The following is a 46,373-nucleotide window of genomic DNA, read 5'->3' on the forward strand; positions in this document are numbered from 1 at the left end:
CACCGGCCCGAACGCGGATTCCAAATAGGCCAGCACCTGGGCGTGCGTCTGGCTGCCCCGATAGCGGATCGTGACGCGGCCGAACTTGCCGTCAATGACGAACAGCCTCAGGGATTCCACCTTCGCCTGCCCGAGCGGCGGGGGGCCCTGCTTCAGGTCGTACCCCTGTACGCGGTCCATGGACTGGGCCAGGACCAGATCCGGCCGGCCGGCCAGGGGCGCGCCCCAGGGGATGCCGTTGAACCCTTGGGGGTCGTTGACGATCGTCGCGCTGGCGAGTGCCCGGGCGGGCGCCGTTGCGGCAAGGAGGAGGAGAAGGGCAGCGATCCAGGCGTCCCGCTTCATGGTGTGATCCCGACTGCCGGGGCTCAATGCGTGGGGTCACACCCTAGCATGAGTGCGCCCGGCTGCACAACCGGTCCCGGTCGCGCCCGCGCCTTGTGCGGCTCCCGCCGCTTGGCTATAATGCGGCCCGCTTCACGGTCCGGCGGTGCGCGGGAGGAACGGGTGATCGAGAGCGACGACTTCGTCCGGACCCTGCAGGACATCGGGTTCGACTTCTTTACCGGCGTGCCCGACACCTTTCTGGCCGGCATCATCGCCACGCTGCTCGAGCGACGCCTCTTCGTCCCCGCGGTGCGCGAGGATGCGGCGGTGGCCATGGCCGCCGGGGCGTACATGGCCGGCAAGGTGCCGGCGGTCCTGATGCCCAACGCCGGGTTGGGGCGGTGCCTGGACACGCTGGTCTCACTGAACCTCGTCTGCCGACAGCCCTGCCTGCTCCTTGTCTCCTGGCGCGGGTTCCAGGGGAAGGACGCCCCCGAGCATCTCGTCATGGGGCAGACCGTGACGCAGCTCCTCGACACGGTCCGGATCCCGCACCGGACGCTGTCGGAGCCGACCGCCCAGGACGACCTCAACTGGGTGGCGCAGACCTTCATGAAGGCCCGCGTTCCCGTGGCGCTGCTGCTCAAGAGCGGAGTCGTCCGCGGGCTGCAACCATGAAAAGCGTGACGCGTCGCTCGTGATGCGTGAAGCGTCTGAAACGAGAGACGAACGACGAACGACGAGGGACGAAGAATGAGGCCGGAAGAGGGGACGATGCAGAGCCGGGCGCGGGCGATTCAGACGCTCCTGGACCTGCTCACCGATCAGCCGGTCGTCGTGTGCAGCGGGTTCCCGTCCCGCGAGACGTTCAAGCTGCGGGACCGGCCGACGCACTTCTACATGGCGGGGGCCGTGGGCACGGCCGCGGCGGTCGGGCTGGGGGTGGCGCTGGGCAAGCCCGGGAAGAAGGTCGTGGTGCTGGACGGGGACGGGAACGTCCTGATGGGGCTGGGCACGCTCGCGACGGTCGGGGCGCTGGCGCCGAAGAACTTGATCCACGTGGTGCTGGACAACGAGGTCTACGGCGGCAGCGGCAACCAGCCGTCGCTCTCGCGGGTGGTGCGGCTGGATCAGGTGGCCAAGGCGGCCGGCTACGCGAACGTGGAGCGGGTGCGCGAGCGGGAAGACCTCGCCTACGAGTTCAAGACCATGCTGACCGCGGACGGCCCCAGCTTCCTGCTCGTGAAAGTGAACGAGCTGGCGGAGGACGTCGGCCCGGTCCCGCTCGAGCCGCCCCAGATCACCGAGCGATTCCGAAAGGCGATTGAATAGCGTCGCTCGTGAAGCGCGGACTGACGCAGGAACACCGGAGTTTTCCGCTGACGAGAGACGCTTCACGCTTCATGATCAACGAGGTGAACTTGTGATTTTACTCACTCCCGGTCCCGTCAACGTCTCGGAGCGGGTACGCGCAGCCCTGCAGGGAACGGCCATCGGACCCCACGAGGCCGAATTTGCGGAGCTGGTCCACGGCATCAGACAGAAGCTGCTCCGGGCCTTCGTGCCGGGAGCCGAATCCGACTATACGGCGATCGTCCTGACCGGCTCGGGGAGCGCGGCCGTGGAAGCGGCCCTGCTCTCCTCCCTGCCCCACGGGAAACGCGCCCTCGTCATCAACAATGGCCCTTATGGGGAGCAAATGGCCTCCATCGTGGGGGTCCACCGGCTGGGGGTGGCGGAATACAAGCTGGAGCTGGGGGCCAAGTTCGACCCGGAGCGGCTCCGGCTCGCGCTGCGGCAGCATCCGGAGGTCCACGTCGTGGCCATGGTCCACCACGAGACGAGCACGGGCCAGCTCAATCCGGTCAGGGAGATGGCGGAGGTGGCGGACAGCCAGAACCGCGTGTTCCTCGTGGACTCGGTGGGCGGCCTGGGCGGAGAGCCGCTGGACATCGCCGGCTCGCACCTCTACATGGTCGCCGGGGCGGCCCACGTGGGCATCCAGGGATGGCCCGGCGTCTCCTTCGTGCTCGTACGCAAGGGGTTCATGGAACGGATGAAGAGCTATCCCAAGCGTTCCTGGTACCTGCACCTGCCCCACTACTACGAGGACGAGGAGCGGGGCACCATCCCGTTCACGCCGGCGACGCCGGTCTATGCGGCCTTCCACGAGGCGCTCGCGGAGCTGCTGGAGGAGGGTGTGGCTGCGAGGACCCAACGGTACAGGAAACCGACCGCGATGCTCCGCAAGAAGCTGGGCGAGCTGGGGCTCAAGCCGCTTCTGCCGCCAGAGCACCAATCCGGGACGCTCACCGCCTGGCATCTGCCGCCGGGCCTGACCGACGAGCTGCTCCGCACTCGCTTGAAGGAACGGGGCTACGTGATCCCGCCCGGTCAGGGCTCGCTCGCCGGCAAGATCTTCCGCGTGGCCACGATGGGCGCGCTGACCGATCAGCAGATCGAGGGGTTTCTCACGGCCTTCCAGCAGGCGCTGGAATCGGCCGCCGTGCGTCCTTAGACGATCGGGGCCTTCCCGCCGGCATCGATCGCAACCTGTGCTGAGGCTGATCCTCTTCTTGCCCGGCCTAGCCGCCCTGATGGGGCTTGCGGCGCTCGGGGAGAAAGGCCTTGCGGGATGGTGCGGGCGGGTGAAGGGGGCCATGGTTTGAGCGTCCCGCGTGCGTCCGGCTAGGAGGGCCCGTAGAAACGGTCTCGGATTTGAAGGAGATCGAGGGCCAAGGAGGCGCCGAAGGTCGGGCCCCTGTCCTTGCCGTTGATGAGGTCGTTCCAAGTCTCGATCGTCACGTACGGGACGCGGATGAGCAGGGAGCCGAACCGCTCTTCCTGGCTGTTGCCTTTGAAATCCACGAACAGGCCGGAATCCACGGTGATGGCGAACTCGACTTCCCGAATCGGCTTGTTCTCCTTGTCGTAGTTCCCGACGCTCACCGAGGCTTGCCCAAGGTAGGTCTGGGGCGCGACGGCGGTGAAGCCCTGGAAGGCGGCGCCTCCATAGGGGCGGCTGTATCGCCCCATCGCGGAAAAGCGCAGGTGCTCAAAGACCTGCAGCCAGCCGTTCGGGGGCAAGCCGGAGAGACTCGCGGTGCTCTCCGCGAGGGAGAATCGCCGCACCCCCACCCGCGTCCATAGCTCCTGGTACAGTGACCCGGTGGTCCCTCCGATGCCGAGAAAGCCGGTCCTCTGAGTTCCCAGCACGTCGGTCCATCTGGTCACCGACGAGTCCAGCATGAAATCGGTTTGCTCCCTGGTGGCTCCGACGGGGACCGGCGCAAAGCCTCGAATCTTGTGGATCGCGTCGTTTTGCAGGAACCTCGTGGGCTGGTCGGAAGTCGGGCCGGTCCCGGCGGTGAGGTTGGTGCTCCACCCCTCAAACCGTTTCCAAATGTTCGGTCCAACTGAGCGCGATCATGTTGAACCCCATCGTCTCCTTGATCGTGGAATTGTAGCGGTGGCGCTCGCCGTCGAATTCCGTGAAGCGGTTCAGCACCAATCCGGCGGTCAGGGTGTCGTCCCGATCGGGGTAGGCGATCGCTCCCCAGTGGACGCTCGGGGACAGGGTTTCCGGCCAGGCCGGTGCCACAGTGCCGAGCAGGACCGAGAGGCACACGAAGGCCGTGCTCGTCCAGTGGCGGGGTGAAGTGGTGCCGGCCGGCCGGTTTACGCTTGTACCGAACGGGGTGTGCCGCGCGTCGCGGGAAGGCCTCAGCCTAGAGTCTCAATCACGGGCGATGCAACTGGATGCGGCGCGTCCCGTTTACACGGGTCCGTCGGCTTGTTAGGATACGCCGCGATGGGTCTGGGGATGAAACTCGTCTGGGCGGCGGTCGCGGTCCTCTGCGCGCTCGCCTTCGGCTTCGTCACGGGCGCGCTGAACCCGGGCGAGCGGGTCAACGGCCTGTGGCTGGTCGTCGCGGCCGGCTGCTTCTACGCCCTCGCCTTCCGTTTCTACGGGCGGTTCCTGGCCCGCCGCGTGACGGAGCTCAACGATGCGCGCGTGACGCCGGCCGTCCGCCTCAACGACGGGACCAACTTCCATCCCACGAACAAGTACGTCCTGTTCGGCCATCATTTCGCCGCCATCGCCGGCGCGGGGCCGTTGCTCGGCCCGGTGCTGGCGGCGCAGTTCGGCTACCTGCCGGGCTTCCTCTGGCTGGTGATCGGCGCGGTGCTGGCCGGGGCGGTGCAGGACTTCATCATTCTCGTCGCTTCGCTGCGCCGGAACGCCCGGTCGCTGCCGGAGATCGCGCGGGACGAGCTCGGGCCGGTCACGGGGACGGCGACCGCCGCGGCGGTCCTGTTCATCGTGGTCGTGGCGCTGGCGGGCTTGGGGCTGGCCGTGGTCAACGCCCTCTACCGCAACGCCTGGGGGACCTTCACGATCGCGATGACGATCCCCATCGGCGTCCTGATGGGCTTCTATCTGCAGAGGTTCCGTCCCGGCCGCGTCGGGGAAATCTCGGCCCTGGGCGTCGTGCTGCTGGTCGTCTCGGTGCTGGCCGGCCGGGCGGTGGCGCAATCGCCGCTTGGAAGCTGGTTCGAATTCGAGCAGCACACGCTGGTCTGGTTGCTGGCCGGCTACGGGTTCGTCGCCTCGGTCCTGCCCGGCTGGATGCTCCTCGTGCCGCGGGGCTATCTCTCCACCTTCATGAAAATCGGCGTCGTCGCGCTGCTCGGCCTCGGGGTGATCGCGATGGCGCCGGAGGTCGAGATGCCGCGCATCACGGCGTTCGCGGGCGGCGGCGGGCCGATCATTCCCGGCACGCTCTTCCCGTTCCTCTTCATCACGATCGCCTGCGGGGCCATCTCGGGCGTCCATTCCCTGATCTCCTCCGGCACCACCCCGAAGATGATCGAGCGCGAATCGCACGCGCTGGCGGGCTACGGCGCGATGCTGCTCGAAAGCTTCGTGGGGGTGATGGCGCTGATCGCCGCGTCCGTCCTGATCCCCGGCGATTACCTGGCGATCAATACCCTGCTGTCGTCCGATGCGCTCGCGGCGATGGGCTTTCCGGTGGCGCGCATTCAGGAGCTCTCCCGCCTCGTCGAGGTGGACGTGACCGGCCGGCCGGGCGGGGCGGTCTCGCTGGCGGTCGGGATGGCCTCGATCTTCAGCGCGCTCCCCGGCATGGCCGGCCTCATGGCCTATTGGTATCAGTTCGCGCTCCTGTTCGAGGCCCTGTTCATCCTCACGACGATCGACACCGGCACCAGAATCGTGCGGTATCTGCTCCAGGAAATGGGCGGGCGCGTCTATGCGCCGCTGGGGCGCCTGAACTGGTGGCCCGGCGTGCTCGCCAGCAGCGCACTCGTGGTCGGAGCCTGGGGCTACCTGATCGGAGCGGGGAGCATCTCCACGATCTGGCCCATGTTCGGCGCGGCCAACCAGTTGCTGGGGACGCTGGCGCTCTGCATCGGCACGACGGTGTTGATCAAGATGGGCAAGGCCTGGTACCTCTGGGTGACGGCGGCGCCGATGCTGTTCGTGGGGGCGATCACGCTGACCGGCTCCTACGAGCTCTTCTTCATTTTCACGGCGAAGGCCCGCGCCGCCGGGACCGACGAGGCGTTTGCCCTGTACCTGGACGCCGTCCTCGTGAGCGTCGTCGCGCTGCTGGCGGTGGTGGTGCTGACGGACGGCCTGCGGCAATGGTACGGGTACCTAGTGCAGGGACGGCCGTACCGGAGCAGCGAGGTCATCGTCGGGCCCGGCGGCATCCCGCTGGGCGGCGCGTCTCCGGCCGGGCGGGAGGGCCTCAAGATTTCCATTGATCGGTGCTGTTGATGCAGGGGGGAACCATGGTCAGTGGTCGGCGGTCAGTGCTGAATATGCGCTTTGCGCAGTCTATATCCGCCGCTATCCACTAACCACTGACCACGATTTTTTGACTTAGGCAGGAGGTTAGGTGATGGCCGACCTGAATTCGTTCGACGTCGTCTCGCAGGTGGACATGCAGGAGGTCAAGAACGCCGTGGATCAGACCGTGAAGGAGATCCGCCAGCGGTTCGACTTCAAGAACTCGAAGACCGAGCTGACGCTCAAAGAAAAGGAAAAAGAGCTGGTCGTGCTGTCGGACGACGAGTACAAGCTCAAGGCCGTGATCGAGATCCTGAAGGCCAAGTGCGTCAAGCGCCACGTGTCGCTCAAGGCGCTCACGTTCGGCGCCACGGAGGAAGCGCTGGGCGGGACGGTCCGCCAGACGATCACGATCCAGAGCGGCCTCGCCGCCGACAAGGCCAAGCAGATCAGCCAGGCGATCCGGGACGGCAAGTTCAAAGTGCAGGCGCAAATCCAGGGAGAGCAGATCCGCGTCCAGAGCAAGAGCAAGGACGAGCTCCAGACCGTGATCGCGTTTCTCCGGCAAAAGGATTTCGGCGTGGACCTCCAGTTCACCAACTATCGGTGATGCGTGACGGGTGACTCGTGACGCGTGCAGTGGCCCCGCTCCTGGCGCTGGGTGCGCTCTTCCTCGCCATGCTCGCCTCCGGGTGCGGGCGGAGCGACGCGATCGTCGTCATTGCGCTGCATCCCGCCAACCCGAGCATCATCTACGTCGCCACCAACGATTACATCTACAAGACCCGGGACGGGGGCCAGACGTGGCAGAACCTCTCGCGGGGCATGACCCACTCGCGCGTGATCTCGATGGCGGTGGATCCGACCTACCCGGCCACCGTGTACGCCGGCACCAAGGGGGACGCGGTCTTCAAGAGCTACGACGGGGGGCAGCGGTGGGTCTCGCTGCGGGCCGGGCTTGACGACGTGACGATTACCTCCGTGGTCAACCAGTTCGTGTTCGACCCGGCCGACAGCAACCACCTCTTCGTCGCGACCACGATGGGCGTCTTCGAGTCGCAGAACGGCGGCGAACAGTGGCAGAAGCGCATGGACGGCATGAAGGAAGTGCTCATGGTGGTGACGCTCGCGCTGGACCCGGCGAGGCCGACGATCCTCTACGCCGGCACCAGCGGGGGCGTCTACAAGACCGTGAACCGCGCGGCCCTGTGGGAGAAGGTGAACAACGGGCTCGTGCCGCCGGAGGTCCTGAAGTCCTCGCGCGCGCTCGGGGTGACGGTCATGGCGGTGGACCCCCACGCGCCCGACACGGTCTACGCGGCGACGCTGAGCGGAATCTATAAGACGACCGACGGAGCCAAGTCCTGGGTCCGCATCGCCCAGTCGCTCCCGGACCAGATGATCAGCGCGATGGCGCTCGACCGGTCCGCGTCCGACACCCTCTACGTGGCGAGCCGGGAAGGGGTGCATCGGAGCCGGGACGGGGGGGCGACGTGGCAGACGCTCAACGTCGGCTTGGCAACCCTGAACATCCGTTCGCTGGCCCAGAGCCAGACCGATCCCAAAGTCTGGTACGTGGGGACGAACGGGAGCGGGCTCTACCGCAGTCAGGACGGGGGAGAGACATGGACGTCGCTGCCGCCGGTCCGGGAGACTGAAAGGCGTGATGGGTGATGAGTGACGGGTGATGAGAGGGGACCCTTCACCGATCACCCATCACCGATCACAGTCTCCATTCAGCGGCGGTTGAAGCTGGAATCTCCGGCTGCCGGGCCCACTCTCGTCGGGAGGGACGTAGAGCCGGCCGGCCCCTGCTGGGTGCCGATTTCGAAGCCGGTCGAGTTCGGCAGCGTCGTGTCCTGGGTGGCTGTCCCCTGGCGCGTGGGAAGAGTCGTGTTCTGCGTGTCCAGGCCTCTTCTGGGATTGAGGTCCCGCGGATCGCTGGCGGGAGAGCCGACCTCGCCGATGTCCACGCCGAACGCGCTGGGCAGCGTCGTGCTCTCGATCGCGGTGCCGACCCGGTTGGGCAGGGTGGTGGCCGGAGGTCCCTGGGTCCTGTCCGTGGCGCTCAGATCAGTTCCCGTCGGCGCCGATTGCGGCGGGACCACCGGCCGAAACTCCTTCTGAAGCGCGCTCTCCTCTTCTTGAATCCGGCGCCGCTCCCGGCTCGCCGCCTCATAGTCCTGCTGGTTCAGCCTCTCATAGGCTTCATCGAGACCTTGCCAGCGCTTCCGCAGCTTGCGGAGATCGTCCCGCGCCTGGGCGACCGTACGGATGATTTGACTCAGCGTCCACCCGCGGCAATTGGGGCAATCCGGTTGGCTCATGTTGACAAGCCCGGTCTCTTGAATGGCTTTGAGAAGGAAATAGGCCTGGTCCTGGATCTCCTCAAGCTCGTCGAGCGAGCCGGGATCGCTGGCGCAGCAGTCTAAGAATTCTCGGTACCGATGGGCGAATCTCGATGCTTCACTCTGAATGTCTTGGATTTTGATCGGGGCTCTCGCTTTGAGCTTTTTCTCCTTTTCTCTTTCGGCGGCCCGCCGCTTGTCCGCTTCCTCGACCAGCGGGGAGCAGCCGGGCTGCAGCGTGGCGGCGTACTGCTGGTCGGGAGTTTTGTGCGGACACCAATAGACCGGACCGGGGGGGTTCAGGGGATTCTTGGGATCGAGCTCCGCCGCGTTGGCCGGGGAGAAGCAGGCCAAGACCGCAAGGGCTGCGAGCCCGCAGATTCTCATGGTGCCGACAGTCCCGACGTTCATGCAGCCATTCTGCTCGTCGCATTTCGGGAATGTCAATCAATTGCCGCCAACCGCGCGGCGACGAGGTCTCCCGGCGCCCTTGCAAACCCTGTCGGGAATTCGATAGGCTGCTTAGAAAATAGCCAACAGCGAGTAGCAAATAGCTCATAGCTGCTAGCTGTCCGCTGCCATCTTTTTCATGCTGCAGGGTGAGCTGCGGGCTCATTCATGATGACGGCCATCTACATCGAAGAGGCCGCCCGCCACGTCGGGCGGGAAGTGACGATCCGCGGCTGGCTGCGGCACCGCCGCTCCAGCGGCAAGATCCACTTCCTGATCGTCCGGGACGGGACCGGCGACATCCAGGCCGTCGTGAGCAAGGGGACGGTCGGGGAAGAGGCGTTCGGCCAGGCGGCCAGGCTGACTCAGGAATCCTCCCTGATCGTGACCGGCACGTTGCGGCAGGAGCCCCGCGCCCCGGGCGGGTACGAGTTGGACGCGACCCGCGTCGAGACCCTCCAGCTCGCCGAGCCCTTCCCGATCCAGCCGAAGGAGCACGGAGTCGGGTTCCTGATGGAGCACCGGCACCTATGGCTGCGGTCCAGCCGTCAGCACGCGGTCCTGCGGATCAGGCACGAGATCATCCGCGCCTGCCGCAACTTCTTCGACGAGCGGGGGTTCACCCTCTTGGACGCGCCGATCTTCACGCCCAACGCCTGCGAGGGCACGACGACGCTTTTCCAGACCGACTACTTCGACGAGAAGGCCTATCTGACCCAGAGCGGGCAGCTCTACAGCGAGGCGACCGCGGCGGCCTTCGGAAAGGTCTATTGCTTCGGCCCGACGTTCCGGGCAGAGAAATCCAAGACGCGCCGCCACCTGATGGAATTCTGGATGGTCGAGCCGGAGGTGGCCTTCGCGGATCTGGCCGACACGATGGAGCTGGCCGAAGCCTTCGTCAGCGCCATCGTCGAGCGGGTGCTGGCCACGCGACGGCCCGAGCTCGCGGTGCTGGAGCGGGACGTGGGCAAGCTGGAGCGGGTGAAGCCGCCGTTCCCGAGAATCACGTATGAGGAGGCCGTGAGGCTGCTGCAGCAGAAGGGCAATCCGATCCAGCTCGGCGACGATTTCGGCGGGGACGAGGAGACGCTGCTCTCGAGCGAGTTCGACCGTCCGGTGATCGTCCATCGCTATCCTGCCGCGGTCAAGGCCTTCTACATGCAGAGCGATCCGGCGCGGCCCGATCTGGCCTTGTGCATGGACATGCTGGCCCCGGAGGGCTATGGGGAGATCATCGGCGGCGGGCAGCGCATACACGAACACGACAAGCTGCTGAGCCGGATTCGGGAGCACAAGCTGCCGGAGGAGGCGTTCCGCTGGTACCTGGATCTGCGGCGCTACGGCTCGGTGCCCCACGCGGGGTTCGGCATGGGGATTGAGCGGGCCGTCGCCTGGATCTGCGGCCTGGAGCACGTGCGCGAGACCATTCCGTTCCCGAGGATGCTCTATAAACTGTATCCATAAGCTGATAGCGAACAGCCAACAGCGAATAACTCGGAACCCCGAATGGCGGTCGCTGCTATCTATTCGCTATTAGCTGTTCGCTTTGTTTGACGCGATGTCCCTGAGTGGGCGGGATCGCGACGATGTTTGGCAGGTCATCGAGTACCAGTTCACGAAGCTTCACGACCTTCCTTCTTCAACCTTCTACCGCCATTAACGCGCGGGGGCGACGGTCCGCTGCCGGGAAAGAGGGGGGCCAGCCCGGTCCAGCAGAAAACCGGTTGCTCGGCCTTTTCAGGCCGGGAAAACCGGGTCTTCAGCACCGCCCTGGGGGTAACTCACCTAATTTCCTGTCCTACAAAAGGTTTTTGAAAAGATTTTTATTGACAAGCCAAGCAGGCCATGTATACTGCTGCCGAAAAGTGGGTGAAAGTGGGAGCTAATGGAAGTTATGGAGAAATGGCCACTTCCCACGTCCCGGTTCTGGCTGAAGAGGTCGTTCACTGGCTGGCCTGCCGTCCCGGAGGCCGCTACCTCGATTGCACGGTCGGATACGGCGGCCATGCGGCCAGGATTCTGGAACTCAGTGCGCCTGACGGCATCCTGGTCGGAGTGGACCGGGATCAGGAAGCGCTCCGGTCGGCCCGCGAGCGGCTTGCGCCGTTCGGCGAGCGGGCGCGCTTGGTCCACGGCAATTTCCGCGAGCTCGCGGCGCATCTCCGTTCCGCGGGAGTTCCGGAGGTGGATGGCGTGATCTTCGATCTCGGCGTCTCATCGGTGCAGCTCGACCGGCCGGAGCGGGGATTCAGCTTCCAGGCCGACGGTCCGCTGGACATGCGGATGGATCAGGCCGGCGGCCCGACGGCCGCGCAGTTGATCCGGGACCTGTCCGAACCGGAGCTGGCCGACCTGATTTACCAGTACGGTGAGGAACGCTACGCGCGCCGCATCGCCCGCGCGATCGTGCGGGCCCGCGCCGTCCGCCCGATCGAGACGACGCTGCAGTTGGCCTCGGTGATCCGCGGCGCGGTCCCGCCCGTCTATCGCCACGGGCGCCTGCACTGCGCCACCAGGACCTTCCAGGCGCTGCGGATCGCAGTCAACCGGGAGCTCGACGTGCTGGAAGAGGCCATCCGCGGGGCCGCCGCGGCCCTGGCTCCCGGCGGGCGCCTCTGCGTCATCTCGTTCCATTCCCTGGAAGACCGGATCGCCAAGCAGACGTTCAGAGCCCTGTCGCACGGGCCGGAGGCCCGTCTGTCCGTCCTGACCAAGAAGCCGGTGACTCCCTCCGATTCGGAGTGCCGAGACAACCCGAGGGCTCGCAGCGCCAAGCTGCGGGTCGTCGAGCGTCCACCCATGGGGAGGTCGGAATGAAGGTCGTCGCCACGCTGGCCGGGGTGGCTCTGTTGCTGCTCGTCGTCTGGGAACGGGTCGACGTCGTGCGGGTGGGCTACCAGATCGAACAGTTGAAGGTGAGGAAGGCGATGCTGCACCGGGAGCGCGACGAGCTCCGCGTGAAGGTCTCTGCGTTGACCGCGCCCGACCGGATCGCGAAGGCGGCCTCGGAGAAGCTGGGGATGGGGCCGCCGCAGCAGGGGCAGGTGGTCCTCGTGCGGGTGGCGCGCGAGCAGCCGGTTCTCGCGGCGAGCCCCGCGCCGCCCGAGATCAAGCTGGCCAAGAACGAGCCTCTTCCGGGGAGGATTCCGTGACCCAGCCGGATCCGTACCGCTGGCGCCGGCGCATCGCCGTTCTGGTCCTCATGGCGGGCTTTGCGGGTGTGCTGTTCCGCCTCTTCACCCTGCAGGTGCTCCAGGCGGCCGAGCTCACGGTCAAGGCGGATCGTCAGCACCGGAAGGCGGTCACCGTCGAAGGCGGCCGCGGGGGCATCTTCGACCGGCAGGGCCGCGTCCTGGCTATGAACCTGGACGTGCCCTCCGTCTTCGGAGTCCCGGCCTCGCTCGAGAACCCCAGCGGGGTCGCCCACGACCTGGCGCGGGTCCTCCACGTGCGGGCCGACGAGATCGAGCGGAAGCTGCGGCAGGAGCGGAGCTTCGTCTGGATCGCGCGCAAGCTCGATCCGGAGCAGGGCCGCCATCTGGAGCGGCTCTCGCTCGAGGGGATCGGGACGGTCCTGGAGGGGCGCCGCTTCTATCCCAAGGGGCCGCTGCTGGCGCACGTCCTCGGGTTCGCGGGGATGGACGGGCAGGGGCTGGAAGGGGTCGAACGCCGCTACGACCGGTACCTCCAGGGCGAGAAGCAGCAGGTGGTGCTGCAGCGCGACGCGTTGGGGCGCACGGTCTTCCCCAAGGGACTCAACGAGCAGGCCCCCGCGCCCGGCCACAACGTGACGCTGACGATCGACGAGGTGATCCAGTACATTGCGGAGAAGGAGCTGGACGAGGCCGTGACGGCCAGCCGGGCCAAGAGCGGGACCGCGATCGTGATGGACCCACGCACCGGCGCGATCCTCGCGATGGCGGTCAACCCGAAATTCGATCCCAACGTCATGCGGGCCGCCACCCCCGACCATTGGCGGAACCGCGCGCTCACCGACACCTACGAGCCGGGTTCGACCATGAAGGTCGTGATCGCGGCGGCCGCGCTGGAAGAGCGGATCATGGAGCCCGGCACGATGGTTTTCGCGGAGAACGGCCGGATGGAGGTGGCGAGCCGCGTCATCCACGACCACGAGAAGTACGGCTGGCTGACCTTCGCCCAGGTGATCCAGCACTCCAGCAACATCGGGACCGTCAAGACGGCCATGAAACTCGGCGAAGAGCGGCTCTACCGCTATTTCAGGGCCTTCGGGTTCGGGGAACGGGCCGAGATCGATTTGCCGGGAGAGGTGCCCGGCCAGGTCAAGGAGCCGAAGGACTGGGAGCGCCAGTCCCTCGCGTCCAAGGCGATCGGCCAGGAAATCCTGATCACGCCGCTGCAGCTCGTGACGGCCGTGTCGGCGGTGGCGAACGGCGGGTGGCTGATGCGCCCCTACATCGCGTCGGAGATCCGCGACGCGCAGGGGACGGTGCTGCTGCAGGCCGGCCCGCAAGTCCGCCGCCGGCCGATCTCTGCGGAGACCGCGCGGGCGCTCACCGGCATCCTCGAAGGCGTGGTGACCAGCGGCACCGGCAGCAGGGCGGCCGTGCCGGGGTTCCGGGTCGCGGGGAAGACCGGCACCGCCCAGAAGCTCGATCCGCAGACCGGCGCCTACTCCAAGACCCTCACGGTGGCCTCCTTCGCGGGGTTCGCGCCGGTCGAGGACCCGCGCCTGGCGATCGTGGTGGTCGTGGACGAGCCGCAGACCGAGCAGTGGGGCGGGGCGATCGCGGCGCCGGTGTTCCGGAAGATCGTCGAGCAGGCGCTCCCGTACCTCGGCGTCCCGTCGAAGGCGCCGGTCAAGCTGGCCGCAACCGGGCGCCGGATCGGGCGGGCGGCATGACCTTCGCCGAGCTCATCGCGCCGCTGGAGACCGTGGAACGGCGGGGGGCGCTCGCGGTGGAGGTGCGCGGCCTGACCGACGATTCCAGGGCCGTGAAGCCGGGCAGCGTCTTCGTGGCGGTCAAGGGGGAGAAGGCGGACGGCCACGCCTTTCTCCGGCAGGCGGTGGCGACCGGAGCGGCCGGCCTCGTCGTGGAGTCGCCGGCGGCCGACCTGCCGGTTCCCACGGTGGTCGTGCCCGATTCGCGTCGCGCGCTGGGTCTGCTGGCCAGCCGGTTTCACGGCGATCCATCGGCCCGCCTCGCGATGATCGGGGTGACCGGCACCAACGGCAAGACGACGATCACGTACCTCTGCAAGGGGATGCTGGAAGCGGCGGGGTGCAAGGTGGGGCTCATCGGCACCGTGGCCTACCAGATCGGGACCGAGCGGCTGCCCGCCGCCCACACGACGCCGGGCGCCGTGGATCTCCAGGCTCTCCTGGCCCGCATGGTGGCGGCGGGCATGGATGCGGCCGTGATGGAGGTCTCCTCGCACGCGCTGGCCCTGGACCGCACGGTCGGGTGCGAGTTCGACGTGGCGATCTTCACGAACCTGACCCAGGACCACCTGGACTTCCACCGGGACATGGACGACTACTTTCGGGCCAAGCTCAAACTGTTCACCGGCCTGGCCGGGACCGGCCTCAAGGTCGGTCCCAAGCGCGCGATCGTCAACGTAGACGACGAGCGGGGCCTGCGCATCCGCGAAGCCTGCCCCGCGCCGGTGTGGACCTACTCGATCAGACGGCCGTCCGACCTCCGGGCGGAGGACGTGCAGCTTGCCCTGGCCGGGACCGGCTTCACGGCCGCGACGCCCGCCGGCCGGTTCCGGGTGGAGAGCCGCCTCGTGGGCGAGCACAACGTGTACAACCTGCTGGCCGCCGTCGGCGTGGGGCTCCACGAGGGGCTGTCGCCGGACCAGATCCGGGCCGGCCTGCGGGGGGTCGCCAGCGTGCCGGGGCGGTTCGAGCGGGTGGAGGCGGGCCAGCCCTTCACGGTCGTCGTGGACTATGCCCACACGGAGGACGCGCTGGTCCGGCTGCTGGCGGCGGCGAACCGGCTCAAGACCGGCCGCATCATCACGGTCTTCGGCTGCGGGGGCGACCGGGACCGGAGCAAGCGGCCCAAGATGGGCCGGGCCGCGGTGGAGGGGAGCGACGTGGTGATCGCGACCTCGGACAATCCGCGGACCGAGGATCCGCTGGCGATCCTGCGCGAAGTGGAGGCCGGCGTCAGCGCGGCGCTGGCCTCGGCCGGACCCAGGAAGGTCCGGTACGAACTCATTCCCGACCGGCGGCAGGCCATTGAGGCGGCGGTCCGCGAGGCGCAAGCCGGCGACATGGTGCTGATCGCGGGGAAGGGCCACGAGGATTATCAGATCGTCGGAACGCAGCGCTTCCATTTCGACGATCGCGAAGTGGCGCGGGAAGCCATCGGGAAGCTCCGCGCCTGACGGGCGGCACGGGGGCCCGGGTCCCGGAGGAGGCTGTCATGACGGATCTGGAACGAGTCCAGGGCATCAAGGTGCACGGGATCCAGCACATGGACGAGGGCACGGCGTTCATCCTCTGCATGGATCCGGAAACCGGCACGACCTTCGCGGTCCATCCGGGCGAGACGATCGGCACCGCGCTCGGCCGGGTCAAGTCCCGGTATCGGCAGGTCATGGGGGAGGCTCGTGGCGGGACTCAAGGGCTGCATCGCTGAACCGGCGTCGGCCAGAGCCGAGGACCGCCGCTCCGTTTGGGATATGCTGCTGTTCACGGTGGAAGAGGTGCTGGAAGTGACCGGCGGCCGGCTCCTGTCCGGTGAGCCCCGCGGAATCAAGCGGGTCTGCACCGACTCGCGGGACGTCCGTCGCGGAGACCTCTTCGTCGCCCTCGCGGGCGAGCGGTTCGACGGACACGACTTCGTCGCGACCGCGATCGGGCGGGGAGCGGTGGGCGCGATCGTGCAGAAGCCGGTTCCGCTTCCCGGCGCCGAGCGGCCGGCGGGGCCCGGCCGGCGGGCGGAGGCGGCCGCCCCCTTTCTCGTGAAGGTGCCGGACACGCTGGCGGCCTTCCAGCAACTGGCCGCCCACCACCGGAGCCGGTTCCGGATCCCGCTCGTGGCGGTGACGGGCAGCAACGGGAAGACGACGACGAAGGACATGGTCGCCGAGGTGCTCGCGGAGTGGGGGACGGTGCTCAAGACCGAGGGGAACCTGAACAACCGCGTCGGGGTTCCCCAGACCCTCTTCCGGCTGACGTCGAAACACGAGACGGCCGTCATCGAGATGGGGGTGGACCGCAAGGGGCAGACCGCCCGCCTCTGCGAGATCGCGCACCCGACGATCGGGATCATCACGAACATCGGGCCGGATCACCTGGAGTTCTTCGGAAGCCTGGCGGCCTCGGCCCAGGCCAAGGGCGAGCTGCTGGACCTGCTCCCGCCGGACGGCGCGGTCGTGCTGAACGCGGACGACGCCTACTTCGACTACCTGGCGTCCCGGGCCCGCTGCCGGGTCCTCTCGTTCGGCCTTTCGCCCCAGGCGGAGGTGCGGGCAACTGACATCGTCCAGGACCCCCGTCGCGGCCTGAGTTGCAAGCTCGTGCTGCCCGGGCGGACGCGCGGGACGCCGGTGACGCTCGCGGTCCACGGGCTGCACAACCTCTCGAACGCGCTCGCGGCGGCGGCGGTCGGGTTCCTGCTCGACATGAGCGGCGTGGCGATCGCCCGCGGACTGGCCCGGTTCCGGCCCGCCTCGATGAGGTCCCAGATCAGGAATTGGCGGGGCATCCGCATCGTCAACGACTGTTACAATGCGAACCCCGCTTCGATGAAGGCGGCCGTCGCGCTGTTGACCGAGCTGGGGGCCGGCGGGCGGACGATCGCCGTGCTCGGCGACATGCTGGAGCTGGGGCCGGACTCACCCGCGCTGCACCGGGAAGTCGGCGCGTCGGTGGCGGAGCGGGGCGTCTCGCACCTGGTCGCCTGCGGGACCCTCGGGCGGGGCATCGCCGAGGGGGCCCGCGCGGCCGGCATGGACGAGGGGCGGATCCGGGAAGCGGCGGACGCGGAAGCGGCCGGCGGGATCGTGAAGGAGCTGGCCCGGCCGGGCGACGTGGTGCTGGTCAAGGCGTCGCGCGGCATGAAGATGGAACGGGCCATCGAAACGCTGACGGAAAAGGAGAGCTAATTGGCGCATGGCCCATGGCGTATGGCCGGAGAGGTGAAGGCGCGACATCGCTTTCATCACTCGCTTGAGCCATCAGCCATAAGCCATCAGCCATAGGCTCCGGTCTGAAGAATGCTGTACCTGCTGCTCTATCCCCTGCACACAGAGTTCTCCTTCCTGAACGTCTTTCGCTACCTCAGCTTCCGGATCATCTATGCGGCGGTCACCGCCTTCCTCATCGCGTTTGTGCTGGCGCCGCCGCTGATCCGCAAGTTGCAGGAGATCCGGCTCGGGCAGCAGGTGCGGGACGACGGGCCCAAGACGCACTTGGCCAAGAGCGGGACGCCGACGATGGGCGGGCTCCTGATCCTGTTCGCGGTGCTGCTCTCGACCCTGCTCTGGGCCGACGTGACCAATCCCTACGTGTGGCTGGTGGTCTTCGCCACCGCGGGATTCGGGCTGATCGGGTTCGTGGACGACTACCTGAAGTTCGTGCGGCGGCAGTCCAAGGGGCTGACGGCCACGCAGAAATTCCTCGCGCAGGGGCTCGTGGCGCTGGGACTCGGCGTCTTCTTCTACTTCCTGCCCGGCTATTCCACCAAGCTGAGCGTGCCGTTCTTCAAGACCTTCACGCCGGACCTGGGACTCCTCTACATCCCGTTCGCGATCCTGGTCATCGTCGGGAGCTCCAACGCGGTCAACCTGACCGACGGCCTGGACGGTCTGGCGGTCGGGCCCGTGATGATCGCCTCGCTCGCCTACACGATCGTGAGCTACGTGGTCGGGAACCACGTCATCTCCGATTACCTGCTGATTCCCTACATCGAGGGGGCGGGGGAGCTGGCCGTCTTCACCGCGACGATCTTCGGGGCCAGCCTGGGCTTTCTCTGGTTCAATACCTATCCGGCCTCCGTCTTCATGGGGGACGTGGGCTCTCTTCCCTTGGGGGCGGCGCTGGGGACGGTGGCGGTGGCCAGCAAACACGAACTGCTGCTGATCCTGGTGGGCGGCGTGTTCGTGATCGAGGCCATCTCGGTCATCTTCCAGGTGATCTCCTACAAGTCGCGCAGGAAACGGATCTTCCTCATGGCGCCGATCCACCACCATTTCGAGATGAAGGGGTGGGAGGAGCCGAAGGTGGTGGTGCGGCTCTGGATCATCGCGATCCTGTTGGCGCTGCTGAGTCTGAGCACGCTGAAGCTACGGTGACAGGCACGAGGCGAGGGGTAAGTGGCGAGAGGTGGAAGCGGGAACCTGACCCCTTATCTCGCGCCTCGGGCCACGAGCCTGTGCCGGTTGCCCACTGATGGTCAACATCCATGGGTTCATGGGCGACGATGGATCTCGGAGGAGCGCGGGTCACTGTGGTCGGGCTGGCCCGCAGCGGCGTGGCGGCGGCCCGCCTGCTTTTGGCCCTGGGAGCCAGAGTCACCGTGGCCGACGGCAAGGCCGAGTCGGAGCTGGGCGAAGCGCTGACCAGGCTGGACCGGCGCGCCCTGTCGCTCCGCCTGGGCCAGGGCTACGAATCCGCATTCGATGGGGCCGACCTGATCGTGATCAGTCCCGGCGTGCCGTTCCGGCTTCCGTCGCTGGAGGCGGCCAGGCGACGGGGCGTGGCGGTGATCGGAGAACTGGAGCTGGCCTCCCGGTTTCTGAGCGGACCGATCGTGGCCGTGACCGGGACCAACGGGAAGAGCACCACCGCGACGCTGGCCGGGCTCTTTCTGAAGGAGAGCGGCAAGCGGGCCTTCGTGGGCGGCAACCTGGGCACGCCCCTCTGCGAAGCGGCGCTCGCCTGCCTCCGGGCGGGGACGGCAACGCCCTATGAATACGTCGTGGCGGAGGTGTCCAGCTTTCAACTGGAGACGGTCGAGCGGTTCCGTCCCTGGCTGGCGGCGCTGCTCAACATCACGACGGATCACCTGGACCGGTACGACTCCCTCGAGGACTATGTCGCGGCCAAGGCCAGGATCTTCGAGAACCAGACCGGGCAGGACGTGGCGCTGCTGAACCTGGACGACGAGCGGGTGGCGGGCCTGGCGCGGCTGGTCCGCGCGAGGAAGATGGGATTCACCGTCCGCCGAGCCGGGCTGGCCGGCGGAGAGGGTGCGTGGCTCCAGGGTGATCGGCTCATGGTGACGATCGGCGGGAAGGCCGAGGAGGTCTGCCGGCGCAACGAGCTCAGGCTCCTGGGCTCGCACAACGTGGCCAACGTCCTGGCTGCCTCCGTGATCGGCGCGCTCTGCGGCTGTCCGGCCGGCGCCATGCGCCGGGTGCTCGGGACCTTCCCCGGGCTCGAGCATGCGCTGGAGCTCGTGCGGGAACGGCAGGGGGTCAAGTTCGTCAACGATTCGAAGGGCACGAACGTGGACGCCACGGTCAAGGCCCTGGAAAGCCTGGACGCGCCGGTCCTGCTCATCGCGGGCGGCAAGGACAAGGGAGGGGACTTCGCGCGGCTCCGCGAGCCGGTGCTGCGCCGCGCGAAGCGGGTCATCCTCATCGGCGAAGCGGCGCCGCGCATCCGGGAGGCGCTGCGCGGGTGGGAGCGCGTCGCGCAGGCCGGCTCCCTGCGCGAGGCGGTGGAGCAGGCGGCGCGCGAGGCGGGCGCGGGGGACGTGGTGCTGCTGTCCCCGGCCTGCGCCAGCTTCGACATGTTCCGGGACTATCAGGACCGTGGCCGGCAGTTCAAGGAGCTGGTCAACAGCCTCCCGTGACGGGTGATCGGTGACGCGTGACGAGTTTGGAAATAGGCTTCACCGCTCTTTATCACCGATCACCGATCACCTGTCACTTGTCACCTAAGGGGTTGATGGATGACGCGCAGAGGAGCCCAGGCCGGAACGCTGGCGCTGCCCTGGCCGTCCTCGGGAGGACGGTCGCGGGAGCGGGCCGGCGCCGACGGGGGCGTGCTGGCGGTGACGGTGGCCCTGACCCTGGTCGGGCTCGTGATGGTGTTCAGCGCCAGCGGGGTGGTCGCGGGCAATCGCTTCCACGACTCCATCTATTACCTCAAGCGGCAACTGGCCTGGCTGGCTTTCGGATTCCTGCTGCTCCAGGTGGCCTCGCGCACGGACTACACGGTCTGGCGCAAGCTGGCCCTGCCGATCCTGGCCGTGGTGACGTTCTCGTTGATTCTGGTGCTGATCCCCGGCGTGGGCGTGGTGGCCAAGGGTGCGCGGCGCTGGATCCGCCTCGGGCCCGTCTCGGTGCAGCCGGCCGAGATGGTCAAGCTGGCGGTGGTGCTTTACCTGGCCTCCTACCTGACCAGGAAGGAGGCGCGGCTGACGGAATTCGCCGCCGGCTTCCTGCCCCCGCTGGTGGTCGTCGGGGTGCTGGCCGGGCTGGTGGTGCTGCAGCCGGACCTGGGCACGGTGGTGGTGATCGGCCTGGTGACGCTGGGGCTCCTGTTCCTGGCCGGCGCCGGGCTCAGCCACCTCTCGCTGGTGCTGTTGAGCGCCCTGCCCCTGGTGGGATTCCTGATCTGGAAGTCGCCGTACCGGCTGCAGCGGCTGATGACGTTTTTGGACCCGGAGAAGGACCCGACCGGCGCCGGCTTCCAGGTGAACCAGTCGTTCCTGGCCTTCGGCAGCGGAGGCCTGTTCGGCGTCGGGCTGGGCGAGGGGAAGCAGAAGCTCTTTTTCCTGCCCGAGGCCCACACGGACTTCGTGCTGGCGCTGGTGGGGGAGGAATTGGGGCTGGTCGGCGCGGGCGCGATCATCATCCTGTACGCGGTGCTCGTCCTGCGGGGATTTCAGATCGCCACCAGGGCGCGGGAGCCCTTCGGCCGTCACCTGGCTCTGGGGATCACGCTGCTGCTCGGCGTCCAGGCCCTGATCAACGCGGGCGTGGTGACCGGGATGTTGCCGACCAAGGGGCTGACCCTGCCGCTCGTCAGCTACGGCGGCTCCTCGCTGCTCGTGAACCTGCTGGCGATCGGCATCCTGTTGAGCGTCTCGCGGGATCGCCAGGGGGGCTGGCAGGCCCAAGGGTACGGCGCCGGGTTCGCGCGGCGATGACGATCGTGATCGCGGCCGGAGGCACCGGCGGGCACCTGTACCCCGCGGTCGCGCTGGCGCGGGAGTTTCTGCGGCAGGACCCGGCGAGCCGCATCGTCTTCGTCGGGACGCCGCGCGGGCTCGAGACGAAGGTGCTGGCGCATGAGGGATTCGAACTCGTGATGGTCGCGGCCCAGCCGGTCATGGGACGGGGAGCGTGGAGAGCGTCGGCCGCGCTGCTCACGGTGCCGCTGGGGATCTGGCAGGCGGCCCGGCTGCTCCGGGCCAGGAACGCCGACTTGGCGATCGGCATCGGGGGCTACACCAGCCCGCCCCTGCTGCTGGCGGCCTTCCTGCTGGGGGTGCCGCGGGTGATTCTGGAGCCGAACGCCTATCCGGGCCTGGCCAACAAGCTGCTGGGGCCGATCGCGAACCTGGTGTTCCTGGCCTTCGAGGCGGCGGGCCCCCATTTCGCCCGGGCCAAGGTCCGGGCGTCGGGCACGCCGATCCGACGCGAGTTCTACGAAGACGGGGCCACGGGGCATGAGACGCGAGGCGCGAGCGGTTCCGAACCCCCTCGCCCCGCGCCGCGTGCCTCGGGCCCGCAGGGTCGAAAGACCCTGCTGGTCTTCGGCGGGAGCCAGGGAGCCAGCGCGATCAACCGGGCGATGGTCGAGGCCCTGCCGCACCTGCGCGCGGTCGGCGCGGAGCCGGCGATCGTCCATCAGACCGGGGAGGCGGACCGGGCGTCCGTCGCCGCCGCCTATGAGGCGGCCGGAGTCCGGGCCGAGGTGGTCCCGTTCCTGTTCGAGATGCCCGACGCGTTGCGCGCGGCGGACCTCGTGGTGGCGCGGGCCGGCGCCGTGACGCTGGCGGAACTGGCGGCCTGCGGCAAGCCGGCGGTGTTGATCCCGCTGCCGACCGCGATCTATGGGCACCAGGAGAAAAACGCGCGGGTCCTGGAACAGGCGGGGGCGGCAGTGGTGCTGTTGCAAAACGAACTGACCGGCGAACGGCTGGCCCGGACCGTCGCGACGTTGTTGTCCGACGAGGCCCGCCTCCGGACGATGGGCGAGCGGAGCCGGGCGCTGGGAAGGACCGATGCGGCGGAGCTGATCGTGCGCGAATGTCGAACACTCGTGGGAGGACGGCATGACACCAACAGGCCTGTTGGAGCGGCGGGAGCGCGATCGTGAGGCGGGGCTCAACGGATCGAAGGGCGGGAACGGGGCTCAGGGGCTGACCGGGCGGCACCGGATATCCATGTTCAGGAAGATCCAGCATATCCATCTGGTCGGGATCGGCGGGGCCGGCATGAGCGGCATCGCGGAGGTGCTGCTGACGCTGGGCTACAAGGTCACCGGCTCGGACCTCCAGGCTTCGGAGACCACGAGGCGTCTGGAGGAGCTGGGCGGCCGGATCTTCATCGGGCATCAGGAGGCCAACGTCGGCGAGGCGCAAGTGGTGGTCGTCTCCTCGGCCGTGTCGGTCCAGAACCCCGAAGTGGCGGCGGCCAAGGCCAAGCACATCCCGGTCATCCCCCGGGCGGAGATGCTGGCGGAACTGATGCGGCTGAAGTACGGGATCGCCATCGCCGGCGCGCACGGCAAGACGACGACGACCTCCATGGTGGCGTCGGTCCTGGCCCAGGGCGGCCTCGACCCCACGATCGTGATCGGCGGCAAGGTCAACGCGCTCGGGAGCCACGCGAGGCTGGGGCGCGGCGATCTCCTGGTCGCGGAGGCGGACGAGAGCGACGGCTCCTTCCTCAAGCTCTCCCCCTCCATCGTGGCCGTGACCAACATCGACCGGGAGCACCTGGACTACTACAAGACCATGGACCGGCTGCAGGAGGGCTTCCTGGAGTTCATCAACCGGGTGCCCTTCTACGGGCTGGCGGTCCTCTGCTTGGACGACGGGCACCTCCGGGCCCTGCTCCCGCGGGTCGTGAAGCGGTACCAGACCTACGGACTCCAGCCTCAGCCCGGCTCGCCGCCGCCCGATTTCCGCGCGGACAACGTCAGACTCAACAAGTGGGAGTCGGAGTTCCGGGCCTACTTTCGCGAGAAGAGCCTGGGGCCCTTTCGTCTCTCGGTCCCCGGCATCCACAACGTGGCCAACGCGCTGGCCGCGATCGCGATCGGGCTGGAGCTGGACGTGCCGATCGATCTGATCCGGAAGGGCCTCGCCTCTTTCGCCGGCGTGGAGCGGCGCTTCCAATTGCGCGGGGAGCGGAACGACGTCATGGTCGTAGACGACTACGGCCACCACCCGACCGAGATCCGCGCCACCCTGTCGGCGGCCAAGCGGGGCTGGGACCGGCGTCTGGTGGTGCTCTTCCAGCCCCACCGGTACACGCGCACGCGGGACCTGCTGGAGGAGTTCGCCCGATCGTTCGACCTGGCCGACCTCCTGTTCGTGACCGAGATCTACGCGGCGAGCGAGTCCCCGATTCCCGGCGTGACCGGGGAAAAGCTGGCGGAGGCGGTCCGGGCCACGGGGCACCGCTCGGTGGAATGGGTGGAGGGGAAGGACCAGTTGGTGGAGCGGGTTCTACCCCACCTCAGGCCGGGCGACCTGGTCCTCACGCTCGGGGCCGGCGACGTCTGGAAGGCGGGACCGCAGATCCTGGAGCGGTTGTGAGAGCCGTGATCAGGTGATCGGTGATGAGCGATGAGTGTTCGCTGATAGGACAGGAGATTTTACCCGTCACCGGGGACCCGTTGCATTTCCCGGAGCCACGGGTCCCCGCGTCGCCCGTCACGTTGGTCAAGATGAGCCGGATCCATCGAGCCTTGAGCAAACAGGACCTGCGCGCGGTTGTCGCCGGTCTGCGTGGAAAGGTGAAGTTCGACGCGCCGCTCGCCGACTATACCTCGTTCAGGATCGGGGGACCGGCGGACGTGCTGGTGCTCCCCGCCGACGTGGAGGATCTCAGGCGGCTGGTCGTCCAAGCCCGCGCGGCGAAGGCGCCGATCTTCGTGCTCGGGGGGACGAACCTGCTCGTGCGCGACAAGGGCATCCGGGGCGTCGTGGTGAACCTCTCGCGGCTGAACGCGATCAAGGACGAGCCGGGCCACGTGGTCTATGCGGAGGGCGGGGTCGGGATGCCGACGCTGATGAAGCATGCGATCAGCCGGTCGCTCTCCGGGCTCGAATGGGCGGCGGGCATCCCGGGCACGGTGGCCGGGTGCGTGGTCATGAACGCCGGCACGAGGCTGGGCGAGATGAAGGATTGCCTGAAGGCCGTGCGGATCGTGGACCGGAAGGGTTCGGTCGTGGACGTGCCGGCCTCGGCCGTCCGCTTCAGCTACCGCCGGGCGATCCTGCCGCGCGGCATCGTGGTCGGGGCCTGGCTCCAACTCAAGCCCGGCTCCCGCGAGAAGATCGAATCGGTCGTGAAGGAATACCTGCGGCACAGGAAGGAGACCCAGCCGCTGGCCCTGCCGAGCGCCGGCTGCGTCTTCAAGAACCCGCCGCACGACTCGGCCGGCCGCCTGATCGAGTCGGTCGGGTTGAAGGGGGCCACGGTCGGCGACGCCCAGGTCTCCGGGAAGCACGCGAACTTCGTGGTCAACGTGGGCCGGGCCTCGGCCGAAGACGTGATCGCGCTGATCAAGCAGGTCGGCCGGACGGTCGAGGAGCGGGCCGGCGTCACGCTGGAGCTGGAATTGAAGATCGTCGGCCAACCGTAACGACCGTGACGCGTGACAGGTGATGAGTGATGGGCGACGAGGGGGATCAGAGATGAGGAAGAAGACGCATCACCGATCACCCATCACCCATCACGAGTTGCTGACGAGGGCCAGGATCGGGGTCGTGATGGGGGGGCGGTCGGCCGAACGGGAGATCTCGCTCCGGACGGGACGGGCCGTGCACCAGGCGCTGCTCCGGCGCGGGTACGACGCGGTGGCGATCGACGCGCGCGCCCCGCTCCTGCCGCAACTGCGGGCCAAGAAGGTGGGGCTGGTGTTCCTGGCCCTGCACGGGCCCGGCGGGGAGGACGGGACGATCCAGGGGCTCCTGGATTCGATCGGCATGCCCTACACCGGGTCCGGCGTCCGGGCCAGCGCCGTCGCCATGCACAAGGTGACGACGAAGGCGCTGCTGGCCTACCACGGGATTCCGGTCGCGTCCGGGACCGTGGTGCGGGCCGGCCAGGACGCCGGTCGCGCCCCGCTCCCGGCCGGCCTGCGCTGGCCGGTCGTCGTGAAACCGGCCTCCCAGGGCTCCACGATCGGGGTCTCGATCGTCCGCCGTCCGGCCGAATGGCTGCCCGCTCTGCGGCGCGCCCACGTCTACGACGAGGAAGCGGTCGTCGAGGCCTACATCCCGGGACGGGAAGTGACCGTCTCGGTCCTGGCGGGACGGCGGGAGCCGGTGGCCCTGCCGCCGGTGGAGGTCGTGGCGCCGGGCGGGTTCTACGACTACTCGGCGAAGTATCAGAAGGGACGGACTGGCTACCTCTGCCCCGCGCCCTTGTCCGCGTCGGTCACCGGACTGGTGCTCAAGCTGGCCGTGAAGACGTTCCTCGTCGTAGGCTGCGAGGGGGCGGCCCGGGTGGATTTCCGCGTGACGAAGCGGGGGCGGCCCTACGTCCTGGAGGTGAACACGATTCCGGGGATGACCGAGACCAGCCTGCTCCCGATGGCTGCGGCTCAGGCGGGCCTCGACTACGACTCGTTGACCGAGCGGATCCTGGAGTCGGCCCTCCAGCGGGCCAAGGCTTCCGGCGGGGCGGAGAAGATCTGGGGCGGGAGAGGCCTGTAATGGGCTGGACGAAGCGAAGGAGCGGTCCGCGTCCCAACGTGCGGCGAAAGGGCGCTTCCCGGCCCGGCCCGATCGGCCGACGCTGGCAGGCCGTCCGTGTGAAGACGGAGCCGGGCTGGCTGCTCCTGTGGGCCGCCGGCCTTGCGATTCTGGGCTGGGGCTGGTCCGCGGCCTACGAGCGGGCCGAGCCGGTGCTGCACGAATGGCTGGAGATCCGCGAGGTGACGGTGACCGGCATCCGGCAGGTCACGAGGGCGGAAGTGCTGGAGCGGCTGGCCCTCGCGCCGGGCGAGACCCAGTGGTCGGTACGCCCTCAAGTCCTCGCGACGAGGCTGGAGGTGCATCCCTGGATCAAGCGGGCGGTCGTGTCCCGTTCGCTGCCGCACGGGCTCGACGTGGCGATCGTCGAGCGTCAGCCGGCCGCCGTGCTCCGGGCTCCTGGGCTGCGGCTTCTCCTCGACGGGGAGGGTTCCGTGCTGACGGTCCTGTCGCCCGGCGAGGACCCGGGCCTGCCCCTGTTGGTCGGCGTGGAGCCGGAGGGCCTCATGCAGGGGGAGGAGCGGGCCCGCCGCGCCGCGCAGACCGGCATCAAGCTGGCCGGGCTGCTGGAGAACGAGTTCCCGGACCGGCCGGAGGTGGACCTGGGCAACCCGGACAACGCCGTCGCCTACGTCGGGGGGCTCCGGTTCCACTTCGGCCCCTCGCCGTTCGAGGAGAAGTGGGACCGGTACCGGAAAATCACCACCCATTGCACATCCGACCCTTTGCTACGACCCGTTGCCCAACGAGTTGCAACGGGTCTTCCGGAGCAAGGGGCTCCAGGCAATGGGTGCCCGGCCCGGCGTGTGGACCAGGGCGACGACTCGAACCGGAGCAACGAAGTGGACCTGCGCTATCCAGGCAAGGTGATCCTGCGCGAAAGGGGGTAACCAGCGGTGGCCAAACGAGATCATTTCCTGGTGGGGCTGGACATCGGCACGACGAAGATCTGCGCGCTCGTGGCCGAGGTCACGGAGGACAACACACTCGACGTCATCGGGGTCGGGTCGAGCCCGTCCCGGGGGCTGAAGAAGGGCGTGGTGGTGGACATCGAGAGCACCGTCGAGTCCATCAAGAAGGCGGTGGAGGACGCGGAGCTGATGGCCGGGATCGACATCAACTCGGTCTACACCAGCATCGCCGGCAGCCACATCTCCGGCGGCCATTCGCGCGGGGTCGTCACGTTGAACAAGAAGGAGGTCACCCGCGCGGACGTGCAGCGCGCGATCGAGACGGCGCGGGCCGTGGCGGTCGTGGAGCCGGACCGGCGGATCCTGCACGTCATCCCCCGGGAATTCATCGTGGACGACCAGGACGGCATCCGGGAGCCCCTGGGCATGTCCGGAGCCCGGCTGGAAGTGGACGTGCACATCATCACCGGCGCCGTCACGTCGGCCCAGAACCTCGTCAAGAGCGTGAACCGGGCCGGGCTCGACGTCATGGACATCGTGCTCCAGCCGCTGGCTTCCAGCCACGCCGTCCTGAGCGCGGAAGAGCAGGACCTGGGCGTGGCCATGATCGATCTGGGCGGCGGCACGACCGACCTCGCGATCTTCGTGGAGGGGAGCATCCGCCACACGGCGGTGCTCCCGATCGGCGGCCAGCACCTGACCCGGGACATCGCGATGGGGCTGCTCACCTCCCAGACCGAAGCCGAGCGGATCAAGATCAAGCACGGGGCGGCCCTGCTGGACCTAGTGCGCGCGGACGAGACGGTGGAGGTGCCGGCGGTGGGCGACCGCCCCGCGCGGATGGTGCCGCGGCGCGACCTGGCGCAGATCATCCAACTGCGCGTAGAGGAGATGTTCGAGGTCGTGCGCGACGAGATCCGGCGGGCGGGCTACGAGGAGATGCTGGGGGCCGGGGTGGTGATCACGGGCGGCACCTCCATGCTGGCCGGCATGCAGGAGGCGGCGGAGCGGGTCCTCAACCTGCCGGCCCGCCGCGGCGCGCCGCACGGGGTGGAGGGGTTGCGGGACATCGCGGGCACGCCCATGCACGCGACGGCGGTCGGCCTGATCCTCTACGCCCACCGGCACTCGGGCGAGATGGAGACGGCCGGCCTGCGCGGTGGCCGCGGGGTGGGGCGGGTGTTCGGACGGATGCGGGCGTGGATGCTGGAGTTCTTCTAATCGGGCACGGGGTTCGAGGCGAGGGGCGAGAGGTTTGGGGAAAGGAGGGGCGCGATGTTCTCATTCGAAGAGGAAGAGGCGAGACAGCCAGTCTCCATCAAGGTGCTCGGCGTGGGCGGGGCCGGCTGCAACGCGGTGAACACGATGATCACCACGGGGCTCAGCCACGTGGAGTTCATCGCGGCCAACACGGACGTCCAGGCTCTGACCCAGTCGCTGGCCGCGTTCAAGATCCAGTTGGGGCCGGAGCGGACCCGCGGGCTCGGCGCCGGCGCCAAGCCGGAGGTGGGCAAGGAGGCGGCGCTGGAGAGCAAGGACGACATCATGGACAGTCTGAAGGGCGCCGACATGGTGTTCGTCACCGCCGGGATGGGCGGCGGCACCGGGACCGGCGCGGCCCCCGTGGTGGCCAGCCTCGCGCGGGAGTTGGGGATCCTGACGGTCGGGGTCGTGACCAAGCCCTTCAAGTACGAAGGGAACCGGCGGATGAGCCACGCCGAAGACGGGCTCCGCGAGTTGAAGAAGTACGTGGACACGCTGCTCGTGATCCCGAACCAGCGCCTGCTGGAACTCGTGGACAAGAAGATGCCGCTGCGGGAGGCGTTCAAAGTGGCGGACGACGTGCTGCGCCAGGCTATCAAGGGCATCGCGGACGTGATCACGACCGCCGGCCACGTCAACGTGGACTTCGCCGACGTCCGGACCGTGATGACCTACACGGGCCGTGCGGTGATGGGGATGGGCATGGCGCGGGGTGAGAACCGCGCCGTCGAGGCGGCGCAGAAGGCGGTCTCGAGCCCGCTCCTGGAGGACGGGAACGTGGCCGGGGCCAGAGGCGTGCTGCTGAACATCACGGGCGGCCTCAACATGTCGCTGCACGAGGTGGACCAGGCGGCGATGATCATCCGGGACGCGGCCGACCAGGACGCCAACATCATCGTGGGCCAGGTGATCAACGAGGAGATGGGCGAGGACCTCGTGGTGACGGTGATCGCCACGGGATTCGAGCGCGAGGAGCAGCCTCAGAAGCAGCGGCCGCTCCTCGACCGGCAGACGACGGCGCCGGCCCATCAGCAGCCGGCCCTCGCCGGCACGCGCAGTGGGGCCCAGGCCGAAGCGCCGTCCCGGCGCAACCTGGACCGCCCGACGTTTCTCCGGAGGCTCACGGGCCGCCGGGAGGGGCAGGAAAATCTGGGCTTGACCATGGACGAGGAGTGGGACGTCCCGACGTTCCTGAGGAAGCAAGCGGATTGAAACCCGTGACGCGTCACGAGTCACGATGTCGGCTGGTGTGATCACGGTTCCGAGCTTGGCGGACGGGCGGGGGAACGTCCGCCACTTCTTCGGCACCAGGGGCCATCCCCGCGACCTCTCGGCCCCCTTCCGGCCCGTTCCGCGCGCCGTCGTGGCGGTCAAGCAGGTGCATGGGACCGACGCGCTGGTCCTGGACCGGCCTGTCTCGGCCGGCTCGGCCTTTGCCGGCGAATGGGATTCGCTGGTCACGAACCAGCCGGGGGTGCTGCTGACGGTCCGGACGGCCGACTGCGTGCCGGTCCTGATCCACGATCCGGTGCGTGGAGTTGTGGCGGCGGTCCACGCCGGCTGGCGCGGGGCGGTGGCCGGGATCGTCCGGCGCACGATCGGCGTGATGCGGCGGCGGTTCGGGTCCGAGCCGCGCGATCTGTCGGTGGGCATCGGTCCCTCGGTCGGCTCCTGCTGCTATGAGGTGGACGAGCCAGTGCTGCAACCGTTGCGTGCAGACTTTCCCGACTGGCGGGAGGTCGTCCGCGAGACGGGGCCGGGCAAGGCCAGGCTGGACCTGCGCGAGCTCATCCGCCGCCAGGCGCGGGCGCTTGGGGTGGATGGGGTTCGCGTCTCGCTGGCCAACGTCTGCACGGTCTGCCACCCGGACCTCTTCCACTCCTACCGCCGCGAGGGCCGGGTCAACGGGACCATGGTCAGCGGGATCATGCTGACCCCTGCGAGGAAACGATGAATGATGAACGCGGAGCGATGAATGGTGTAAGATTCCCTTCGTCATCCGGTCCTGGTTCTGCATTCATCCTTTTACGTTCCGCGTTCATCGTTGAGTGAATGTGGCGGAGACACTCGATTCGGAGGCCGTCGGCCGGAACGTCAGGACGGTGCTCGAGAACATCCGGCGGTCGGCTCAACGGGCCGGACGACCGCCCGAGTCCGTCCGCCTGGTGGCGGCGACCAAGTCCGTGCCGCCCGAGCCCATTCGCTGGGCGATCGCCGCAGGAGTGGGGATCCTCGGCGAAAACCGGCTGCAGGAGGCGCTCCCCAAGATCGAGGCGCTCGGCTCCGACGGCGTCAGTTGGCATTTTATCGGACGGCTGCAGCGCCGCAAGGTCAAGGCGGTGGTCGGTCTCTTCCGGCTGATCCATTCGGTGGAGAGCCTGGAGCTGGCGGAAGAGATCAACAGGCGGGCCGCGGAGGCGGGGATCGTCCAGCCGGTGTTGCTGGAAGTCAACGTCGGGGGGGAGGCGAGCAAGGGCGGATTCGCCCCGGAGGCCCTGGAAGAAGCGCTGGCCGCCATGGACGGGCTGCCGAGCCTGGCGGTGCAGGGCTTGATGGCGATTCCCCCGCCGTCGCCGGATGCGGAGGGCTCGCGGCTCCACCATCGGAGGCTCCGCGAGCTGGCCCGGTCCCTGGCGGGGGGCCGGTGGCTGCGGGTCCGGCTGGAAGAGATCTCGATGGGGATGTCGCAGGACTATGAAGTCGCGATCGAAGAAGGAGCGACCTACGTCAGGGTCGGGACGGCGATCTTCGGGGCGCGGCCCGATGCGTGACGCGTCTCTCGTGAAGCGTGAAACGTCGCGGGCGACGAGATCCGAGATGAAAAGGATTGCATTTATCGGCGCGGGCCAGATGGCGGAGGCCCTGCTGGCCGGCCTGCTCTCGACCGCCTCGTTCGATCCATCCTGCCTGTGGGCGACCGACACGAGCGCTGAACGCCGCGATCTCGTCAAGCGCCGGTTCGGCATCCGGGTCGGGGCCGACAATCCCGAGGCGGTGACCTGGGCCGACGCCGTCCTGTTGGCGGTCAAGCCGCAGGTGCTGGACGCGGTGCTGGAGGAGATCGCACCGGCCCTCTCGGACCGCCTGGTCATTTCGATCGCGGCGGGCGTGCCGATCGGCCGCATCCACGGGATCGTGGCCGGCCGGGCCGCGACGGGGCCCCGCATCGTGCGGGTGATGCCGAACGCGCCGGCGTTGGTCCGGGAAGGCATGTCGGTGCTGGCCTTCGGCCCCGACGTGACCGACGAGGACGAGCGCATGGCCCGGATGCTGTTCGAAGCCGTCGGGCGCGTGGCGGTGCTGGAGGAACGGTTGTTGGACGCGGTGACGGGCCTGAGCGGGAGCGGCCCGGCCTATGTCTTCACGGCGATCGAGGCGCTGGCGGACGGCGGCGTCAAGGCGGGGCTGCCCCGGTCCGTGGCCGAGCTGCTGGCCGCGCAGACCGTGCTGGGAGCCGCGCGGATGCTCCTGGAGACCGGCGAGCATCCGGCCCGCCTGAAGGACCGGGTGGCCTCGCCCGGCGGGACCACGATCGCGGGGCTGCACGAGCTCGAACGGGGCCGGGTGCGGGCGAGCCTCATCGCCGCGGTGGAGGCCGCCGCGAACCGATCGAAGGAGCTGGGCTCGTCCTGAGCCTGTCGAGGGGGCGCCGATGTTCATCGCCGGCAACGTCTTGGAGGGACTGGCCCGCGTGGCCGACTGGGTGCTGACCATCTACATGTGGGTCATCATCGCCCGGGCCCTCATCTCCTGGGTCAATCCCGACCCCTGGAATCCGATCGTGCGGTTCCTCGAACAGGCCACCGAGCCGGTCCTCGCGCCGATCCGTCGGCTGCTCGGCTGGCGCATGGGCGTTGACCTCTCGCCGGTCGTCGCGATCCTCGTCATCATCTTCTTGCAGTACGCGCTGGTGCAGTCGCTGTTCGAGATGGCGGCCCGCATGCACTAACCGAGAGGCTCACGATGAAGATCACACCGCTCGACATCCAGCAGATGCAGTTCAAGGTGCGGTTCCGCGGCTACTCGCGGCAGGACGTGGATCAGTTTCTGGAGGACGTCGCGCAGACCGTGGAGGGCCTGACCGGAGACAACGCGGCCCTGCGCGAGAAACTCGCGGCGACCGAGGAACAGTTGGCCAGCCTGAAAAAGGCCGAGGTGACGCTGGCCGGCGCGCTGGTGTCCGCCCAGGCCCTCACGGATGACCTGAAGCAGGCCGCCCAGCGCGAGGCCGAGCTCATCATGAAGGAAGCGGAGCTCAAGGCGTCCGAGCTGCTGCGGGAGGCCCGGGCGGAGCTGACCGGGTTGCAGCGGGATCTCTCCGATTTACGCAAGCAGCGTGCGCTGGCGATCGAGCGGCTGCGCGCGACGCTGCGAACCTTCGAGCGGATCCTGGAAGTCGAGGAAGGAGAAGACGAGGCCGTGCATCACGCTGACCGCCGTGAGGCGTGAAGCTCGTGACACGTGACGAGTGACGCGCGAGAGGACCCGCGCGGAGACGCGAGGGGGAGGCGCGGCGGGCGACCCGTCCCCGCGTTTCTGCGCCTCTGCGTCGTCCGTACCCGTCACCTGTCACCCGTCACGCGTCACTCCTCGCAATGATTCAGCCCGACCCGATCAGCCGCGCGATGGAGGCCGCGGTGGAGGAGGGAGTCTTCCCCGGGGCGGTCCTGGCCGTCCGGCTGCGGGGCTCTCTCCTGATCCACCGGGCCTTCGGCCGGGCAGCGCTCGTTCCGAAAGAAGAGCCGGCCCGGCTCGACACCATCTACGACCTCGCCTCCCTGACCAAGCCCCTCGCGACCGCCACTGCAACGCTCTGTCTGGTCCAGAGCGGACGACTGGATCCGGACGACCAGGTCGGGCACCTGATCGAGGAGCTGAAGGAGAAACCGGTCGGAGCCGCAACCGTCCTGCATCTCCTGAGTCACTGCTCCGGGCTTCCCGCCTGGCGGCCGTTCTACGAGCGGGTCTCGGAACGGGATCACCGCGAATCGGGGTTCCTGGGCAGTTCGGCGGCCAGGGGACTGGTCCTAAGCCTCATCGGGGACGAACCCCTTGAGAGCCCGATCGGGGAGCGGGCCCGCTACAGCGATCTGGGCTTCATCCTGCTGGGGCTAATCGTCGAGCGGCTGGCCGGCTGCTCGCTGGCGCGTTTCGTGACGGAGCGGGTATACCGACCGGTCGGCGCGGAGCTGTTTTTCGTGGAGCAGGGAACCCATCCGGTGGATCCGGCGCGCATCGCGCCCACCGAGCAGGACCCCTGGCGGGGGCGCCTGATCCGCGGGGAGGTCCACGACGAGAACGCCTATGCGCTGGGCGGAGTCGCGGGACACAGCGGCCTGTTCGGGACCGCCGAGGCGGTGCTCGATATCTCCGGCTGCTGGCTGAACGGCTACCTGGAACGGGATTCCCCGCTTCAACCGGCGTTGGTCCGCCGCTTCGCCAGCCGGCAGGCCCACCCGGCCCGGTCAAGCTGGGGGCTGGGCTGGGACACGCCCTCCGCTCCCTCCTCCTCCGGCACCAAGTTCTCGCCCAGCTCCTTTGGCCACTTGGGCTATACCGGAACCTCGCTCTGGGTCGATCCGGAGCGGGAGCTGGAGGTGGTGCTGCTGACGAACCGGGTGCATCCGACCAGGCAGAACGAGGCGATCCGGGCCTTCCGCCCGAAGATTCACGACATCATCTATCAAGAGTTGATCGCGGAAAACTGATGGCAGGCGGTCTAAGGCGCGGGTCCTGTCACGGCGAGCATCCCCGCCGTCCTCGCTGCATCCATCCCCCCGTGGGGGGTACTTGGTGTCTGGTATTGCGTGGGTTGCTGTACACCCGTGATATCATCGCATGGCTCTTCACCCCTTCCGCTGCGGGCGACGGGGTCCTGCTCGCCACACCACCCGCTCAGCGCACAACCGTTCCGGGCTTAAAAAATGGGGTGACAACGGGGACCGACCGCTTGTCAGCCGGTCCCCGTTGCTCGGATCGGGCTGTACATGCGAGAGCGGCTATGACATTCCGGCCATATGCTGTGGAGGGCGTTGACATGTGATTAAATACGCGCAAAAATTCCATCCAAGCTCGCAGTCTGTTCAAGCGTACTATGCCGGTCGGTATACTCAGCACTTGAGTGGCGCAAATCGAGAATACACGATGCATCTGAACCCGAAGCGAATGAGTGGCTCTTGGGACGACGGCTATACCCTCGACCTCCACATCTGCAGCAGCGAGTTTGTCGGCTACAACGAGTACGGCCACCCTCAGTTTGAAAGCACTCGGACAGAACTCGGCGAGATGCTCTACAGACTCAAGTACAAAGGCGATCAGTCTGTTATAGTGCCGATCGCACAGGCCGCATGTGACTTCGTCCGCAAGTGGAATCTGGACATTGATGTGATCGTTCCCACTCCGCCCAGCAAAACTCGATCGGTTCAGCCGCTATTCCAGATCGCCGACGAACTCGGAAAGCTTCTGAGTCGTCCGGTGGACAAGACAAGTGTACAGAAGTCCAAAGCGACACCAGAACTCAAGAACGTCGATTATGCGAAACGTCTTGCTCTGGTTGGGGGAGCACATTCCATCCAGGGCGATGCCTTGCAAGGTCGGCGCATTCTGCTTCTTGATGATCTCTATCAGACTGGTGCTACACTCAATGCAATCGCACGTCTTCTAAAGGAAGCAGGGGGTGCCACTGCAGTCTTTGCATTGGCGCTGACTCGGGCTCGGAGTTGACCATGGAAGCGGTTTTCCTCGGTGGGTCGCGTCGGATCGCTCACCTAAACGAGAGCATTCGGTCAAAGCTTGATGAATTCCTTAATCGTGGCCTATGGATATTCGTCGGCGATGCGAATGGCGCCGATCGCGCGCTCCAACAGCACCTGGCGGATCGAGGGTACGAACGAGTCGTGGTTTATGCAGTCACAGGAATGCTTCGCAACAATGTTGGGCATTGGAAGGTCTGCTCCGTGGATGCACCAAGGGGAGCCCGTGGCTTTGATCTCTATTCCGTAAAAGACGCGCAGATGGCCAACGATGCTTCTTATGGCTTCATGCTTTGGGATGGGAAAAGCCGTGGAACACTGGCTAACGTCCGCAGTCTGTTGACGCGGGGGAAACCAGTGACGGTACATCTTGGACCGGCGCACCGCCTCATCAGCCTGAGGTCGCCAGACGATCTCCGCAAGCTAGGTATAGCATCAACGGCAGACGTGGGCGGTCAGCAAGACCTCTTCTTCGGTGCTGCCGCTGCCCAAAAAGCCGCTGCATTTGACGGTCGCGGGTCTTTGCATTCCAGTCGGCCTCAGCTAAAGAAACGACGTACAGCTAACACGCGCAGCCGCAGCTGAGCGGCAGGCCGTTTCGCGTCTGGATAGTCAGTCCTTGTTTTCTTTTCGGCCAGGTAGCGGCAGCCCCTGACTCAAACGTTAGGCTGAAGGTGGGTCGGTTTACGATTCACAACGCGTTTCCAGACAGAGGGTTCAAGCCATGAAGCTCAACTATTATCCCGACACGGATTCGCTGTACATTGACCTTTCCGAGCGGCCGAGTGTCGAGAGCCGGGAGATTTCTGAAGGTGTCGTTCTGGATTACGATGCCGGGGACAATCTCGTGGGGATCGACATCGACAATGCGAGCCGAAAGGTCGAGTTGAAACAGCTTACGCTCAGCAAGCTGCCGCTGATTGTGCAGACTATTTCCGCCTAACTTGACACTGCGTGTCGCCCCTGCAATCGGGGCATCACTCGTCCGGGTAGTCGGTCCAGGTTTCCTTTTCGGCCAGGTACCGCTTGCCTTTGAAGTTGGGACGGGTCCGCATCCGCCGGAACCCCAGGTCGCGCAGCTTGTCCACCACGCTCTTGACCGCCGCACCGATCGTAGGCTGCGTCTGCCCCTCGACCGTCAGGGCCTCGTACATGACCTTCGCGGCGTAGCCCTGGGCGACCCGGTTCACGAGGACGGACCGGTTGAAATAGCGGTCGCTGGGGTCGGTGCCCTCGATCTGGTGCCGCTCGATCAGCCCTTCTTTCTTCAAGGTCAGCGGAAGGGAACTCACCGGTGCCTCCGTGCCAGGTCCACGAGTGTTAGTCGCCTGAAAGCGGAGGGATTATAGTCGGCCTGCCGGCCGAGTTCAACCATCGGATGGAGGGGCCCGTTGTTGACAAGCCGCGGGGCGCTTTCTATATTCTGTTTGCTCAGTGCGACACCCGGAGCGGGAACCGGCTTCCCGCGCAACCTCATGAACATCCCCAACAGCCTGACTATCCTCCGCATCCTCCTGATCCCCGTGTTCGTCGGCTTCCTGATCTACGAGCGCTACGGCTCTGCGCTGGCGGTCCTCCTCCTTGCGGGGCTCACCGACAGTCTGGACGGGACGATCGCGCGGGTGGCGAACCAACGGACCAAGCTGGGCGCCTACCTGGATCCTCTGGCCGACAAGCTCCTGCTGACCACCGGGTTCATGACGCTCGCGGTGCTGCACCTCGTCCCCTCATGGATCGCGATCCTGGTCGTGAGCCGGGACATGATCCTGATGACGGGCACGCTGCTGGCCCGGCTCACCGAATCGCGGGTGGACATCTCCCCCACCGTGCTGGGCAAGGGCACCACCCTCTTCCAGCTTTCCTACCTCGTTCTGGTGGTCCTGCTCACTTCCCGCCGCATGGACCTGGCCCTGATCCAGCCGGTGCTCTACCTGATGGTGGCGCTCACGGTGCTCTCCGGCTTCCATTATCTGTACCGCGGCTACATGCACGTCAGCGCCGGAGAAGCCTGACGCGATCCGCGGGTTAAGTTGACAACCTCCCCCCCCTCCAGTAGACTTCGCCAGTGCTCCCGATAACGCCTAACCTCCTGGAACTACGTAGAAAATAGCTCTCAGTGCTCAACCGTCAGCGGTCAGCATCGTCGGGAAACAGGTTGGACTGTTGAGATTGTTGCCGCACGGACCAGCCGCAAGGCGTCTCAGCCCTCGCCGTTCTCAGCCGGAAACTGACGGCTGATCGCGGGGCGCTTACCGTTCGAGGTTGTTGGTGGCCACGTTTGCCTACGTCGGCAGGACCAGGCAGGGGACGGTCAAGAAGGGGGAAGTGACCGCCAGGACCCGCGACGACGCCGTCGCGCAGTTGCGCGGGCAGAACGTCGTCGTCACCAGCATCCAGGAAAAGGCGGCCAAGGCGGGCGGGCTCGCGAACCTGAGCTTCGGCGGCGGAGTAACCGACAAGGACATCGTCGTCTTCACCCGCCAGTTCGCCACGATGGTCAACTCCGGCCTGCCGCTCCTCCAGTGCCTGGAGATCCTCTCGACCCAGTCCGAGAACAAGAACTTCGGCAAGACCATCGGGGAAGTCCGCGTGGACGTGGAGAGCGGGTCCACGCTGGCCGACGCGATGAAGAAGCATCCCAAGGTCTTCGACGAGCTCTACGTGAACATGGTCCACGCCGGCGAGGTCGGCGGTCTGCTGGACACGATCCTGGGCCGCTTGGCCATCCACATCGAGAAGGCCATGAAGCTCAAGAGCCGGATCAAGTCGGCGATGATCTATCCGGCCGCCATCCTGGGCGTGGCCGTGATCGTGATCGCCGTGCTGATGGTCTACGTGATCCCGATCTTCGCGAAGATGTTCGCGGAGATGTCCGGAGGCAAGGCGGGCCTGCCCGGCCCCACCCAGTTGGTCATCGACATGAGCAACTTCATGCAGTCCAACTTCCTCTACATGACGGTCGCGGCCGGGGCGATGGCGTACGGGATCAAGCGCTACTACCAGACTCCGAAGGGCCGGCGGGCGATGGACAAGCTGTTCCTCAAGCTCCCGGTCGTCGGGGATCTGATCCGCAAGGCGGCGGTCGCGCAGTTCACCAGGACCCTGGGCACGCTGATCACGAGCGGGGTGCCGATCCTGGAGGGGCTGTCGATCACGGCCAAGACGGCGGGCAACAAGATCGTCGAGGAAGTGATCCTCGGAGCGCGGCAGAGCATCAGCGAGGGGAAAACAGTCGCCGATCCCCTGTCCAAGAGCGACGTCTTCCCGAAGATGGTCACCCACATGATCTCGGTGGGCGAATCGACCGGCGCGCTGGACGCGATGCTGGGCAAGATCGCCGACTTCTACGAGGAAGAAGTGGACGCGGCCGTGGCCGCCCTGACCTCGCTCCTGGAGCCGATGATGATGGTGTTCCTCGGCGTCGTGATCGGGTTCATCGTGATCGCGATGTACCTGCCGATCTTCAAGATGGCCTCGGCCGTCGGCTGAGAAACGCCATCAGGCGTGAAGGGTGAAGCGTGAAGCGTCCGAACGAGATACGCTTCACGAGATACGAGGCGCGCTGGCGATGGACACCTTGAGGCGCAAGCTCCACTGGCTGATGGGCCTGCGCGTCGTCGTCGTGACGCTGCTGCTCGGGCTCTCGCTCGCCTTCCAGGTGGTCAAGGGCGAGCTCGTCCTCAGTTTCTACGCCCTGATCGTCTTCACCTACGCGATCACGATCGCCTATGCGGTCACGCTCCGGTACCTCTCGGAACCGGCCGCCCTCATCCAGTTTGCGTCCTTCCAGCTCGGCATGGACCTTCTGCTGGAGACCTTCTTGGTCGCGCGGACCGGCGGGATCGAGAGTCCCTTTTCGGTGCTGTACGTGATCACGGTCACGCTGTCCGGCTTGATCTTCCGACGTCGGGGCGTGCTGGTCACGGCCGGGGTCTCCGTGATCCTGTTCGGGCTGGTCACCAACATCCAACTCTACGGGCTGCTGGACGCCGAGGGCTGGCTGCCCCACAGCCGCCTCTCGGTCGCGGAGACCTTTCATACCTTCAGCCTCCACGGTCTGGCCCTGGTCGCCATCGGGCTGTTGAGCGGCGCGCTGGCCGAGCAGTTGCGTCGGGCGGACCAGTCGTTGATCGAGAAGGAGCAGGGGCTGAGCCAACTGCGGGCGTTCCACCAGAACATCGTGGAGAGCATCAGCAGCGGGGTGTTCACGACTGACGCGGCCGGCCGCATCACGTCCTTCAACCGTGCGGCGCAGGAGGCCACCGGCTACCTCTTGCCGGACGTGCTGGGGCGGCCCTGGTGGGAAGTCTTCAACTGGCAGCAGCGCGACCTGTTCGCGGAGGACCCGGGGGCGCTGGGCGAACCCTACCGGTTCGAGGCCGAGGGGAAGAAGGCGGACGGCAGCCATCTGGTGCTCGGCATGACGCTCGCGCCGCTGACCGAGGGGGGCGTGCGCACCGGCCTGGTCGGGGTCTTCAAGGATCTGACCCAGATCCGCGAGCTGGAAGAGGAGATGCGACGCAAGGAGTGGCTGGCGACGCTCGGCGAGATGTCGGCCGGCATGGCGCACGAGATCCGCAACCCGCTGGCGGCGCTCGCCGGCGCGATGCAGATGCTCCGTCGCGACGTGAATCTGGACGAGACCAACGCGCGCCTGATGGACATCGCCGTTCGCGAGGCCACCCGCCTGGACTCGATCATCACCGAGTTCCTGCTCTATGCCCGGCCGCCGGCGCTGAACCTGAAGGAGTGCGACCTCAACGAGGTGCTCGCCGAGACGCTGGACTTGATCCGGCACGAGGCCGAGTCCCGGAAGGACATCGCGCTGGCGACGAAGCCCGCGCCCGGACGGCTGCTCGCGCAGGTGGATGCGGATCAGGTCAAGCAGGTGTTCTGGAACCTGGCGACGAACGCGTTCGAGGCGATGCCCGGGGGCGGCCAGTTGGCGATCTCGACCGGCCGCCGGCGGGTGAAGACGGGCGGGCGCAGCGGCGACGTGGTCGAGGTCACGTTCCAGGACACGGGCGAGGGGATCAAGAAGGAGGCCCTGGACAAGATCTTCCTGCCGTTCTTCACGACCAAGAAGGGTGGGTCGGGGCTGGGGCTGGCGGCGGTGCATCGCATCGTGGATCTGCACGGCGGGTGGATTCGCGTGGAAAGTCAGGTGGGCAAGGGATCGCGCTTCGTGGTCTGCCTGCCCGTGGCCGCCGAGGCCGGTCCGCGCCTCTGGCGCGAAGGCCGTGAACCATGGAGTCGGGAGCCGTGGAAAAGATCCTGATCGTTGACGACGAGCAGAGCATGCGCGACGTCCTGAGCATCATGCTCAAGCGGGCCGGGTACGGGGTGACGGTGGCGGCCGACGGCGAGGAGGCGATCGCCCAGCTCGACAAGGAGATCTTCGACCTCGTGATCACCGACCTGAAGATGCCCAAGGTGGGCGGCATGGAGGTGCTCAAGGCGGTCAAGGAGGCCTCGCCCGACACGGTGGTGCTGGTCATCACGGCCTTCGCGTCCACCGAGACCGCGGTCGAGGCCATGAAGCGCGGGGCCTACGACTACCTCTCCAAGCCGTTCCAAATCGACGAGGTCCAGCTCATCATCCGCAACGCCTTGGAGAAGCGCCGGCTCTCCACGGAGAACATGCTGCTCAAGCGGGAGATGGCCAGCCAGTCCTCGTTCGCCCAGATCGTCGGGCAGAGCGAGGCGATGCAGAAGGTCTTCGATCTGGTGCGCAAGGTCGCCGACAGCAAGAGCAACGTGCTGATCTGCGGGGAGAGCGGCACCGGGAAGGAGCTGGTCGCCCGCGCCATCCACTACAACAGCTCGCGCAGCCGCATGCCGTTCGTCACCGTGAACTGCAGCGCGTTGCCGGAGCCGTTGCTGGAAAGCGAGCTGTTCGGGCACATGAAGGGGGCGTTCACGGGCGCGGTCTCGAACAAGGCCGGTCTGTTCGAGGTGGCCAACGGCGGAACCATCTTCCTGGATGAGATCGGCGAGACCACGCCGGCCACGCAGGTCAAGCTCCTGCGCGTGATCCAGGAGCGGGAGTTCCGGCGGGTCGGCGGCACCAAGGACGTCAAGGTGGACGTGCGGATCATCGCCGCGACGAACCGGGACCTGGAGAAAGCCGTGGCCGAGGGCGCCTTCCGCGAGGACCTCTACTATCGTCTGGACGTCATCCCGATCCACCTGCCCCCGCTCCGCATGCGGAGCGGGGACATCCCGCTGCTGGTCGGGCATTTTCTCGATCGGTTTGCGCGAACCAGCGGCAAACCGGTGCCGTCGGTGACGCAGGAGGCGATGCGTCTGTTGATCGATCACGAGTGGCGGGGCAACGTGCGCGAGCTGGAGAACCTGATCGAGCGGGTCGTGGCCCTGTCCGCAGGGCCGCAGATCACGGAGCAGGACATCGGGATCTGGCTGCACAGGCCGATCGCGCAGGCCCAGAACAGTCCGACCGATCTGCCGCCGGACGGCCTGGATCTGGAGGAGCTCATCAGCCGGATCGAAAAGGAGCTGCTCCTCAAGGCGCTGGAGCGGGCCAAGTGGGTCAAGAAGAAGGCGGCCCGGCTGCTGCACCTGAACACCCGCTCGTTCCGCTACCGGCTGGAGAAGTACGCGATCAAAGGCGGACGGGATTGAGAAGCGTGAAGCGTGGAGAAAGAAACCGCCTTACGAACGACGCTTCACGAGCGACGAGATACAAAGAGCGGGTGACGGATGAGGAATGACGAAATACAGGTCCGGACGCCGGCCAAGGTCAATCTGATCCTGCGGGTCCTGGACCGCCGGCCGGACGGCTACCACAACCTCTGGTCGCTGATGCAGACGGTCGCGCTGGAGGACGAGTTGTGCATCCGGCTGGACCGGAGCTCGGCCGGCCTGAGGGTGGCCTGCGACGATCCGGCCATCCCGACGGACGGCCGCAACCTGGTGTCTCGGGCGGCTCTCGCGGTGCTGGAGCGGGCGGGACTGACCGGAGGCCGGGCCGTCGGGCTCGAGATGCGGATCGGCAAGCGGATCCCTTCGGGCGGCGGCTTGGGCGGGGGCAGCAGCGACGCCGCCGCGACGATCGTCGGGCTGAACCTCCTCCTCGGGCTCGGCTGGTCCGTGAAGGAGATGGCGGACCTCAGCCAGGCCGTCGGCAGCGACGTGCCCTTCTTTTTCTTCGCGCCGAGCGCGCTGGTGCGGGGCCGGGGCGAGGAGGTGACGCCGGTCGTCCTGACCGGCGAACGGTGGATCGTGCTGGTGAACCCCGGCTTTCCGATCGAGACCGGCTGGGCCTATGGCCGCCTGGCGGGAGCGCGCACAGGCGTCCGGCCCCTGTCCGACCGGCTGACCGGTCTGATCGCGCAACCCTCGCTGTCGTGGGAAGAGGTCATTCCCTTGATGGAGAACGACTTCGAGGAGCCGCTTGCCCCCGCGCATCCGGCCCTGAGCGAGCTCAAGCGGGAGTTGCTCGGCCAGGGGGCGCAGGCGGCGCTCCTGTCGGGCAGCGGGGCCACGGTCTTCGGGGTGTTCGGGGACGAGCCGTCTGCGGCCCGGGCTTGCCGGCTCGTCGGACGGGTCGGCGGTCGGCGTGCCTATGTGGCCCGGACCGGCGGCGTGGTCTCGCCGATCGTCAGCGGGCAGCCACCCCTCCCTTTGACAGGGACCGGCTGGCCGGTCTCTCTCCCTCCATCCGTCGGTTGACAGCCTGCGGTTTTTTCCGATAGAGTACCCGCTCCCGTTGCAACCGTCCACGTAAGAGGGGCCGGCCGAGAGCAGGTCTACAGACCTGCCTGCGCGGCCTGGTGGAGGGGCGTATGCGCAAAGAACTGAAGCTGTTCACCGGCAACTCGAACCCCGCGCTGGCCAAGGAGATTTGCAACCATTTGGGGATCCCCCTGGGGGAGGCGACCGTGGCCTCCTTCAGCGACGGAGAAATCCGGGTCAAGATCGAGGAGAACGTCCGCGGCTCGGACGTGTTCCTGCTGCAGTCCTGCTGCCCGCCGGTGAACACGTCGATCATGGAGCTGCTCATCATGATCGACGCGCTGAAGCGGTCCTCCGCCTACCGGATCACGGCGGTCATTCCCTATTTCGGGTACGCCCGGCAGGACCGGAAAGACCAGCCGCGGGTGCCCATTACGGCCAAGCTCATGGCGGACCTGATCACGACCGCGGGAGCCGACCGCGTGTTGACGATGGATCTGCATGCGGGGCAAATCCAGGGGTTCTTCAACATTCCGGTGGACCATCTGTACGCGACGCCGGTGCTGCTCGATTACATCCAGAGGAAGGGATCGGGGGACCTGGTCGTGGTCTCCCCGGACGCCGGCGGGGTGGAGCGGGCGCGGGCCTTCGCCAAGCGCCTCCAGGCCCAACTGGCGATCATCGACAAGCGGCGGGAGGGGCCGAACAACGCCCAGGTCATGAACATCATCGGCGACGTGGAGGGGCGCAGCGCCCTGCTGCTGGACGACATGATCGACACGGCGGGCACGATCGTGCAAGGGGCGCAGGCCTGCGCGGAGAAGGGCGCGCGCATGGTCTGGGCCGGCTGCACGCACCCGGTCCTCTCCGGGCCGGCGCTCGAGCGGCTGCAGTCGTCCTGTTTGACCGAGGTGGTCGTGACCAACACGATCCCGTTGAACGGCAAAGAGCTCCAGTGCCCCAAGCTGCGGGTCCTCTCGGTGGCGCCGCTGCTGGGCGAGGCGATCACCAGGATCCACGAGGAAGAATCGGTCAGTTCACTGTTCGCGTAAAACAGCGGCTCGCGAACGGCTGATGGCTGTCGGCTGTTTGCTGCGAGCTGCATGGGGGAACCATGAAGTTCGAGATGTCTGCGGAGGTGAGGGAGAAGGCCGGCAAGGGGGCCGCGCGGCAGCTCCGGCGGAGCGGCAAGGTCCCGGCCGTGCTCTACGGGGAGGGGGAGTGCCTCCTGCTGACCATCGACCCGGAAGAGGTGGTCAAGATCCTCCGGGCCCACGTCGGCACCACGGCGCTCATCACGTTGAACGTGGCGGGCGGGGCCAAGCGGAACCGGACCGCGCTGCTGCGCGACTATCAGGTCGATCCGGTGACGGGGGAGCTGCTCCACCTGGACCTGTTCGAGATTTCGATGAACAAGGTGATCCGGGTCAAGGTGCCGGTCAACGTGATCGGCGACACCCCGGCCGGGGTCAAGGAAGGCGGGGTGCTCCACCACAATCTCCGCGAGCTGCACGTGGAGTGCCTGCCGTCGGCGCTGCCGGACTCCGTCCAGGTGGATGCGTCGAGCCTGGCCATCGGGCAGGGGATTCACATCCGGGAGATCGCCCGCATCGAGGGCGTCCGGTTCCTGGACGATCCCGACCAGATGGTGGTCAGCGTGGCGGCGCCGATCTCCGAGGCCAAGCTGGAGGCCCTCTTGACCAGCGGCGCGGTGGCCGAGGGCAAGGAGCCGGAGGTCATCGGGAAGGGGAAGGAAGAAGTTGTGGAGGGGGCTGAGCAGGCGGCCCCTGCCGCCGAGGCCAAGGCGGGCGAGAAGGCCGAGAAGAAGGAGCCGGCGGCCGCCGCCAAGCCCGAGAAGAAAGAGGCCAAGGAAGAGAAGAAGAAGTAGCCTTGCGTCTGGTAGTGGGGCTCGGCAATCCCGGCGAGCGGTACGTTCGAACGCGCCACAACGTCGGCCGCCGGGTGCTGGAGCGGGCCGCAGGCCGCTGGTCGGTCCGGCTCAGGCCGAACGGCCCGGCTCACCGCGGAGCCGGCCAGATCGGACCTCCCGAGGCCAGGACGGACGTCACGCTGGCCGTTCCCCTCACCTGGATGAACGACTCCGGCTCGGCCGTCAAGGCCCTGCTGGCTGATCTGGGACTCCCGCCCGAGCAGCTCCTCGTCGTGCACGACGATCTGGACCTTCCCGTGGGCCGTCTCCGCATCAGACCGCGGGGCGGAGCCGGCGGTCACAACGGCGTCCTCTCGATCATCGAAGCCTTGGGAACCGACGCCTTCTGCCGGTTGAAGGTCGGCATCGGGCGACCGGCCCCGGGCCTGGACCCGGCCGACTACGTGCTCTTGCCGTTCACGCCGAACGAGCTCGCCGTGATCGAGCCGGCGGAGGAGCAGGCCGTGGATGCGCTGCAGTGCTGGGTGACCGAGGGCGTGGACGCGGCGATGAACCGGTTCAACGTGCGGAATCAACAGGAGGGTGAGGAGTGACGGGCGATCTGTGATGAGTGAGAAAGGCAAGCCTCTGTTCCACCCATCACGCGTCACTCGTCACCCATCACGGTGACGATGGCCCTCTGCTGCGGCATGATCGGGCTTCCGAACGTCGGCAAGACCACCGTGTTCAACGCGCTGGTCGGCGCCGGCGCGGTCGCGGCCAACTATCCCTTCTCCACCGTGGACACCAACGTGGGGATCGCGTCGGTCCCCGACCCGCGCCTGAACAAGCTGGTCGAGATCTTCCGTTCCAAGAAGAAGACGCCGAGCACGCTGGAGGTGCGGGACATCGCCGGGCTCGTGGAGGGGGCCAGCAAGGGTGAAGGGCTCGGCAACCAGTTTCTCGCCCAGATCCGCGAGGTGGACGCCCTGCTGCACGTCGTCCGCTGTTTCCAGGACGAGGACGTCGTTCACGTCTCGGGCGGGGTGAACCCTCTGCGGGACATCGAGGCGATCGAAACGGAGCTCATGCTGGCCGATCTGGAGACCCTGGATCGCCGCAAGCAGCGGGTCGAGAAGAAGGCGAAGTCCGGCGACGCCCCTGCGGGGAAGGAGCTGGTCTTTCTCCAGAAGCTGATCGAGCTCTTGAACAAAGGCGAGTGGCTGGGCGGCCAGACGTTCTCGGCCGAGGAACGGGTGATCCTCAACGAATGCCAGTTGCTCTCGGCCAAGCCCGTGCTGTTCGTGGCCAACGTGGCGGAGAAGACGCAGGAGCACGATCCGTTGGTCCAGGTCGTGCGCGAGCAGGCGGGGAAGAAGGGGGCGCGGCTCGTGACGATCTGCGGGCAACTGGAGGCGGAGCTTTCCACCCTGCCGGAGTCCGAGCGGGAGGAGTATCTCAAGGGACTGGGGCTCGAAGAATCGGGGCTGGTCCGCTTGACCAGGGAGGCCTACCGGCTGCTCTCGCTCATCACCTTCTTCACGGCCGGCGAGACGGAGTCGAGGGCCTGGCCGATCCGGGAGGGGACGAAGGCCGCCCAGGCGGCGGGCAAGATCCATTCGGACATGGAGCGGGGCTTCATCCGCGCCGAGGTCTACCATTACGACGACCTGATCGCCTGCGGGTCGGAGGCGAAGGTGAAGGAGAAGGGGCTGTTCCGGCTCGAAGGACGGGATTACGTCGTCAAAGAAGGCGACATCGTCTACTTCCGCTTCAACGTCTAGCAGGCTGCTGAAAACGATCCCCCAACTTCGTTCTCGGTCGCCTGTCTCCCTGCGGCCTCGTTGGCTGGCCGTTTTGAGCAGCCCGTAAAGGATTGTACCCCGAGGATCTTCGGTTTGACACGGCGTTTCGGGCTGTGGTAGGGTCCAACGCTTTGCATCGCCTTCGGCGATGCTGATCCCTCGCTCCGGACCAGGTTCCGGGGCCCATTATGGTCCAGGAGGAGAACCGCATGTCGCTCTACGAGTCTATCTTCATCGTCCGTCCGTCGCTCACC

Annotated in this window: 46 protein-coding genes (1 of these 46 only partly in view); 41 read left to right on the forward strand and 5 right to left on the reverse strand. The window is 67.3% G+C overall.

The genetic code is table 11. From position 1 onward, the window contains the following. Positions 1-345, reverse strand: partial view of a hypothetical protein gene (locus tag AB1411_07750; GenBank protein ID MEW6543489.1) — the 5' portion only. It extends 180 nt beyond the left edge of the window; the window shows 345 of its 525 coding nt (coding positions 1-345); its start codon is at positions 343-345; the stop codon falls past the left edge of the window. 162 nt (positions 346-507) lie between these two features. On the opposite strand from AB1411_07750, the gene AB1411_07755 reads away from it, so the two are divergent. The 3 genes from AB1411_07755 to AB1411_07765 all read left to right on the forward strand — a co-directional run bounded on the left by AB1411_07755 (position 508) and on the right by AB1411_07765 (position 2,845). Further along, positions 508-1,005: a thiamine pyrophosphate-binding protein gene (locus AB1411_07755; protein ID MEW6543490.1), complete on the forward strand. Its 498-nt coding sequence runs from the start codon at positions 508-510 to the stop codon at positions 1,003-1,005. A 75-nt stretch (positions 1,006-1,080) separates the two neighbouring features. After that, the gene (locus AB1411_07760) at positions 1,081-1,659 is read left to right on the forward strand and encodes a thiamine pyrophosphate-dependent enzyme (GenBank protein MEW6543491.1); all 579 of its coding nucleotides are present in this window, start codon (positions 1,081-1,083) and stop codon (positions 1,657-1,659) included. 91 nt (positions 1,660-1,750) lie between these two features. After that, positions 1,751-2,845 carry an aminotransferase class V-fold PLP-dependent enzyme gene (locus AB1411_07765; protein ID MEW6543492.1) on the forward strand — a complete coding sequence of 365 codons (1,095 nt, stop codon included), beginning with the start codon at positions 1,751-1,753 and terminating at the stop codon, positions 2,843-2,845. A gap of 170 nt (positions 2,846-3,015) precedes the next feature. On the opposite strand, the gene AB1411_07770 is transcribed toward AB1411_07765, so the two are convergent. Further along, the gene (locus tag AB1411_07770) at positions 3,016-3,576 is read right to left on the reverse strand and encodes a hypothetical protein (GenBank protein ID MEW6543493.1); all 561 of its coding nucleotides are present in this window, start codon (positions 3,574-3,576) and stop codon (positions 3,016-3,018) included. Between the two features lie 139 nt (positions 3,577-3,715). After that, entirely contained in the window at positions 3,716-3,955 is a 240-nt protein-coding gene (locus AB1411_07775) for a hypothetical protein (protein MEW6543494.1), read from the reverse strand. Between the two features lie 195 nt (positions 3,956-4,150). Between AB1411_07775 and AB1411_07780 the strand changes: the two genes are divergently transcribed. From AB1411_07780 to AB1411_07790, 3 genes are all read left to right on the forward strand, one after another. Next, positions 4,151-6,130 carry a carbon starvation CstA family protein gene (locus tag AB1411_07780; protein ID MEW6543495.1) on the forward strand — a complete coding sequence of 660 codons (1,980 nt, stop codon included), beginning with the start codon at positions 4,151-4,153 and terminating at the stop codon, positions 6,128-6,130. Positions 6,131-6,254: 124 nt separating this feature from the next. Then, complete coding sequence (locus tag AB1411_07785; GenBank protein ID MEW6543496.1) at positions 6,255-6,752, forward strand: YajQ family cyclic di-GMP-binding protein; 498 nt, start codon at positions 6,255-6,257, stop codon at positions 6,750-6,752. A 17-nt stretch (positions 6,753-6,769) separates the two neighbouring features. After that, complete coding sequence (locus AB1411_07790) at positions 6,770-7,816, forward strand: hypothetical protein (GenBank protein ID MEW6543497.1); 1,047 nt, start codon at positions 6,770-6,772, stop codon at positions 7,814-7,816. Positions 7,817-7,878: 62 nt separating this feature from the next. On the opposite strand, the gene AB1411_07795 is transcribed toward AB1411_07790, so the two are convergent. Then, positions 7,879-8,901, reverse strand: coding sequence for a hypothetical protein (locus AB1411_07795; GenBank protein ID MEW6543498.1), 1,023 nt, complete (start codon positions 8,899-8,901; stop codon positions 7,879-7,881). Positions 8,902-9,108: 207 nt separating this feature from the next. On the opposite strand from AB1411_07795, the gene asnS reads away from it, so the two are divergent. The 26 genes from asnS (at position 9,109) to AB1411_07925 (ending at position 35,692) form a co-directional block, all read left to right on the forward strand. After that, positions 9,109-10,404 carry an asparagine--tRNA ligase gene (asnS, locus tag AB1411_07800; GenBank protein ID MEW6543499.1) on the forward strand — a complete coding sequence of 432 codons (1,296 nt, stop codon included), beginning with the start codon at positions 9,109-9,111 and terminating at the stop codon, positions 10,402-10,404. 438 nt (positions 10,405-10,842) lie between these two features. Continuing rightward, complete coding sequence (gene rsmH / locus AB1411_07805; protein ID MEW6543500.1) at positions 10,843-11,757, forward strand: 16S rRNA (cytosine(1402)-N(4))-methyltransferase RsmH; 915 nt, start codon at positions 10,843-10,845, stop codon at positions 11,755-11,757. Further along, the gene (locus tag AB1411_07810) at positions 11,754-12,092 is read left to right on the forward strand and encodes a cell division protein FtsL (protein MEW6543501.1); all 339 of its coding nucleotides are present in this window, start codon (positions 11,754-11,756) and stop codon (positions 12,090-12,092) included. The genes rsmH and AB1411_07810 overlap by 4 nt, the downstream gene beginning before the upstream one ends. Beyond that, positions 12,089-13,822, forward strand: a complete 1,734-nt coding sequence (locus tag AB1411_07815; GenBank protein ID MEW6543502.1) for a penicillin-binding protein 2 — start codon at positions 12,089-12,091, stop codon at positions 13,820-13,822. The genes AB1411_07810 and AB1411_07815 overlap by 4 nt, the downstream gene beginning before the upstream one ends. Continuing rightward, positions 13,819-15,315 (forward strand): UDP-N-acetylmuramoyl-L-alanyl-D-glutamate--2,6-diaminopimelate ligase, encoded by a 1,497-nt coding sequence (locus AB1411_07820; protein ID MEW6543503.1) that lies wholly within the window; start codon positions 13,819-13,821, stop codon positions 15,313-15,315. The genes AB1411_07815 and AB1411_07820 overlap by 4 nt, the downstream gene beginning before the upstream one ends. Before the next feature lie 38 nt (positions 15,316-15,353). After that, positions 15,354-15,569, forward strand: coding sequence for a hypothetical protein (locus AB1411_07825; GenBank protein MEW6543504.1), 216 nt, complete (start codon positions 15,354-15,356; stop codon positions 15,567-15,569). Next, positions 15,541-17,040 (forward strand): UDP-N-acetylmuramoyl-tripeptide--D-alanyl-D-alanine ligase, encoded by a 1,500-nt coding sequence (murF, locus tag AB1411_07830; protein MEW6543505.1) that lies wholly within the window; start codon positions 15,541-15,543, stop codon positions 17,038-17,040. The genes AB1411_07825 and murF overlap by 29 nt, the downstream gene beginning before the upstream one ends. A gap of 111 nt (positions 17,041-17,151) precedes the next feature. Then, positions 17,152-18,228, forward strand: a complete 1,077-nt coding sequence (mraY, locus tag AB1411_07835) for a phospho-N-acetylmuramoyl-pentapeptide-transferase (GenBank protein MEW6543506.1) — start codon at positions 17,152-17,154, stop codon at positions 18,226-18,228. A gap of 128 nt (positions 18,229-18,356) precedes the next feature. Further along, positions 18,357-19,733, forward strand: a complete 1,377-nt coding sequence (murD, locus tag AB1411_07840; GenBank protein ID MEW6543507.1) for a UDP-N-acetylmuramoyl-L-alanine--D-glutamate ligase — start codon at positions 18,357-18,359, stop codon at positions 19,731-19,733. A gap of 234 nt (positions 19,734-19,967) precedes the next feature. After that, a complete protein-coding gene (gene ftsW / locus AB1411_07845) occupies positions 19,968-21,035 on the forward strand; it encodes a putative lipid II flippase FtsW (GenBank protein ID MEW6543508.1) in 1,068 nt (355 codons plus the stop codon). Beyond that, positions 21,032-22,210 carry an undecaprenyldiphospho-muramoylpentapeptide beta-N-acetylglucosaminyltransferase gene (gene murG / locus AB1411_07850; protein MEW6543509.1) on the forward strand — a complete coding sequence of 393 codons (1,179 nt, stop codon included), beginning with the start codon at positions 21,032-21,034 and terminating at the stop codon, positions 22,208-22,210. The genes ftsW and murG overlap by 4 nt, the downstream gene beginning before the upstream one ends. A 67-nt stretch (positions 22,211-22,277) precedes the next feature. After that, on the forward strand, positions 22,278-23,657 hold the full coding sequence (gene murC, locus AB1411_07855; protein MEW6543510.1) for a UDP-N-acetylmuramate--L-alanine ligase: 1,380 nt from the start codon (positions 22,278-22,280) through the stop codon (positions 23,655-23,657). A gap of 131 nt (positions 23,658-23,788) precedes the next feature. Beyond that, positions 23,789-24,709, forward strand: coding sequence for a UDP-N-acetylmuramate dehydrogenase (murB, locus tag AB1411_07860; GenBank protein ID MEW6543511.1), 921 nt, complete (start codon positions 23,789-23,791; stop codon positions 24,707-24,709). A 52-nt stretch (positions 24,710-24,761) separates the two neighbouring features. Further along, a complete protein-coding gene (locus tag AB1411_07865) occupies positions 24,762-25,784 on the forward strand; it encodes a D-alanine--D-alanine ligase (GenBank protein ID MEW6543512.1) in 1,023 nt (340 codons plus the stop codon). Between the two features lie 38 nt (positions 25,785-25,822). Beyond that, positions 25,823-26,713 carry an FtsQ-type POTRA domain-containing protein gene (locus AB1411_07870; GenBank protein MEW6543513.1) on the forward strand — a complete coding sequence of 297 codons (891 nt, stop codon included), beginning with the start codon at positions 25,823-25,825 and terminating at the stop codon, positions 26,711-26,713. A 6-nt stretch (positions 26,714-26,719) separates the two neighbouring features. Continuing rightward, complete coding sequence (ftsA, locus tag AB1411_07875; GenBank protein ID MEW6543514.1) at positions 26,720-27,955, forward strand: cell division protein FtsA; 1,236 nt, start codon at positions 26,720-26,722, stop codon at positions 27,953-27,955. Between the two features lie 54 nt (positions 27,956-28,009). Then, a complete protein-coding gene (gene ftsZ / locus AB1411_07880; protein ID MEW6543515.1) occupies positions 28,010-29,209 on the forward strand; it encodes a cell division protein FtsZ in 1,200 nt (399 codons plus the stop codon). Positions 29,210-29,234: 25 nt separating this feature from the next. Continuing rightward, on the forward strand, positions 29,235-29,951 hold the full coding sequence (pgeF, locus tag AB1411_07885) for a peptidoglycan editing factor PgeF (protein ID MEW6543516.1): 717 nt from the start codon (positions 29,235-29,237) through the stop codon (positions 29,949-29,951). A gap of 100 nt (positions 29,952-30,051) precedes the next feature. Then, a complete protein-coding gene (locus AB1411_07890) occupies positions 30,052-30,768 on the forward strand; it encodes a YggS family pyridoxal phosphate-dependent enzyme (GenBank protein ID MEW6543517.1) in 717 nt (238 codons plus the stop codon). 46 nt (positions 30,769-30,814) lie between these two features. After that, entirely contained in the window at positions 30,815-31,630 is an 816-nt protein-coding gene (gene proC, locus AB1411_07895) for a pyrroline-5-carboxylate reductase (GenBank protein MEW6543518.1), read from the forward strand. Between the two features lie 19 nt (positions 31,631-31,649). Beyond that, the gene (locus tag AB1411_07900) at positions 31,650-31,946 is read left to right on the forward strand and encodes a YggT family protein (GenBank protein ID MEW6543519.1); all 297 of its coding nucleotides are present in this window, start codon (positions 31,650-31,652) and stop codon (positions 31,944-31,946) included. 14 nt (positions 31,947-31,960) lie between these two features. Next, entirely contained in the window at positions 31,961-32,446 is a 486-nt protein-coding gene (locus tag AB1411_07905; GenBank protein ID MEW6543520.1) for a DivIVA domain-containing protein, read from the forward strand. Between the two features lie 146 nt (positions 32,447-32,592). Beyond that, positions 32,593-33,705 carry a serine hydrolase domain-containing protein gene (locus AB1411_07910; GenBank protein ID MEW6543521.1) on the forward strand — a complete coding sequence of 371 codons (1,113 nt, stop codon included), beginning with the start codon at positions 32,593-32,595 and terminating at the stop codon, positions 33,703-33,705. Positions 33,706-34,036: 331 nt separating this feature from the next. After that, positions 34,037-34,720 carry a phosphoribosyltransferase family protein gene (locus tag AB1411_07915; protein ID MEW6543522.1) on the forward strand — a complete coding sequence of 228 codons (684 nt, stop codon included), beginning with the start codon at positions 34,037-34,039 and terminating at the stop codon, positions 34,718-34,720. 2 nt (positions 34,721-34,722) lie between these two features. Further along, on the forward strand, positions 34,723-35,334 hold the full coding sequence (locus tag AB1411_07920; protein ID MEW6543523.1) for a hypothetical protein: 612 nt from the start codon (positions 34,723-34,725) through the stop codon (positions 35,332-35,334). A 139-nt stretch (positions 35,335-35,473) separates the two neighbouring features. Then, positions 35,474-35,692, forward strand: a complete 219-nt coding sequence (locus AB1411_07925) for a DUF2283 domain-containing protein (GenBank protein ID MEW6543524.1) — start codon at positions 35,474-35,476, stop codon at positions 35,690-35,692. A gap of 34 nt (positions 35,693-35,726) precedes the next feature. On the opposite strand, the gene AB1411_07930 is transcribed toward AB1411_07925, so the two are convergent. Next, positions 35,727-36,041 (reverse strand): hypothetical protein, encoded by a 315-nt coding sequence (locus tag AB1411_07930; protein ID MEW6543525.1) that lies wholly within the window; start codon positions 36,039-36,041, stop codon positions 35,727-35,729. A gap of 183 nt (positions 36,042-36,224) precedes the next feature. Between AB1411_07930 and AB1411_07935 the strand changes: the two genes are divergently transcribed. From AB1411_07935 to ychF, 9 genes are all read left to right on the forward strand, one after another. Beyond that, positions 36,225-36,761 carry a CDP-alcohol phosphatidyltransferase family protein gene (locus AB1411_07935; protein MEW6543526.1) on the forward strand — a complete coding sequence of 179 codons (537 nt, stop codon included), beginning with the start codon at positions 36,225-36,227 and terminating at the stop codon, positions 36,759-36,761. Between the two features lie 256 nt (positions 36,762-37,017). Next, on the forward strand, positions 37,018-38,238 hold the full coding sequence (locus tag AB1411_07940) for a type II secretion system F family protein (protein ID MEW6543527.1): 1,221 nt from the start codon (positions 37,018-37,020) through the stop codon (positions 38,236-38,238). 79 nt (positions 38,239-38,317) lie between these two features. Beyond that, positions 38,318-40,027 (forward strand): ATP-binding protein, encoded by a 1,710-nt coding sequence (locus tag AB1411_07945; GenBank protein ID MEW6543528.1) that lies wholly within the window; start codon positions 38,318-38,320, stop codon positions 40,025-40,027. After that, a complete protein-coding gene (locus tag AB1411_07950) occupies positions 40,012-41,391 on the forward strand; it encodes a sigma-54 dependent transcriptional regulator (GenBank protein MEW6543529.1) in 1,380 nt (459 codons plus the stop codon). The genes AB1411_07945 and AB1411_07950 overlap by 16 nt, the downstream gene beginning before the upstream one ends. A 78-nt stretch (positions 41,392-41,469) precedes the next feature. Then, the gene (gene ispE / locus AB1411_07955) at positions 41,470-42,441 is read left to right on the forward strand and encodes a 4-(cytidine 5'-diphospho)-2-C-methyl-D-erythritol kinase (GenBank protein MEW6543530.1); all 972 of its coding nucleotides are present in this window, start codon (positions 41,470-41,472) and stop codon (positions 42,439-42,441) included. A gap of 113 nt (positions 42,442-42,554) precedes the next feature. Beyond that, entirely contained in the window at positions 42,555-43,496 is a 942-nt protein-coding gene (locus AB1411_07960; GenBank protein MEW6543531.1) for a ribose-phosphate pyrophosphokinase, read from the forward strand. Positions 43,497-43,558: 62 nt separating this feature from the next. Beyond that, positions 43,559-44,332 (forward strand): 50S ribosomal protein L25, encoded by a 774-nt coding sequence (locus tag AB1411_07965; GenBank protein MEW6543532.1) that lies wholly within the window; start codon positions 43,559-43,561, stop codon positions 44,330-44,332. A 2-nt stretch (positions 44,333-44,334) separates the two neighbouring features. Then, positions 44,335-44,928: an aminoacyl-tRNA hydrolase gene (gene pth, locus AB1411_07970; protein MEW6543533.1), complete on the forward strand. Its 594-nt coding sequence runs from the start codon at positions 44,335-44,337 to the stop codon at positions 44,926-44,928. A gap of 78 nt (positions 44,929-45,006) precedes the next feature. Further along, on the forward strand, positions 45,007-46,098 hold the full coding sequence (gene ychF / locus AB1411_07975; protein ID MEW6543534.1) for a redox-regulated ATPase YchF: 1,092 nt from the start codon (positions 45,007-45,009) through the stop codon (positions 46,096-46,098). Positions 46,099-46,373: the final 275 nt, after the last annotated feature.

This window comes from Nitrospirota bacterium (genome assembly GCA_040757595.1).
In the GTDB taxonomy this organism is placed as follows: domain Bacteria; phylum Nitrospirota; class Nitrospiria; order Nitrospirales; family Nitrospiraceae; genus JBFLWP01.

Bases quoted from the DNA above. Each gene is read 5' to 3' on its own strand.
- AB1411_07760 (MEW6543491.1), top strand. From the start codon at position 1,081: ATGAGGCCGGAAGAGGGGACGATGCAGAGCCGGGCGCGGGCGATTCAG.
- AB1411_07770 (MEW6543493.1), bottom strand. From the start codon at position 3,576: ATGCTGGACTCGTCGGTGACCAGATGGACCGACGTGCTGGGAACTCAG.
- AB1411_07780 (MEW6543495.1), top strand. From the start codon at position 4,151: ATGAAACTCGTCTGGGCGGCGGTCGCGGTCCTCTGCGCGCTCGCCTTC.
- AB1411_07785 (MEW6543496.1), top strand. From the start codon at position 6,255: ATGGCCGACCTGAATTCGTTCGACGTCGTCTCGCAGGTGGACATGCAG.
- AB1411_07795 (MEW6543498.1), bottom strand. From the start codon at position 8,901: ATGAACGTCGGGACTGTCGGCACCATGAGAATCTGCGGGCTCGCAGCC.
- asnS (MEW6543499.1), top strand. From the start codon at position 9,109: ATGATGACGGCCATCTACATCGAAGAGGCCGCCCGCCACGTCGGGCGG.
- rsmH (MEW6543500.1), top strand. From the start codon at position 10,843: ATGGCCACTTCCCACGTCCCGGTTCTGGCTGAAGAGGTCGTTCACTGG.
- AB1411_07810 (MEW6543501.1), top strand. From the start codon at position 11,754: ATGAAGGTCGTCGCCACGCTGGCCGGGGTGGCTCTGTTGCTGCTCGTC.
- AB1411_07820 (MEW6543503.1), top strand. From the start codon at position 13,819: ATGACCTTCGCCGAGCTCATCGCGCCGCTGGAGACCGTGGAACGGCGG.
- AB1411_07825 (MEW6543504.1), top strand. From the start codon at position 15,354: ATGACGGATCTGGAACGAGTCCAGGGCATCAAGGTGCACGGGATCCAG.
- mraY (MEW6543506.1), top strand. From the start codon at position 17,152: ATGCTGTACCTGCTGCTCTATCCCCTGCACACAGAGTTCTCCTTCCTG.
- murD (MEW6543507.1), top strand. From the start codon at position 18,357: ATGGATCTCGGAGGAGCGCGGGTCACTGTGGTCGGGCTGGCCCGCAGC.
- ftsW (MEW6543508.1), top strand. From the start codon at position 19,968: ATGGTGTTCAGCGCCAGCGGGGTGGTCGCGGGCAATCGCTTCCACGAC.
- murG (MEW6543509.1), top strand. From the start codon at position 21,032: ATGACGATCGTGATCGCGGCCGGAGGCACCGGCGGGCACCTGTACCCC.
- murC (MEW6543510.1), top strand. From the start codon at position 22,278: ATGTTCAGGAAGATCCAGCATATCCATCTGGTCGGGATCGGCGGGGCC.
- murB (MEW6543511.1), top strand. From the start codon at position 23,789: ATGAGCCGGATCCATCGAGCCTTGAGCAAACAGGACCTGCGCGCGGTT.
- AB1411_07865 (MEW6543512.1), top strand. From the start codon at position 24,762: ATGAGGAAGAAGACGCATCACCGATCACCCATCACCCATCACGAGTTG.
- ftsZ (MEW6543515.1), top strand. From the start codon at position 28,010: ATGTTCTCATTCGAAGAGGAAGAGGCGAGACAGCCAGTCTCCATCAAG.
- pgeF (MEW6543516.1), top strand. From the start codon at position 29,235: ATGTCGGCTGGTGTGATCACGGTTCCGAGCTTGGCGGACGGGCGGGGG.
- proC (MEW6543518.1), top strand. From the start codon at position 30,815: ATGAAAAGGATTGCATTTATCGGCGCGGGCCAGATGGCGGAGGCCCTG.
- AB1411_07900 (MEW6543519.1), top strand. From the start codon at position 31,650: ATGTTCATCGCCGGCAACGTCTTGGAGGGACTGGCCCGCGTGGCCGAC.
- AB1411_07905 (MEW6543520.1), top strand. From the start codon at position 31,961: ATGAAGATCACACCGCTCGACATCCAGCAGATGCAGTTCAAGGTGCGG.
- AB1411_07910 (MEW6543521.1), top strand. From the start codon at position 32,593: ATGATTCAGCCCGACCCGATCAGCCGCGCGATGGAGGCCGCGGTGGAG.
- AB1411_07920 (MEW6543523.1), top strand. From the start codon at position 34,723: ATGGAAGCGGTTTTCCTCGGTGGGTCGCGTCGGATCGCTCACCTAAAC.
- AB1411_07925 (MEW6543524.1), top strand. From the start codon at position 35,474: ATGAAGCTCAACTATTATCCCGACACGGATTCGCTGTACATTGACCTT.
- AB1411_07935 (MEW6543526.1), top strand. From the start codon at position 36,225: ATGAACATCCCCAACAGCCTGACTATCCTCCGCATCCTCCTGATCCCC.
- AB1411_07945 (MEW6543528.1), top strand. From the start codon at position 38,318: ATGGACACCTTGAGGCGCAAGCTCCACTGGCTGATGGGCCTGCGCGTC.
- ispE (MEW6543530.1), top strand. From the start codon at position 41,470: ATGAGGAATGACGAAATACAGGTCCGGACGCCGGCCAAGGTCAATCTG.
- AB1411_07960 (MEW6543531.1), top strand. From the start codon at position 42,555: ATGCGCAAAGAACTGAAGCTGTTCACCGGCAACTCGAACCCCGCGCTG.
- AB1411_07965 (MEW6543532.1), top strand. From the start codon at position 43,559: ATGAAGTTCGAGATGTCTGCGGAGGTGAGGGAGAAGGCCGGCAAGGGG.
- ychF (MEW6543534.1), top strand. From the start codon at position 45,007: ATGGCCCTCTGCTGCGGCATGATCGGGCTTCCGAACGTCGGCAAGACC.